The following is a 55583-nucleotide window of genomic DNA, read 5'->3' as shown; positions in this document are numbered from 1 at the left end:
CCACGGCGGCTATCGACGGGGCGACAGATATCGCCGCCCTTGACGCGGTGCGCGTCGAATATCTCGGTAAGAAAGGGCATCTGACATTACAGATGACCACCTTACGCGAGTTGCCTGCTGAAGAGCGCCCTGCAGCCGGTGCGGTAATCAACGAAGCGAAACAGCAGGTCACCGACCGCCTGAACGCGCGTAAAGAGGCGCTGGAATCGGCGGCGCTGAATGCGCGTCTGGCGGAAGAGACCATCGATGTGTCACTGCCGGGTCGCCGTATTGAAAATGGCGGCCTGCATCCGGTCACCCGCACGATGGATCGCATTGAGACCTTCTTCGGTGAGTTAGGCTTTGCTGTCGTCACCGGGCCGGAAATTGAAGATGATTATCATAACTTTGATGCACTCAATATTCCTGCTCACCACCCGGCGCGTGCCGATCACGATACCTTCTGGTTTGACGCCACCCGTCTGCTGCGTACCCAGACTTCCGGCGTGCAGATCCGTACCATGCAGGCTCAGCAGCCGCCGATTCGTATCATCGCGCCAGGCCGCGTCTACCGTAACGATTACGATCAGACCCACACGCCGATGTTCCATCAGATGGAAGGGCTGATCGTGGATAAAAACATCAGCTTTACCAATCTCAAAGGCACGCTGCACGATTTCCTCAACAACTTCTTCGAAGAAGATTTGCAGATTCGTTTCCGTCCGTCCTACTTCCCGTTTACTGAGCCTTCAGCAGAAGTGGACGTCATGGGTAAAAACGGCAAGTGGCTGGAAGTGCTGGGCTGCGGCATGGTGCACCCTAATGTGCTGCGCAATGTCGGCATTGACCCGGAAGTTTACTCCGGTTTCGCCTTTGGTATGGGCATGGAGCGTCTGACCATGTTGCGCTATGGCGTGACCGATCTGCGCGCATTCTTCGAAAACGATTTACGTTTCCTCAAACAATTTAAGTAAGGGCAGGTTATCCAATGAAATTCAGTGAACTCTGGTTACGCGAATGGGTAAATCCAGCCCTGGACAGCGCCGCGCTGTCTGAACAAATCACCATGGCCGGTCTGGAAGTGGATGGCGTTGAGGCCGTCGCCGGTGCGTTCCACGGTGTCGTGGTTGGCGAAGTGGTGGAGTGCGGTCAGCACCCGAATGCTGACAAACTGCGGGTGACCAAAATTAATGTGGGCGGTGACCGTCTGCTGGATATCGTCTGCGGCGCGCCGAACTGCCGTCAGGGACTGAAAGTCGCCGTCGCCACCGTAGGTGCCGTGCTGCCGGGTGATTTCAAAATCAAAGCGGCCAAACTGCGCGGTGAGCCGTCAGAAGGGATGCTCTGCTCTTTCTCCGAGCTGGGAATCAGTGACGACCACAACGGCATTATTGAACTGCCTGCCGATGCGCCCGTGGGCACCGACATCCGCGCCTGGCTTCAGCTGGATGACAACACTATTGAAATCAGCGTCACGCCTAACCGCGCGGACTGTCTGGGCCTGATCGGTATCGCGCGTGATGTGGCGGTGCTGAACGGTCTGCCGCTGAACAAGCCAGAGATTCAGCCGGTCGCTGCCACGCTGAGTGACACCTTCCCGATTCAGGTTGATGCGGTGGAGGCCTGTCCGCGCTACCTGGGTCGCGTGGTGAAAGGCATCAACGTTGGTGCGGCCACGCCATTGTGGATGAAAGAGAAGCTGCGTCGCTGTGGTATCCGCTCAATCGATCCGGTGGTGGATATCACCAACTATGTGCTGCTGGAACTGGGTCAGCCGATGCACGCCTTCGACCTCGATCGCCTTAACGGCGGCATCGTGGTGCGCATGGCGAAAGAGGGCGAAAAGCTGACGCTGCTGGATGGCACTGAAGCCAGCCTGCAGGCAGACACGCTGGTCATCGCCGATCACCAGCAGGCGCTGGCGATGGCGGGTATCTTCGGTGGCGAACATTCGGGCGTGAACAGCGAAACGCAGAACATTCTGTTTGAGTGCGCCTGGTTTGACCCGCTGGCGATCACCGGCCGCGCCCGTCGTCACGGTCTGCACACCGACGCGTCACATCGTTATGAGCGAGGCGTTGATCCGGCGCTGCAACATATCGCGCTGGAGCGTGCAACCGCGCTGCTGCTCTCCATCTGCGGGGGTGAAGCCGGCCCGATCATCGATCAGACGCATCAGGCCGCCTTGCCGGTTCCGGCGACGATCACCCTGCGCCGGGAAAAACTGGATCGCCTGATTGGTCATGTCATCGCCGATGAGCAGGTTACCGATATTCTGACCCGCCTCGGCTGCGACGTCACGACAGGCGAAGGTGAGTGGCAGGCGATCGCCCCGAGCTGGCGCTTCGACATGGCGATTGAGGAAGATCTGGTTGAAGAAGTGGCCCGCGTTTACGGCTACAACAACATCCCGAACGTGCCGGTGCAGGCGGGGCTGGTCATGACTCAGCATCGCGAAGCGAACCTGTCGCTGAAACGCGTGAAAAACCTGCTGGTGGACAAGGGATATCAGGAAGCGATTACCTACAGCTTCGTTGATCCAAAGGTTCAGCAGCTGCTGCATCCGGGTGAAGAGGCGCTGCTGCTGCCAAGCCCGATCTCCAGCGAGATGTCGACCATGCGTCTCTCCCTGTGGACCGGCCTGCTCAGCGCAGTCGTCTACAACCAGAACCGTCAGCAGAGTCGCGTACGTCTGTTTGAGAGCGGCTTACGCTTTGTGCCCGACACGCAGGCAGATTTAGGCATCCGTCAGGATCTTATGCTGGCCGGTGTTATCAGCGGAAACCGTGTTGAAGAGCACTGGGATCTGGCGCGCCAGGCAGTTGACTTCTATGATTTAAAAGGCGATTTAGAGTCCCTGCTCGATTTAACCGGCAAACTGGATGCGATCAGCTTCCGGGCTGAAGCCAATCCGGCGTTGCATCCGGGACAGAGCGCGGCGATTTATTTGCACGATGAACGAATCGGATTTATCGGAGTCGTTCATCCTGAGCTGGAACGTAAGCTGGATCTCAACGGCCGCACCTTAGTCTTTGAACTGCTTTGGAATAAGGTCGCAGACCGCGTCCTGCCTGACGCGCGCGAGATTTCTCGCTTCCCGGCTAACCGTCGTGATATTGCTGTTGTAGTGGCTGAAAACGTCCCTGCAGCAGATATCATCGCGGAGTGTAAGAAAGTTGGCGTAAATCAGGTAGTTGGCGTAAACTTGTTTGACGTGTACCGCGGTAAGGGCGTTTCTGAGGGCTTCAAGAGCCTCGCAATCAGCCTGATTTTGCAGGATACCAGCCGGACACTCGAAGAAGAGGAGATTGCCGCGACCGTTGGCAAATGTGTTGCGGCATTAAAAGAGCGATTCCAGGCAACCTTGAGGGATTGAACCTATGGCGCTTACAAAAGCTGAGATGTCAGAGTACCTGTTTGAGAAACTCGGGCTGAGCAAACGCGATGCCAAAGAGTTAGTAGAGCTGTTTTTCGAAGAGGTACGTCGCGCTTTGGAAAATGGAGAACAGGTAAAACTGTCTGGGTTTGGCAATTTTGACCTGCGTGACAAAAACCAGCGTCCTGGCAGAAACCCGAAAACGGGGGAAGATATTCCGATCACCGCGCGTCGCGTAGTGACATTCCGCCCGGGACAGAAGCTGAAAAGCCGCGTAGAGAACGCTACACCCAAAGAGACTGACTGAATTTCAGCGTTTCAAAAAGGCCGCGCAAGCGGCCTTTTTTCATGGTCTCACCCGCCGGTAACTGCGCTGGCGCGCCCGTTTGCCAGCAGGGCGCACACCGCCTCAACCACCTTTCTTTTTTCTGCAATCCCACTACAATCAAATCTCTGTTTTCTCAGCAAATCCAGCCTATGTCTCTGCTTGACCCGCTCGCGCTTCAGGCCGACCAGCGCGGCCAGAAATGGCTTATTACTTTAGCTCTTATGCTGCTTGCGCTGCTCTGTGGCAGCCTGTGTGCCGGTGACAGCTGGATCGCGCCCTCAGACTGGTTTACGGAGAGCGGCCAGCTCTTTGTCTGGCAGCTGCGGCTGCCGCGCAGTCTGGCGGTGATGCTGGTCGGTGCATCCCTGGCGATGTGCGGCGTCGTGATGCAGGCGCTGTTTACCAATCCGCTGGCCGAGCCTGGCCTGCTGGGCGTCTCAAACGGAGCGGGCATCGGTCTGGTGCTGGGCGTACTGCTGGGCAGCGGCTCGCTGTGGAGCCTCGGCCTGGCCGCGATGGCCGGGGCACTCATGATTACGCTGATCCTGCTCTGTTTCGCGCACCGTCAGCTCTCGGTGACCCGGCTGTTACTCACGGGCGTGGCGCTGGGGATTATCTGCAGTGCCATCATGACCTGGGCCGTTTACTTCAGCACCAGCCTCGACCTGCGTCAGCTGATGTACTGGATGATGGGCGGCTTCAGCGGCATTGACTGGCGCTATGGCGGCATGATGCTGGCGCTGCTGCCGGTGATGCTGGCCCTGAATGCGACGGGACCCATACTGAATCTGCTGGCGCTGGGGGAGATCTCCGCTCGTCAGCTCGGTCTCTCCCTTTTCTACTGGCGCAATCTGCTGGTGCTGGCGATGGGCTGGCTGGTCGGTATCAGCGTTGCCATGGCCGGTGCCATTGGTTTTGTCGGGCTGGTGATCCCGCACCTGCTGCGGCTGAGCGGCATCAGCGATCACCGTTATCTGCTGCCCGCCTCTGCGCTGGCTGGGGCAGGCGTGCTGTTAGCGGCCGATATTGTCGCGCGTCTGGCGCTGACATCGGCCGAATTACCGATAGGCGTGGTCACGGCGACACTCGGCGCGCCGCTGTTTATTCTTTTACTGGTAAAATCTTCGCGCTAGCTTTCGGCTGGCTACTCTGCATTCACAACAGGAATTCAGCATGAACATTTATGACACTGAACTGGTTACGCTTGATGGTGAAAAAACCACGCTCTCTGCGTGGCAGGGCAAGGTACTGCTGGTGGTAAACGTCGCCTCGAAATGTGGCCTCACCCCGCAGTATGAGGAGCTGGAGAATCTGCAGAAGGCCTGGCAGGATCACGGCTTCAGCGTGCTGGGTTTTCCCTGCAACCAGTTTCTGGAGCAGGAGCCTGGCAGCAGCGACGAGATCAAAACTTTCTGCAGCACCACCTATGGCGTGACATTTCCGATGTTTGCCAAAACCGACGTTAACGGGGAAGGGCGTCATCCGCTCTATGCTCAGCTGATCGCGGCCTGTCCTGACGCCGTTCGTCCCGAAGGCAGCGGTTTTTACGAGCGTCAGGTGAGCAAAGGGCGCGGACCGAAAGCGCCGGGCGACATCCTGTGGAACTTTGAAAAATTCGTTATTGGCCGGGACGGTCGCGTTGTCCAGCGGTTCGCGCCTGATATGACGCCGGAAGATCCCATTATTCTGGAAACCATTAAGCAGGCTCTGGCGAAATAGATGCTGCTGCGCCTGCAACAGGTGGCGCTCGCCGGGCGGCTGTGCTCACTGAACGGTGAGCTTGCCGCCGGTCAGTTGCTGCATGTCGCCGGTCCGAACGGCGCGGGAAAAAGCACGTTGCTCAGCGTTGTTGCCGGACTGCAGGCCGCGTCCGGCAGGATCGTGCTGGATAACCGTCCGCTGTCCGGGTGGAGCGGCCCGGCGCTGGCCCGGGCTCGCGGCTGGCTTCCCCAGCAGCAGGCCCCCCTGAGTCAGATGCCGGTCTGGCACTATTTACGGCTGCATCTGAAACAGAGGGGGGTGCAGGATGAAGATCGGCTCAGCACGCTGCTGCAGCAGCTTCAGCTGCAGGATAAACTCGCCCACTCACTGACCCGGCTCTCCGGCGGGGAGTGGCAGCGTGTCCGCCTGGCGGCGGTCTGCCTGCAAATTGATCCGCGCATCAATCCAGACGGACGGCTGCTGATTCTGGATGAGCCCATGACCGCGCTGGATATCGCCCAGCAGAAAGCGGTGGACGATCTGATCGCCGGACTCTGTGCGGCGGGCATCAGCGTGATCGTCAGCAGTCACGATCTTAACCACACGCTGCAACAGGCGAATCAGGTCTGGCTGATGGAGAGGGGACAGGTCATTGCGCAGGGCGAACCGGCCGCGGTTCTGACGCCGCAGCGGCTGACACCGCTTTATGGCATCGCCTTCCGGCAGATTGAGCTTGAAGGACGCAGGCTGCTGACCGTCCTGCCCTGACACTTGCTACCCGGCGGGCTTTACCGCTACATTAAACCGGTTGCAACTTCTGATAAGGACATTTGGCGATGCGCCTGGGTTTGCTGATTTTGGTTCTGCTGCTGACGGGATGCAGTCATCACGCCCCGCCGATTAATGGTCGTCTCTCCGACTCGATTACCGTGATTGCAGAGCTGAACGACCAGCTCGGTCACTGGCACGGCACGCCCTATCGCTATGGCGGCATGAGCCGCAACGGTGTCGACTGCTCTGGCTTTGTCTATCTGACTTTCCGCGACCGCTTTGCGCTGCAACTGCCGCGCACCACCTCAGCACAGAGTGATATCGGCACCCGTATCAGTAAAGATGAACTGCTGCCCGGCGACCTGGTCTTCTTTAAAACCGGTCGCGGGGAGAATGGCCTGCATGTCGGTATCTACGACAGTGATAATGCCTTTATTCATGCTTCCACCAGCCAGGGGGTGATCCGCTCCTCGCTGGACAACGTCTACTGGCGCAAAGTCTTCTGGCAGGCTCGCCGTATTTAACCGGAGAGTCTGAAATAAGACTTAAGTCCAATTTAAAATAGAGAAAAAACAGCCGTTAAAAGTTTTATTTTAAATGACAGTTTTTGAGCGGGGATTTTATTAGGCATAATAAATGCTGGTTTAATTCCGCTAATAAGCGCAGTTTTGTCGTCACTATTTGGCTTAAGCGTCATCGCAGGCTGGCAAACGGTGGTGGAAGGGCAAAGAAGGTCGTCTCTTCAATGATTTGGCGCTATTGCCTGAGCCTGACCATTACTATACGATATCAACATCGCCGCATATTCTGGCATTAAAATGAAAATTCATCTTTCGGCCGACTATCAGTCGGAAATCTGGTTTTATCCTGTCTGTGATGCTGACGGACGGCTGGCTGCTGTTGAGCTGGTTACGCAGTTTGTGCATGAAAGTGCGCCGATCACACTGCCTCAGGATCTGCTGCTGCCGCAGCTCGATGAGTCGCAGCAGTTACGCCTGCTGCAAAGTCAGATTAGCCTGCTGGAGCAGAACCGTGCGTTATTCGAGTCGCATGACGTCTCCGCATTTATCCGTATTGATGAAGGAATGGCCCGGACGCTGCTGGCCAGCGAATTAGTGATGCGCAAAATAAAGCAGCTGCCCTTCATTCTGCTGAATATCACTGAAACGTTTCCGCAGCTGAAGCTCGGAAAAAATAATCCGCTGCTGGCGAGCCTGCATGATGAGTTTAATTTAGCGCTTTCCCATTTTGGGGCTGGCAAAACACCCTCGAATGCGGTCTACGATAATTTATTCAGCTGGATCTGTCTGGATAAAGAGTTTATTCACTCCCTGGCAAAGCGCGCGTCGTTTGTGCCGTTCATGCAGAGCATTATCGATAATTTCCGCACCCATTGTGACCGGCTGATTATTTGCGGCATCGACGATGATCGGCTGCTGGATAAAGTGAGCCAGCTCAGTGGGGTCGATTTTCAGGGCGCACTGTTCCCGGTGGTCAAATCTGACGCGTTGCGTTCCCTGATCCGCGCCGACAGTCGCCGACCCTCTTCTCAGCATCCTGGCTGATGGAACCTGTTTAATCCCCGATATCAGCGTTACACTGAAGGTTTTGGCAAACCGACGTCTCGCTGAGCATCGCATGGGAGAAACAATGTCCTCAGGCAAGCTATCTTTTGACAATACCTGGTTCCGGGAGCTTACCGGAGGCTATACCGCGCTTAACCCTACGCCGCTGGCAGGCGGACGCCTGCTCTATCATAACGCCCCGCTGGCCGCCTCAATGGGGCTGGATAGCGCACTCTTCGCCGGTAACGGGCACGACATCTGGCACGGCGCGGCTCTGCTGCCCGGCATGCAGCCACTGGCCCAGGTGTACAGTGGCCATCAGTTTGGCGTCTGGGCCGGTCAGCTGGGCGACGGGCGGGGCATCCTGCTGGGAGAACAGCGCACAGAGGATGGCCAGAAACTTGACTGGCACCTTAAGGGCGCGGGCCTGACCCCGTATTCCCGCATGGGGGATGGGCGGGCGGTGATCCGTTCCAGCGTTCGCGAGTTCCTGGCCTCTGAAGCATTGCACCATCTGGGGATCCCCACCACGCGCGCCCTGACCCTGTCGATTGGCGATGAGCCGGTTTACCGTGAAACGGCGGAGCGTGGTGCAATGCTGATGCGCATTTCACCCAGCCATCTGCGCTTTGGTCATTTCGAGCATTTCTTTTACAGCCAGCAGCAGGAGAAAGTGCAGCAGCTGGCCGACTACGCCATCCGCCATCACTGGCCGCATCTGGTGGAGGAGGCGGATCGCTATCAGCGATGGTTTACCGACGTTGTGGTGCGCACTGCCCGGCTGATTGCGCTGTGGCAGAGCGTGGGCTTCGCGCATGGCGTGATGAACACGGACAACATGTCGATTCTGGGCCTGACCATCGACTACGGCCCCTATGGTTTTCTGGATGATTATCAGCCTGACTTCATCTGCAACCACAGCGACTATCAGGGGCGCTACAGTTTTGAAAATCAGCCAATGATTGGCATGTGGAACCTTAACCGCCTGGCCCATGCGCTGTCAGGGCTGCTGACGACTGAACAACTGCGCTCGGCACTCAGCGCTTATGAACCTGAACTGATGCGGGTGTGGGGAGAGCGGATGCGGGCTAAACTCGGTTTACTGACCCAGCAGAGCAGCGACAATCAGATCCTGACCGACCTGCTGGCGCTGATGACGCAGGAGCACAGCGATTACACCCTGACGTTCCGGCAACTGAGTGAGACGCAACAGGCGGAAAGCCGCTCACCGCTGCGGGATGAGTTCATAGATCGTGAGGCCTTTGACCGCTGGTATCAGCACTACCGCAGCCGCCTGATGGATGAACAGGTCAGCGATGCGGAGCGTCAGGCGGTGATGAAGGCGGCAAACCCGGCGGTGATCCTCAGAAATTATCTGGCACAGCAGGCGATTGAAGAGGCTGAGCAGGGAGAGCAGGGGGCGCTGGCGCGTCTGCACCAGGCGCTGCAGCAACCCTTTAGTGATGAAACCGCCGCCGACTATCGTCAGCGGCCACCAGACTGGGGTAAAACGCTTGAGGTGAGCTGCTCCAGCTGACAGAGACTCAGAGGCGGTGAGAAACCGCCTCGGCCAGCAGGGCGAGAACAGCTTCGCTATCCTCCCAGCCGAGGCAGGGATCGGTAATCGACTGGCCGTAAACCAGGGGCTCACCACTCACCACCTTCTGATTGCCCTCCTGCAGGAAACTTTCAATCATGACGCCCGCCACGGCACGAGAGCCTGCTTTGATCTGCTCCGCGACATCTGCGGCCACATCCTTCTGGCGACGGTGCTGCTTCAGGCAGTTTCCGTGACTGAAATCGATGACCAGCTGCTCTGGCAGATTAAAGGCTGACAGACTCTCAGCCGCCGCCGCGACGTCACTGGCATGATAGTTGGGCTGTTTACCGCCACGCAGAATTACATGACCATGCGGATTGCCGCTGGTCTGATAAATGGTCATCTGGCCCAGCTTATCCGGCGAGAGGAACATATGGCTGGCGCGCGCGGCACGAATCGCATCCACGGCAATCTGGACGTTGCCATCGGTGCCGTTTTTAAAGCCGACCGGGCAGGAGAGGGCGGAGGCCATTTCGCGGTGAATCTGGCTTTCGGTGGTGCGAGCGCCAATCGCGCCCCAGCTGATCAGGTCGGCAATAAACTGGCCGATCACCATATCCAGAAATTCGGTGGCGGTAGGCAGGCCCAGGGCGTTGATGTCGATCAGCAGCTTGCGGGCAATAGAGATGCCACGGTTCACATCATAACGACCATCCAGATCCGGATCGGAAATTAATCCTTTCCAGCCCACCACGGTGCGCGGCTTTTCAAAGTAAGCGCGCATAACAATCTCCAGTCGGTCGGCATAGCGACTGCGAAGCGCATTCAGGCGCTCAGCATACTCCAGCGCCGCTCGGGGATCGTGCAGCGAGCAGGGGCCGATCACCACCAGCAGGCGGGGATCTTCACCGGTCAGAATACGGGCAATACGTTTGCGGGCTGCGGTGACATTATCGGCAATCGCCGCAGAGACAGGGTGCTCAGCCGCCAGGCTGGCAGGCGTAATCAGATTACCAATGCGCGCGGTACGCAGTTCGTCAGTTTTATTCATGAGTTTCTCGAGAACGGTTCTTCGCAGCGGTGAAATACCGGGAAGTGATGGTGGTCACAATAAACCATCAGGGTGCGAATTCAACCCGGAATTTGATAATGAAATCAGAACCGACGGCAGCAACGCTTTACATCGTCGGCCCGCTCCCGCTTCCTAGTACATGCGGCGTGTCAGACCCATGATGTCGAGAATTTTTGTGGCTATCTCCTCCACCGAGTAGTTGGTGCTGTTCAGATAACGGATCTGGTGGGTGCGGAACAGGGCCTCCACTTCGCCCACTTCCAGCCGGCACTGGCGCATTGAGGCGTAACGGGTATTTTCCGCCCGCTCCTGGCGGATGGCCGCCAGCCGTTCCGGATCGATGGTCAGCCCGAACAGCTTGTTCTGATGCGCGCGCAGGGCGGGCGGCAGCTTAAGGTTGTCCATGTCGTCAGCAATGAACGGATAGTTGGCAGCACGGATACCAAACTGCATTGCCAGATAGAGGCTGGTGGGCGTCTTGCCGCAGCGTGAGACGCCGACGAGGATCACCTGCGCATCCTCCAGCCCGCGCAGCGAGATGCCGTCATCATGGGCCAGGGCGTAATCGATCGCCGCGATGCGGGCATCATATTTCCCCAGATTACTGGCATCCAGACCGTGGGTGCGGTGAGCCACTGGCGCAGGCGCTAAACCCAGCTCCTGCTGCAGCGGGGCGACCAGCGCCTGTACGATGTCCTGACAGAAGCCCTCGCTCTGCACGATGATGTCGCGCACTTCCGGTGTGACTATCGAGAAAAAGACCAGCGGCCGGACGCCGCTCTGCTGATACAGCGCGTTGATCTGAGCTTTAACCGCCAGCGCCCGCTGGACGTTTTCAACAAATGGCAGCGTCAGGCTGGTGATATTGACCGGGAACTGCGACAACACCGCATGGCCCAGCACTTCAGCCGTGATGGCGGTACCATCGGAAATATAGAAAACGCTTCTGTCAGTTGTCATAACCGCTTCTGTCCTGAACAAGAGTGAGTTATCAGCATGCGTCATGCGGCGAAAAAAATCATGCCGGATGTTCATTTCTGGAATCGCTATCCGGGTTATTTATCCGGAGATTCAAGGCACTGGCTACAAAGCGAACGCGGTGATTTTGCTGTTTTAACCGTCTGAGGGGCGGTTTTCTGGCAGCGTCTGCGCGGATTTGTTGCGCAACAAAAAACAGTGCCCTCAGAGGTGAAAATTTAATTTATGATGAAATATCAGTTATTTATATTAAAATGGGGATTTTGCGCAACGGCAAAATGAAACGCTCACAATTCCGAAACTGCTTCTGAAATTCTGCTTTAACGATTCAACAGATCGTGATTGCTTAAGTGATATGCCAGGCTGAGGACAGATGACTCCCTGTCCCCATTCATTGAAAAGGATACGCTTAATGGCCAGTAATGACGCACAGCCACTTGTGCTCTGGTATAACCAGCTTGGCATGCATGATGTTGATCGGGTGGGCGGCAAAAATGCCTCTCTGGGTGAAATGATCACGAATCTCTCGTCGCTGGGTGTCTCCGTGCCCAACGGATTTGCGACGACCTCATACGCCTTTAACCTCTTCCTGGATCAAAGCGGGCTGAACCAGCGTATCTATGCGCTGCTGGATGAAACCGACATTGATGATGTCGAAGCGCTGGCCAAAGCGGGTAAACAGATTCGTCAGTGGGTGGTTGAGACCCCCTTCCTGCCGGAACTGGAGTCCGCCATTCTGGACGCCTACGAGCAGCTTTCTGCCGATGATCATGACGCCTCGTTTGCCGTCCGCTCCTCAGCAACCGCAGAGGATATGCCCGATGCCTCTTTTGCCGGTCAGCAGGAGACCTTTCTGAATGTGCAAGGTATTGACGCCGTCATGGTGGCGGTGAAGCACGTCTTCGCCTCGCTGTTTAACGACCGTGCTATCTCCTACCGCGTCCACCAGGGCTACGATCATCGCGGTGTGGCGCTCTCTGCCGGCATTCAGCGCATGGTACGCTCGGATCTGGCCGCGTCTGGCGTGATGTTTACCATTGATACCGAATCCGGCTTTGATCAGGTGGTGTTTATCACGGCGGCACTGGGGCTGGGTGAAATGGTGGTGCAGGGTGCGGTTAACCCGGATGAGTTCTATGTCCACAAACCGACTCTGGCAGCCGATCGTCCCGCTATCGTGCGCCGCAACATGGGGTCGAAAAAGGTTCGCATGGTCTACGCCGACTCTCAGGCCCACGGTGAGCAGGTGCGGATTGAAGATGTGCCCGAAGCCGAACGCGATCGTTTCTGCCTGAACGATGAAGAGGTGCAGGCGCTGGCGAAGCAGGCCGTGCTGATCGAACAGCACTATCAGCGCCCGATGGATATTGAGTGGGCCAAAGATGGTCACACCGGCAAACTGTTCATCGTTCAGGCTCGTCCTGAAACCGTGCGTTCAAACGGTCAGGTGATGGAGCGCTACACCCTGCAGGCGCAGGGCAGCGTGGTAGTGGAAGGCCGTGCTATCGGTCATCGTATCGGCGCCGGTACGGTGAAGGTCATCCACGATATCAGCGAAATGAACCGGATTGAGAAAGGGGATGTGCTGGTGACGGACATGACCGACCCGGACTGGGAACCGATCATGAAGAAGGCATCCGCTATCGTCACTAACCGGGGCGGACGAACCTGCCATGCGGCGATCATCGCGCGTGAGCTGGGCATTCCGGCCGTGGTGGGCTGTGGTGACGCCACCGATCGGCTGAAAGAGGGGCACAACGTTACCGTCTCCTGCGCCGAAGGCGATACCGGCTATGTCTATGATGACCTGCTGGACTTCGATATCACCAGCTCTCAGGTTGACTCACTGCCTGAACTGCCGCTGAAAATCATGATGAACGTGGGCAATCCCGACCGTGCCTTCGATTTTGCCTGTCTGCCGAATGAAGGTGTCGGCCTGGCGCGGCTGGAGTTCATCATCAACCGCATGATTGGCGTGCATCCGAAAGCGCTGCTGGAGTTCGACCAGCAGACCCCGGAACTGCAGCAGCAGATTCGTAAAATGACCAAAGGATTTGATAATCCGGTGGAGTTCTACATCGCCCGCCTGACCGAGGGAATTGCTACCCTTGGCGCGGCATTCGCACCGAAACGCGTAATTGTCCGACTTTCCGACTTTAAAACTAACGAATATGCCAACCTTGTGGGCGGCGAACGTTATGAGCCGGAAGAGGAAAACCCGATGCTCGGTTTCCGGGGCGCAGGTCGCTATGTGGCCGATAGCTTCCGGGACTGCTTTGCGCTGGAGTGTGAAGCGGTAAAACGTGTCCGCAATGAGATGGGCCTGACCAACGTTGAAATCATGGTTCCGTTCGTGCGCACGGTGGACCAGGCGCAGGCGGTGGTGGAGGAGCTGGCGCGTCAGGGGCTGAAGCGCGGTGAGAACGGGCTGAAGATCATCATGATGTGCGAGATCCCATCGAATGCCCTGCTGGCGGAGCAGTTCCTGGCGCACTTTGATGGCTTCTCTATCGGCTCTAACGACATGACGCAGCTGACGCTGGGACTGGATCGCGATTCAGGCGTGGTTTCTGCGCTGTTTGATGAGCGAAACGAGGCGGTGAAGGCACTGCTGTCGATGGCGATCAGGGCCGCGAAAAAGCAGGGGAAATATGTGGGCATCTGCGGTCAGGGACCGTCCGATCACCAGGATTTCGCCGCCTGGCTGATGGAAGAGGGCATTGACAGTCTGTCGCTCAACCCGGACACCGTCGTGGAAACCTGGGTGAGTCTGGCGCAGTTAAAGAAAACGGCCTGACGGCCTCACCGCTGCTGTTGTCAAACCTTCAGGCCCGCATTGCGGGCCTTTTTCTTTTTATTGCTGGTCAGATTCAGGCAAAAAAAAAGCCCATCACAGGGGATGGGCAAAGACTACACACAGCAATTCTTTACTCTACTCAGGGGAATAAGGTTGTTTAGAAATCAGTAAGTTGATTTCGAACATAGGAAACATGTTATTCATATGGCTGGCTGGCGTCTTTAAGAATCCTCTTATTAGTTTAAAGCCGATAATCTTTTGCCCCCTAAACTCCCCCATTTGGCTTAAGAAACAGTGCAGAAAATAATCTTTTTTAGCCGAAAAAGGTCTGTTTTGGGCCGGGAATGGCTTTTTTCTTAAAAATCGCTAATGGAAAGGGAAATTTATCCGATTGGCAGGGGGGTGTGCGGTTAATCATCATTAACCGCACTAATCAATCGTTAAACAGGCTGTCGGGAGAACCTGTTACCGTTCCGTATCACACAGCGGGCGGGGTGCCATCGTGATCGGCAAGGGCTTCCGCCACCGCCTGCGGATCGTTATCCGGGGCCGGCGCTTCATGCACCCAGACGGAAACGAGACGATAAGAGACCGCCAGCACCACCGGTCCGATAAAAAGACCAATCATGCCAAACGCAAACAGACCACCAATAACACCAGAGAGGATCAGGATCATCGGCAGATCGGCACCCATACGAATTAACATCGGACGCAGGACGTTGTCCATCGTACCCACCACACAACTCCAGACCAGCAGCACGGTTCCCCAGGTGGTGTCGCCGCTCCAGTAGAGATAGATGATGGCCGGAACCAGCACCAGCAGCGGGCCGAGCTGGACCAGACAGCAGAGGATCATCAGCACCGTTAAGAGCGTGGCGTAGGGAATACCGGAGATAGCCAGACCGATACCGCCGAGCACGCCCTGCACCAGCGCCGTGACTACCACGCCCAGCGCCACGGCACGAATGGATTGCGCCGCCAGAAGCACGGCGGCATCCCCGCGGCGTCCGGCCATACGAAAGGCAAAGTGGCGAATGCCCTGAGCGGCCTGCTCACCGCGCCAGTAAAGCAGCACGCTGAAAAGTAACATCACGCCCAGATGGATCATAAAGCGCCCGAAATGACCGGCCTGAGCGACAAAAAAGCCGGTGGTACGCCCGATATAGGGCTGTATCTTGGCCATGATCCCGGCCCCGCCGCTCGCCACCAGGGTGTCATAACTGACATAAAGCTTTTTGCCGACCATCGGGATCTCTTTGAGCCACACCAGCTTCGGCATCGTGTGCCCCTGCGTGACCCACGCAATGACCGGTGCGCTGTTATCAATCAGGCTGCTGACCAGCAGGGCGATAGGGATGATAAACAGCAACAAAAGCAGCAGGGTCATCACGATCACAGCCAGCGAACGGCGTCCCCACAGCAGTCGCTGAAATTTCAGCATCAGCGGCCATGTAGCAATGACCACCATGCTGGCCCAGGCGAAGCCCAGAATAAACGGCTGCACCACCCACAGGCAGGCGACAATCAGCAGCAGAATGAACATCAGGGTAAAGAGAATCTGCGGTAAATCCATATCCCGGTACTGGCTTTTCATCATTGACTCATAACCTCGTCTTAATCCTTCATTTTCCGGCATAGCGATGCCGGTTTTCATCATGATCTATTTACTGAGGATTAAACAGCGTTACAGAGAAAGGTTTTGGCTTTTCTGAAAAAACGGCAGACGCAGAAAAAATATGTTAAAACGGGAAATCGCTAACGCATAAACGCAAACGTTTACAACACCTTCGGTCAGACAATCATGATCCCACAGATTTCGCAGGCACCGGGCCTCGTTCAACTGGTGCTGACGTTCCTTGAGTCGCTGAAAGAGCAGGGTTTTACCGGCGACATGGCCACCAGCTATGCCGATCGTCTCTCACTCTCTACCGATAACAGCATCTATCAGTTGCTGCCTGACGCGGCGCTGTTTCCGCGCTCCACCGCGGATGTGGCGCTGCTCGCCCGCGTGGCGGGAGAGGCCCGCTTTGCCAGCCTGGTGTTTACACCGCGCGGCGGCGGCACCGGTACAAACGGGCAGTCGCTGAATCAGGGGATTGTGGTCGACATGTCGCGCTATATGAACCGCATTCTGGAGATCAATACGGAAGAGCGGTGGGTGCGGGTGGAAGCGGGCGTGATCAAAGATCAGCTCAATGCCTGGCTGAAGCCTTTCGGCTTTTTCTTCTCCCCGGAGTTGTCCACCAGTAACCGGGCGACGCTGGGCGGTATGATCAACACCGATGCCTCGGGGCAGGGATCGCTGGTGTATGGCAAGACCTCGGATCATGTGCTGGGCCTGCGCGCCGTGCTGCTGGGCGGCGATATCCTGGATACGCGGCCGATGGCCACCGCGCTGGCGGAAACGCTGGCGCAGACGGCAACACCCGAAGGGCGGCTCTATCAGCAGGTTCTGACCCGCTGCCGTGAACACCGGGCGCTGATTCTGGAAAAGTTTCCAAAGCTGAATCGGTTCCTGACCGGTTATGACCTGCGCCATGTCTTCAGCGATGACATGCAGACCTTTGACATGACGCGGCTGCTCTGTGGCGCGGAAGGGACGCTGGCGTTTGTCACCGAAGCCCGGCTTGATATCACCCCGCTGCCAAAAGTGCGGCGGCTGGTAAACATCAAATATGACTCCTTTGACTCTGCGCTGCGCAATGCACCCTTTATGGTAGAAGCCCAGGCGCTGTCGGTTGAAACCGTGGACTCCAAGGTGCTCAATCTGGCCCGTGAAGATATCGTCTGGCACTCGGTGCGTGAACTGATCGCCGACGTGCCCGATAAAGAGATGCAGGGGCTGAACATCGTTGAGTTTGCCGGCGACAACGCCGCACTGATCGACCAGCAGATTGAACGGCTCAGTGCCCGCCTCGATGCGCTGATGGCGCAGCAGCAGGGCGGTGTGATTGGCTATCAGTTCTGTAACGACCTGGAGGGCATCGAACGCATCTATAACATGCGTAAAAAGGCCGTCGGACTGCTGGGCAACGCCAGAGGGCGGGCAAAACCGATCCCCTTTGTGGAAGACACGGCTGTGCCGCCCGAGAAGCTGGCGGACTACATTGTCGAGTTTCGCGCGCTGCTCGACAGCCACGGTCTGAGTTACGGCATGTTCGGACATGTTGATGCGGGCGTGCTGCACGTCCGTCCGGCGCTGGATATGTGCGATCCGCAGCAGGAGATGATGATGAAACAGATCTCCGACGAAGTGGTGGCGCTGACCGCGCGCTACGGTGGCCTGCTGTGGGGAGAGCATGGTAAAGGGTTCCGCGCCCAGTACAGTCCGGCCTTCTTCGGCGAAACGCTGTTTAACGAACTGCGCCGCATCAAAGCGGCCTTCGATCCGCTTAACCGTCTTAATCCGGGCAAGATCTGTACCCCCTTCAACCGTCATGACGAGATGATGCAGGTTGATGCGGTCAAGCGTGGCACCTGGGATCGGCAGATTCCGTTAACGGTGCGGGATGAGTGGCGCGGCGCGATGGAGTGTAATGGCAACGGGTTATGTTTTAACTTCGATGCCCGCAGCCCGATGTGTCCGTCCATGAAGATCACCCGCAACCGTATTCACTCGCCCAAAGGACGGGCGAGCCTGACGCGGGAGTGGCTGCGGCTGCTGGCCGGGCAGGGCGTCGATCCGCTGATGCTGGAGAAGCAGCTGCCGGAAAACCGTCTGTCGCTGCGCGCCCTGATCGCCCGTACCCGCAACAGCTGGCACGCCAGCAAAGGGGAGTATGACTTCTCGCATGAGGTCAAAGAGGCGATGTCAGGCTGTCTGGCCTGTAAAGCCTGCTCCACCCAGTGTCCGATCAAAATCGACGTACCTGCGTTCCGCTCACGCTTCCTGCAGCTCTACCACACCCGCTATCTGCGCCCGGCGAGCGATCATCTGGTGGCAGCGGTTGAGAGCTATGCGCCGCTGATGGCGAAGGCACCCAAAGTGTTTAACTTCTTCCTGCGCCAGCCGTGGCTGAAAGAGCTGAGCAAAACGCATATCGGCATGGTCGACCTGCCTCTGCTCTCTGCGCCCAATCTGAAGCAGCAGCTCAGCGGACATCCGGCGATGAACATGACCCTGGAGCAGCTGGAAGCGCTGACCGCCGCGGAGCGTGAGCGTTGTGTGCTGGTGGTTCAGGACCCCTTTACCAGCTTCTATGAGGCGCAGCTGGTCAGTGACTTCATCCGGCTGATTGAGAAGCTGGGCTATCGTCCGGTTCTGCTGCCATTCTCACCCAATGGTAAAGCGCAGCACGTTAAAGGCTTCCTGCAGCGCTTTGCCCGAACCGCAGCCCGGACGGCCGACTTCCTCAACCGGGTGGCAAAACTGGGCCTGCCGATGGTCGGGGTCGACCCGGCCACCGTGCTCTGCTATCGCGATGAGTATCGTCAGACGCTGGGCGACGCACGCGGCGACTTTGCTGTGTTGCTGGTGCATGAATGGCTGCAGCGGGCGCTCGCAGAGCGTGATGTACAGGCCACGGGCGGCGAGTCATGGTATCTGTTTGCGCACTGTACCGAGGTGACCGCGCTGCCCTCAGCCCCCGGTCAGTGGCAGGATATCTTCGCCCGGTTTGGTGCGAAACTGGAGAATATCAACGTCGGCTGCTGCGGCATGGCCGGAACTTACGGCCATGAGAGCAAAAACCTGGAGAACTCGCTGGGGATCTATGCGCTCTCATGGCATCCGCAGCTTCAGCGGCTGCCGCGTCAGCGCTGTCTGGCGACCGGCTACTCCTGCCGCAGTCAGGTCAAACGGGTGGAAGGTAACGGCATGCGTCATCCGCTTCAGGCTTTGTTAGCATTAATGTAAAAAAATTGTGCGCGACGTCACGGCATGGCTGGATTAGAATATCCAGCCTGCGTGACGTACGAAGTCGCTTTGCAGCGCGGAGGCTTTGTTCCACTCGCCGACGAGAGCCAGTTGATGGCAGAGGCGGGTCAGGGAGAGGCGCGCCAGCTGGTAAGCCTGAATACGGAACAGGCGGTCGCGTTCGCTGTTTCCCATCTCCTGAACCAGGCGATGATGCAGTTTTCCAATCGCATGCAGGTAACTCTGGTCGTCACCATTCAACTGGCAGATCTCTGCCATATCCTGACAGGCATCGTTGAACTGACGCAGCTGATGTATCGTGCAGTCGGCCCGATCAAGCTTTGCCTGCGCCATGTAAAAGTCGACGGTGATATCGCGGATGCTGAACTGGTATTCATCGATTTTGTGCTGGAGCCAGGCTGAGACAGAGAGCGTCATGAAACCATCCTGAATGTGAATGATAATAATTATCATATTCAACTGTTCAGGGATTGCAATGCGCGGGCAGAAAAATTTAACGATTTATCCTGCCTGTCGGTATAATCGGAAATAACAATCTGTTTACATCGCAGAAAGGCGTAACCTATCAATAAACCTTTTTATCAAAAAGGGTTATTTTAAAATGAGTGATTTATTAATAGGTTATCACTGGCTTATTAAGGCTGACGTTCTCACCACACAGTGAGCTGAAGAGGCTATGCTTAATTATTAAGCAAATAAAACAGCACAAGATGATTATCCCTGCAAAACAAGAGGTTGAAGTGATCGGTGAGATCACTACCATAGGGGGATAGCCTGAAAAGGTCCGGACTCAAGAGGTATCAATATGGCATCCGTTAATACAGACTCTTTCTCACCTGACGATTTCGTCTGGAAAGGGCTGACGCTGACTGAAACCGCAGCGCAACAAATTCTCAATCTGGCGGCTCAGGACCCTGATGTCAAGGGTCTGCGACTCAGCGTGAAACAATCCGGCTGCGCCGGGTTCGGCTACGTTATGGATTTGGTGAAAGAGCCTGTCGAAGACGATCTGCAGTTTTCATTCTACGGCGCAACGCTGTTTGTGCCGCTTCAGGCGATGCCATTCGTTGATGGCACCGAGCTGGACTATGTTCGCGAAGGCCTGAATCAGATTTTTAAATTCAATAACCCTAAAGCTCAGCACGCCTGCGGGTGCGGTGAGAGCTTTGGCGTCGAGTAAGTGAAATATGTCACGACACAGCGAAACATCTGACGATGTACAAATCTGGGAAGGCAAGCTCAACTATAAAGAGGGCTTCTTTACCCAACTGCAAACCGAAGAATTTGCCAACGGCATCAACGAAGATGTCGTGCGCGCGATTTCGGCCAAGCGTAACGAGCCAGAGTGGATGCTGGAGTTTCGTCTTAAAGCGTTTCATGCCTGGCTTGAAATGGAAGAGCCTCACTGGCTGAAAGCGCACTACGAGAAGCTCGACTATCAGGATTACAGCTACTACTCCGCGCCCTCATGCGGCAGCTGTGACGATAGCTGCGCGTCGGAGCCAGGTGCCACTCAGGCCTCAGGCAGCGCGCCCGCCAGTGAATATCTGACGCAGGAAGTGGAAAACGCCTTTAATCAGCTGGGTGTGCCGGTGCGCGAAGGCCGCGAAGTGGCGGTTGACGCGATTTTCGACTCCGTTTCAGTCGCCACCACCTATCGCGGCAAGCTGGCGGAGCAGGGCATCATCTTCTGCTCTTTTGGCGAAGCGATTCAGGAACACCCTGAGCTGGTGAAGCAGTATCTGGGCACCGTCGTGCCGGCGAATGACAACTTCTTTGCCGCGCTGAACTCCGCGGTCGCCTCAGACGGCACCTTTGTCTATATCCCGAAAGGGGTGCGCTGCCCGATGGAGCTGTCGACCTATTTCCGCATCAACGCCGCGAAAACCGGTCAGTTCGAGCGCACCATCCTGATTGCCGACGAAGACAGCTATGTCAGCTACATCGAAGGCTGTTCAGCCCCGGTGCGTGACAGCTATCAGCTGCATGCGGCCGTGGTGGAAGTGATCATCCACAAAAACGCCGAAGTGAAATACTCCACGGTTCAGAACTGGTTCCCTGGCGGTGAAGGTGAGGGCGGTATCCTCAACTTCGTGACCAAGCGTGCGCTGTGTGAAGGTGACCACAGCAAGATGTCCTGGACACAGTCGGAAACCGGCTCTGCAATCACCTGGAAATACCCGAGCTGCATTCTGCGCGGGGACTACTCGGTGGGTGAGTTCTACTCCGTGGCGCTGACCAGCGGTCGTCAGCAGGCCGATACCGGCACCAAGATGATCCACATTGGTAAAAACACCAAATCGACCATCATCTCTAAAGGGATTTCGGCCGGTAAAAGTCAGAACACCTATCGCGGTCTGGTGAAAATCATGCCAACCGCCACCAACGCGCGTAACTTTACGCAGTGTGACTCGATGCTGATCGGCCCGGATTGCGGCGCCCATACCTTCCCGTATGTGGAGACCCGCAATAACACCGCTCAGCTGGAGCACGAAGCCACGACATCACGCATCGGCGAAGATCAGATGTTCTACTGTCTGCAACGCGGTATCAGTGAAGAAGACGCCATCTCGATGATCGTGAACGGCTTCTGTAAAGACGTATTCTCCGAGCTGCCACTGGAATTTGCCGTGGAAGCCCAGAAATTGTTAGCCATCAGCCTTGAGCACAGTGTGGGCTGATGCCGTCACACGCCTTGCCGGAAGCAACGTGAAGGAATAAGTATGTTAAGCATTAAAGATTTGCAGGTCAGTGTTGAAGATAAAGCCATTCTGCGTGGCCTGAATCTCGAAATTAAACCAGGCGAAGTGCATGCCATCATGGGCCCGAACGGCTCAGGTAAAAGTACGCTGTCAGCCACGCTGGCAGGCCGCGAAGATTATGAAGTGACCGGCGGTTCGGTGAGCTTCAACGGTAAAGATTTGCTGGAGCTGGCACCGGAAGAGCGCGCTGGTGAAGGTATCTTTATGGCGTTCCAGTATCCGGTCGAGATCCCCGGCGTCAGCAATCAGTTTTTCCTGCAGACGTCGGTAAACGCGGTGCGCAAATACCGTCAGCAGGAAGAGCTGGATCGCTTTGATTTCCAGGACTTCATCGAAGAGAAAATTCAGCTGCTGAAGATGCCGGAAGATCTGCTGACCCGTTCCGTTAACGTCGGCTTCTCCGGCGGCGAGAAGAAGCGTAACGACATCCTGCAGATGGCGGCGCTGGAGCCTGAGCTCTGCATCCTGGATGAAACCGACTCCGGTCTGGACATTGATGCGCTGAAAATCGTTGCCAATGGTGTGAACAGCCTGCGTGACGAAAAGCGTGCCTTTATCATCGTGACCCACTACCAGCGTATTCTGGACTACATCAAGCCAGACTTCGTTCATGTTCTGTATCAGGGCAAAATCGTGAAATCTGGCGACTTCTCGCTGGTGAAACAGCTGGAGGAGCAAGGTTATGGCTGGCTTACCGACGAAGAGTGATTCTGCGCTGCAACAGTGGCATCACCTGTTTGAGTCGCGCGGCGACGTGCGTTCTCTGCAGGCTCAGCAGCACTGGCAGCAACTGATGCGCGTTGGCCTGCCAACCCGCAAGCATGAAAACTGGAAATACACCCCGCTGGACACGCTGCTGTCACAGCAGTTTGTGTTGCCTGACGCGCCTCAGACTCTGAGCGCTGAACAGGTTGATGCACTGGCGCTGCCGCTGGATGCCATCCGCCTGGTCTTCGTTGACGGTCAGTTCCATGCGGCGCTGAGCAGCCGCGACACCGAGCTGTTTGAGATTCAGCACAGCGTGGCCGCCGAGCGTCGTCCGCTGCCCGCCGCCGTTCAGCCGGAAGTGTTTCTGCATCTGACCGAGAGCCTGGCGGAAGAGGTGACCACCCTGCGTCTGGCACGCGGTAAATCTGCAGCGCGCCCGGTCTACCTGCTGCATATCACCAGCGGTCAGCAGACGGGCATGAACACCGTTCATTATCGTCATCACCTGCAGCTGGAAGAGAGCGCCGAAGCGGAAGTGATTGAGCACTACATTTCACTCAACGATCAGGCCCATTTCACCGGTTCGCGCTTTACCTGTGCGATCGGAGATAATGCAAAGCTGACCCACACCAAACTGGCGTTTGAAAGCAGCAACAGCTATCACTTTGCGCACAACGATCTGGTGGTGGGTAACGATGCGCAGGTCAGCAGTACCAGCTTCCTGCTGGGTGCCGGTCTGTCGCGCCACAATACCAGCACGCAGCTGAACGGCGAGAACAGTACGCTGGCGATTAACAGCCTGGTGTTGCCGGTGAAACAGGAAGTCGCGGATACCCGTACTTACCTGGAGCACAATAAAGGCCACTGCGTCAGCCGTCAGATGCATAAGACCATCGTGCGTGACAAAGGCCGTGCGGTGTTTAACGGTCACATCAAAGTGGCACAGCATGCACTGAAGACAGACGGACAGATGACCAATAACAACCTGTTGCTGGGCAAGCTGGCAGAGGTCGATACCAAGCCGCAGCTGGAAATCTATGCGGATGACGTTAAGTGCAGCCACGGCGCCACCATCGGCCGTATCGATGACGAGCAGATGTTCTATCTGCGCTCGCGCGGTATTGAGCAGGATGCTGCGCAGACCATGATTATCCACGCCTTTGCGGCAGAACTGACCGAAACACTGGAAAATCCGGTGATGCGTCAGGCCGTACTGCAGCGTATCGCGCAACGTTTTCCCGGAGGCGACGTATGATGAACTTCGATCTCGACCGCATCAGGGCTGATTTTCCTATCCTGAAGCGAGAGGTCAACGGTCATCCGCTGGCCTACCTTGACAGCGCCGCCAGCGCACAACGTCCCCTCTCGGTGATCAATGCCGAGAGTCATTTTTACCAGCACGGCTATGCGGCCGTGCATCGTGGCATCCATACGCTGAGCCAGCAGGCAACCAGTGATATGGAGAACGTGCGCGATCAGGCCGCCCGTTTCCTGAACGCTTCGTCGCAGGAAGAGATTGTTTTCGTCAAAGGAACCACCGAAGGCATCAATCTGGTGGCCAACAGCTGGGGCAGCAGTCAGCTCCGGTCTGGCGATAACCTGATCATTACTGAGATGGAGCATCACGCCAATATCGTTCCATGGCAGATGCTGGCTGAGCGCATCGGAGCCGAAGTGCGTGTGCTGCCCTTGAATGACAACGGCGAGCTGGCGCTTGAGCAGCTGACGGGGCTGATTGACAGCCGCACGCGCCTGCTGGCCGTGACGCATGTTTCAAACGTGCTCGGCACGGTTAACCCGGTCAAAGCGATCGTGGCGCAGGCCAAAGCCGCGGGTGTTGTTACTCTGGTGGATGGTGCGCAGGCGGTAATGCATGACAAAGTTGACGTGCAGGATATCGGCTGTGATTTCTATGTTTTCTCCAGCCATAAACTCTACGGCCCGAACGGCGTGGGTATCCTTTATGGACGCAAAGCGTTGCTGGACCAGATGCCACCCTGGGAGGGCGGCGGGTCGATGATTGACCGCGTCATGCTGCCGACGGGCACCACCTGGAACAGCGCGCCGTGGCGTTTTGAAGCCGGCACCCCCAATACCGGCGGCATTATCGGCTTTGGTGCGGCACTGGCCTACGTGCAGGCGCTGGGACTTGATACCATTCATGAGCGTGAAACGGCGCTCATGAACTATGCCCTCGACAAACTGGGCACCGTCCCGGACATCCGCATCTATGGCCCGCAGTCGCGCGCCGGTGTTATCGCCTTCAATCTCGGTAAGCACCACGCTTACGATGTCGGCAGCTTCCTGGATCAGTATGGTATTGCCATCCGCACCGGCCATCACTGCGCCATGCCGCTGATGCAGCACTACAACGTGCCTGCGATGTGCCGCGCCTCCTTCACCTTCTACAACAGTGAAGAAGAGGTGGATCGTCTGGCAGCGGGTCTGACGCGCATTCATCGTCTGCTGGGCGGCTGAACAGTTTTAACGGAGTGACTGATGGCGAATTTGCCTGAAAAAGAGAAACTGGTGCGTAACTTTAACCGTTGCGCCAACTGGGAAGAGAAGTACCTGTACATCATTGAACTGGGTTCGAAACTTCCGGAATCCTCTGAAACCCTGCACCAGCCGGAAAACGTCATCTCGGGATGCCAGAGCCAGGTGTGGATCAGAATGACGCCGCAGGCCGATGGCACCATCGCCTTCGAAGGTGACAGCGATGCCGCTATCGTTAAGGGCCTGATTGCTATCGTAATTAGTCTCTATCAGAACCTGCCACCTGCCGAAATTCTGGCGCTGGATGTCCGCCACTGGTTTGGCGAACTGGCCCTGATGCAGCACCTGACGCCCACCCGGTCGCAGGGGCTGGAGGCGATGATTCGGTCTATTCGCCATACCGCTCAGAACCTCAGCTAAGCTACACTCGACAGACGCCATCCGGCGTCTGTTTTTTTATCTGACGAGAAAATTGCATGAAACCAGCTTTACGTTTAGCCGGTGCATTGCTGCTGACCTGTTTTGGGCTCTCTGCACCCGCATTCGCCACGGAATATCCGCTGCCGCCACCTGACAGTCGCCTGATTGGCGAAAACGTCCTGACTCAGGTTCCCGATAACAAACAGCCGCTGGAAGCGATTGCGGCCCGCTACCAGGTCGGTCTGCTGGGGATGCTGGAGGCGAATCCCGGCACTGACCCCTGGCTGCCAAAGGCGGGCACGCAACTGACGATACCGCTACAGATGATCCTGCCCGATACGCCACGTGAAGGCATTGTGGTGAATCTTGCCGAGCTGCGTCTCTACTACTATCCCAAAGGCGAAAACAAAGTCATCGTCTATCCCATAGGCATTGGCCAGTTAGGGGCAGCCACTCCCGTGATGGTCACCCGTATCAGCCAGAAGATCCCTAATCCTACCTGGACGCCAACCCCGAACATCCGCAAACGCTACGCGAAAGAGGGTGTCACGCTGCCCGCCGTGGTGCCTGCGGGACCGGATAACCCGATGGGACAGTTTGCCATGCGTCTGGCGCGCGGCACGGGCCAGTATCTGATCCACGGCACCAATGCGAAGTTTGGCATCGGCATGCGCGTCAGCTCCGGCTGTATCCGTCTGCGTTCCGAAGATATCGAAGCGTTGTTTAACGCCGTTCCAGAGGGGACACGGGTGCAGATTATCAATCAGCCGGTGAAGTACGCCATCGAGCCGGATGGTAAACGCTACGTTGAAGTGCACCAGCCGCTGTCACGCAATGACAAAGATGATCCGCAGACGCAGACCATTGCGCTCAGCGACGGACTCAGGCAGTTTATGAAAAGTGAGAAGAGTGACCGGGCGCTGATTAAAGCCAGCATCGCACGACGCTCAGGCATGCCTGTACTGGTCAGCAGTGGTGAACCGGTAGAGAGTGATACCGTGCCGCCCGAAGGGCTGGAAAGTGCCGCGGTGCTGACAGAGAGTGCGGCAGCAGGGAAGGAGGCGAAGAACGTTAAACCCTGACAGAAAGGTGCCGGATAGAGCCTGGCAGGGGCAAAAAAAATGGCGCCATAACGGCGCCATTTTTAAACCAGAACTCTTACTTACGGTAAGAGTGAGCCTGGTTGTCCAGACGCTGGTTAGCGCGTGCTGCGTCATCTTTAGCAGCCTGAACGTCTGAACGCACTGCGTTCACGTCGTTGCTCAGCTGGTCAACTTTCGCGTTCAGAGTCTGAACGTCTGAAGACAGCTGGTCGATTTTAGCGTTGCTTGAGCAACCAGCCAGCAGAGTTGAAGCCAGAACTACCGCGCCCAGTACCAGTTTAGTACGATTCATTATTTATACCCTCTAGATTGAGTTAATCTCCATGTAGCAATACAAGTATTACACAAAGCTTTTTAAGTTGAGAATAAATTTTTGATGAGAAGATGCTTAAATTTGATCGTTCGCTCAAAGAAGCAGCGAATCCCAGAATATGATAAAAAAATTTAGCGAAAACAGAGAGATTTAATCGGATTAACCTTAATATTAAGAGTATTTGAATAGTTATTTTCGATTGGAATTTTCTGGTATTTGGTTTAAGAGGAAATAAAAAAAGCGCCTCTTAAAGGCGCTTCTAAATAACCGCTGACGCAGGTTTTACAGGACGTGTACGGACGCGGTGTTGGTAGTTCCGCTTGGTACTAATGCACCGGAAACCAGCACTACGACATCCCCTTTCTGAGCGTAGCCGCTTTCCAGCGCCGCTTCTTTACCCAGACGATAGAAATCATCGGTCGACGCGATCTCAGAAACCAGACGTGTCTCAATGCCCTTACTCAGGATCAGCTGGCGTGCAGTGGTCTGATTGGTGGTCAGGGCCAGGATGGTGGCGTTCGGGAAGTATTTACGCACCGCTTTAGCCGATTTGCCGCCTTCGGTCGCCACCACAATCAGTGGCGCTTCCAGCTTCTCAGCGGTCTCAACCGCACCGCGGCAGACGGCTTCGGTGATACGCAGCTTACGGGTATCGTTCTGGCTGTCGATGCGCGATTTCATCACGCGGTCGGTACGCTCACAGATGGTCGCCATGATGGTGACCGACTCCAGCGGATAGCGACCTTTGGCGCTCTCACCTGACAGCATGACCGCATCGGTGCCATCCAGGATGGCGTTCGCCACGTCGCCGGCTTCTGCGCGGGTAGGGCGTGGGTTTTTGATCATGGAGTCGAGCATCTGGGTCGCCGTGATGACCACTTTGCGCGCTTTATTACATTTCTTGATCATCATCTTCTGCGCGAAGATCACCTCTTCAACCGGGATCTCAACACCCAGGTCGCCACGCGCAACCATGATGCCGTCTGACGCTTCGAGAATTTCGTCGAAGTTGTTCAGGCCTTCCTGGTTTTCGATTTTGGAGATGATCTGGATGTGCTCACCGCCGTGCTGTTTCAGGTGCTCACGAATCTCCAGCACGTCTGAACGCTTACGGATGAACGAAGCCGCGACAAAGTCCACACCCTGCTCACAGCCAAAAATCAGATCGCGTTTGTCTTTTTCAGCCAGCGCAGGCAGCTGGATTGAGACGCCTGGCAGGTTAACGCCTTTGTTCTCACCCAGGTCGCCGTTGTTCAGTACTTTACAGACTACGGTGTTTTCGGTGACTTCGGTCACTTCCATCCCAATCAGGCCATCATCAACCAGCACGGTGTTGCCGATCTTCAGGTCAGCCGTGAAGCCCGGGTAGGTGACAGCAACGCGCTCGCTGTTGCCGATCACGCTCTGATCGGTGGTGAAGGTAAAGGTCTGACCCGCTTTCAGCGCCGCGTCGTTACCGCCTTCCAGTTTCATGGTGCGGATTTCAGGGCCTTTGGTGTCCAGCAGGATAGCGGCCTGACGACCGGTTTTCTGCATCACGGCGCGCATATTGGTAATGCGCTGGCCGTGCTCAGCGTAGTCGCCGTGAGAAAAGTTCAGACGCATAACATTCATGCCTGCTTCAAGCAGCTGAGTCAGCATCTCTTCGGATTCGGTTTTCGGGCCGATAGTACAAACGATTTTAGTCTTTTTCATGACGGATTATCTGTAAGTTGTGATGGATGAATAAGGGCGGAATCCGATGGCAGCGCATCGAAGTGAAATTTCTGATTTGAGACTGAAACTGAAAAGGGCAGTACTGAATAAGAATAGGTGACGAAGGTCAGGCGTGCAGGGAAGTTGTGCGGCTACGGTTGGTAACCACCACGCTGTTGTTGCGCAAATCATTTGAGTTATCGCAGTAAGCACGTGATCGCTGAAACCTTTCAAGTAAACAACGGGGGACAGTATAGACGCTAAGTATGCGAAAACCAATCAAAAAGCAGAAGGGGGACGCGATGCAGATCAATATAAAGGGAGTTGCGCAAGCTGAAGGAATTCTGAAAGTGGTGCGCTCTAATGGACTCGAACCATCGACCCCCACCATGTCAAGGTGGTGCTCTAACCAACTGAGCTAAGAGCGCATACTGAATATTGGTGCGTCCGAGTGGACTCGAACCACCGACCCCCACCATGTCAAGGTGGTGCTCTAACCAACTGAGCTACGGACGCACTTGGTGCGCTCTAATGGACTCGAACCATCGACCCCCACCATGTCAAGGTGGTGCTCTAACCAACTGAGCTAAGAGCGCAACATGCTGTCAGGGCGACAGCGGGGACGAATATTAACGGCAGCGTGTGAGGCTGGCAAGGGGAAAATCGTTTTTTCACTGTGACTGCGCAGCAACTGTGCTAACCGTCGTTTTTTTCGGCGCTGCGGGCCATAAATGGCCCGCTTTTGTGGATTATCGCGCCGCGCGGGCGAGGATAATGGCCGCCGGTGAACGCTGTAAGCGTCTGATGCGCCAGATCATCATCACCGCTGCCGAGGTGAGGCCGATAATGAAACCGCACCAGAAGCCCGCAGGTCCCATACGCGACACCAGCCAGTCGGTCAGTGCCAGCAGATACCCGGCAGGCAGACCGAGCAGCCAGTAGGCAATAAAGGTGATGAAGAAAATGGATCGCGTATCTTTATAGCCGCGCAGAATGCCGCTGCCGATCACCTGAATCGAATCGGAGAACTGATAAATCGCCGCCAGCAGCATCAGCTGTGCGGCTAGCGTTACCACCTCAGGATTGTCGTTGTAGAGCAGGGCGATCTGGTGACGGAACGTCACGGTAAAAATCGCGGTCAGCGCCGCCATGCTGATGCCGACACCCTGCGCCGTCCACGCGGCGACCCGGGCCTGCTCGGTGGAGCCCTGACCCAGGCGGTAGCCGACGCGGATAGTGGTCGCGACACCCAGCGACAGCGGTAACACAAACATCAGTGAACTGAAATTCAGCGCGATCTGGTGGCCGGCGACATTGACGATGCCCAGCGGCGACACCAGCAGCGCCACCACGGCAAACAGGGTGACCTCAAAAAAGAGCGCCAGCGCCACCGGCAATCCCAGCGCCATCAGGCGGGTGAGAATGACACGCGAAGGCGGCGACCAGCGGCTCTCCATGCGGATATCACGCATCGAACCCATCCGGCGCACCCAGAAGCGCATGCAGATAAACATTACCCAGTAGACCGAAGCGGTTGCCACACCACAACCCACCCCGCCCAGTGCCGGCATCCCGAAGTGACCATAAATAAAGACATAGTTGAGCGGGATGTTAAACATCAGGCCGAGAAAGCCCAGCACCATACCCGGCTTGGTTTTCGACAATCCCTCACACTGGTTGCGCAGCACCTGGAAGAAGAGGTAGCCGGGTGCGCCGAACAGCAGGGCATGGAGATAGCCTTCTGCCTTCAGGGCCAGCCGGGGATCAATATCGTGCATTGCGCGGATGAGGTAACCCGCGTGCCACAGCAGCACCATAATCAGCAGGGAGACAAAAAAGGCGAGCCAGTATGCCTGGCGAATCTGTTCACCGATGCGTTCGCGGCGACCTGAACCGTTGAGTTGCGCAACGGTGGGCGTCAATGCAAGCAGAAGACCATGACCAAAGAGGATGGCCGGAAGCCAGACAGAGGTGCCGACAGCAACGGCGGCCATATCCGTGGCGCTGACGGCGCCGGCCATAATGGTATCCACAAATCCCATTGCGGTCTGGGCCACCTGAGCAAGGATGACCGGAATCGCAAGGGCCAGCAATTGACGCGCTTCTGTTAAATACTTCTGCACGTTAACACCTGACGAGTTATAGGAAAGAAAAGGGGCAAAAAGCCCGGGGAATTTCGTGAGTTAGTGTAACTGGCGTAACCCCATTCGCCAATCTTTGTCACACAATGCGGTTTGCACTGACTCAACGCCGTGGCAGGGGCTGAAATCTAACAGCGGGCCTGAGCTGTGGTAAACTGGCACAAACGTCGGATTTTCAGAGGCAAAGATTATGTTTACCGGAATTGTGCAGGGCATGGCAGAGATCGTGTCCATCGAAGAGAAAGAGCTGTTTCGTACCCATACTGTCCGGCTGCCGGAAGAACTCCTGCCGGGTCTGGCGCTGGGCGCATCCGTCGCGCATAACGGCTGCTGCTTAACCGTGACGGCAATCGACGGCGATCGCGTCAGCTTTGATCTGATCAAAGAGACGCTGCGGGTGACGAACCTCGGCGATTTGCGTGAGGGCGACGTGGTCAATATCGAGCGGGCAGCAAAATTCAGCGATGAAATCGGCGGGCATCTGATGTCGGGCCACATTATGACCACGGCTGAGATCTGCAAAATTATCCAGTCAGAACATAACCGCGAAGTCTGGTTTAAAATCCAGGACCCGGCGCAGATGAAATATATTCTGCATAAAGGGTTCGTCGGTATCGACGGCATCAGCCTGACGGTCGGGGATGTGACCAGAACGAAGTTCTGCGTCTATCTGATCCCGGAAACGCTGGAGCGCACCACGCTGGGAGCGAAGACCTTTGGACAGCGGGTCAATATTGAGATCGATCCACACACTCAGGCCATCGTCGAGACCGTGGAGCGCGTGCTCGCCCAGCGTGATGCTGCGGCAGCCATGAGCGCGCTGACCGGGCAACCTGCCGCAGAGAGTTAATATCAGGCGTGACAGCGCCTGTTGAACCGCTGACCCGATTCGCTGTGAGATTGCACCTGCACAGGAAACAGGGTCAGATCGGAAAGACGCAAAAGCCGTCATCCCTGACACGCTCGACACGCGCCCTCCCTGGCGCGTGACGCTTTCCTCTTCTGACCCTGTTCCCTGCGCCTTTAGCTTCTCCGTTGCGGTTAACGCGGGTCTGACTTCGGCAGGCCTTGCGGCGCAACCGGCTCCTCTACCGCGCCACGCGCAATCCCCCCTCTACGCCACGACTGAAGACGATCTGCCACAGCTGAATATCGCGCGCGCGGAATGCACCGGCACAGGCGTTGAGATAGTAGGCGAACATACGCTTAAAGCGCTCGCCATAACTCTCAGCCAGCTGAGGCCAGGCCTGCAAAAAGCGTTCATGCCATGCCATCAGCGTCCTGTCGTAATCTGCACCAAAGTTGTGCCAGTCCTCCAGAATAAAATGGGGCTCGCTGGCATCGGCCACCTGACGCACCGAAGGCAGGCAGCCGTTCGGGAAAATATACTTATCGATCCACGGGTCAACGCGCATATCGGTTTTAATCGCGCCGATGGTGTGAAGCAGGAAAATCCCGTCAGGCTTAAGATTACGATCGACCACGTCGAAATAGGTCGCGTAGTTTTTAGGCCCGACATGCTCAAACATACCGACCGACACCACGCGGTCAAACTGCTCGTTCAGATCGCGATAGTCCTGCAGCAGAATCGTCACATCCAGCCCTTCACAGCGCTGCTGCGCCAGCTTCTGCTGCTCGGCGGAGATGGTCACGCCATGCACGCTGACGCCATAATGACGTGCGGCAAATTCCGCCAGTCCGCCCCAGCCGCAGCCGATATCCAGCAGCGACATCCCGGGTTCCAGCGCTAATTTACGACAAATCATATCCAGCTTGGCTTCCTGCGCCGACGCCAGCGTCGTGGCCTCTTTCCAGTAGCCACAGGAGTATTGCATGTAGGGGTCAAGCATCAGTGTAAAAAGATCGTTGCCGAGATCGTAGTGCTCTTTGCCCACGATCCAGGCCCGCTTGCGGGACTGCAGGTTGGTTAAGCGGGCGGCGGCGATGCGCAGGGTATCTTTGAAATGGTGCGGGAGTTGCTGATCCAGTTTATGTTTAAGCACCTGGTGGAAGAACATATCCAGACGGTCGCAGTCCCACCATCCCTCCATATAGCTTTCGCCCAGCCCCAGCGATCCCTCCTGCAGAACACGCTTAAAAAAACCGGGATGATGAATGCGGATATCCCATGGACGTGAGCCATTTATTTCGATGTCCGCTTTTTCCAGCAGTTCGTGAACGATGCGATACCAATGATTATCTTCAGGAGTCACTGCTTCTGCGTAAGATGAACTCATAGCTTTTCCACCACCTGTCCAATCTGAACCTGAACAAAGAATAGCCAATTCGTCAGGCATTGAGAAACGTCACGGAGGATTCCGCAAACCGATTATCTGTAAGATACAGAGGACTGGAACAGGCTGAAGCAGGGCCGGTAAGAGGGAATAACGCGTACGAATACCGTCCCGGCAACAGCGTGCCAATCAGATTATTACGTTATTATATTGTTGATTTATTACAGATTTGTTGACCCGGATGAGTATATTCTCACGCGGGTCAATATTCAATGACTTATTGTTAGGGCGCTAACTAAAAGGTTAGCGTCTTAATGATTATCCTGGCAGGCAGGTTGCGCAGTGGCAACAACAGTTTGTGCGCTTGCGGCGCGCTGCATGACGTATCCGATCAGGGCGAGCAGAATCGTCACTGTCATGATCAGCGTGGTGGTCAGCAGTGCCTGGGTTAATCCCGCCGACACTGCCAGGCTGGCGAGGAAGCAGAGGCCTAACTGCAGCGTATTCTGCAACGCGGCGGCTTTGCCGGTGGCGTGCGGGAAGGGCATCAGCGCACTGGAGACCACAATCGGATAGATCGCTCCGTTAGCCAGCGCCATTCCGCAGAACGGCACCATCAGGCTGAGTAGCGTCCCCTGACCCGAAAGCGCGACCGCAAACAGCGCCAGAATGCTCAGGCTGTAGACCCCCAGCAGCCAGGGCAGCAGCTGTGCGCCGTTAAAGCGGTTGAGCAGGGCGCGACAGCCGAAGCCACCGATTAAAAAGGCGAGCGTCTGTGGCAGATAGCTCAGGCCAATATCGGCGGGGGAAAGGCCCAGGCCCGCCAGAATAAAGGGTGAGCCGGTCAGCCAGGCAAAAAAGCTGGCGGAGCAGGCGGAATAGATCAGTACGTTACCGCTGTAGACGCGGGATTTAAGCAGCGTGAAGAAACCCGGCTGTGCCCCTTTCTCCTGCGGAGCGGGTTTCACCGCGGGCAGACGCAGCGTGACAATAATCAGCGCCACCGCAATCAGGGTCAGCACCAGGAAAATCGAACGCCAGTGGAAATGGCCGATCAGCCAGGCCCCGAGCAGCGGTGCCAGCGCCGGTGAGAGGGCCACCAGCGGCATAATCGTGGCGAACACTTTGCTGGCGCGCGCGGCCGGATAGCGGTCGATGACCAGCGCCTGCCAGCTTACGGCGGCAGCACAGACACCAATCGCCTGAATGAAGCGCAGCGCCAGCATCAGAAAGATATCGTTCACCCACAGCATGCCCGCACAGCCAGCGGCGAACAGTGCCAGCCCGGCCAGCAGCACGGGTTTACGGCCGATGCGATCGGAGAGCGGGCCCCAGAAGAGCTGACCGCAGGCGAAGCCAGCCAGAAACAGACTCATGCTGGCGCTGATCAGGCCGGGCGAGGTGCGGAACGTCTCCTGCATTGCGCCAAAGGCGGGCAGGTACATATCGGTGGCTAAAAAGCCCAGCATGCTGAGCAGAGCGAGGTAGGGCATAAATCCTTTATTCGACAACATCAGATTCTCATTTTGCAGGGTAAACGCGGCAGAGTGTAAAAGGTGCGTTTGCGGCTGTGAAACGGTAATATTTGCCGGTTGCTGTTAAAATTTTTGAAGGCAGATTATGTGGTCAGAGTATGCACTGGAAGTGGTTGACGCGGTTGCACGCGGGGGCAGTTTCAGCGCCGCCGCGCAGGAGTTACATCGGGTGCCGTCTGCCATCAGCTATACGGTTCGCCAGCTGGAGAGCTGGCTGGCGGTGCCGCTGTTTGAGCGTCAGCACCGTGAAGTGGTACTAACCCCGGCGGGGGAGCATTTTGTCAGGGAAGGGCGCAGCGTCATCAAAAAAATGCTCGCAACCCGGCAGCAGTGTCAGCAGCTGGCTAACGGCTGGCGCGGACAGCTAAGCATTGCCGTTGATCGCATCGCCAAACCGCAGCGTACCCGGCAGCTGGTTAAAGATTTTTATCGCCACTTTCCGGACATGGAGCTGCACATCAGTTATGAGGTCTTCAACGGGGTCTGGGATGCCCTGGCCGATGGCCGGGTCGATGTCGCGATTGGCGCGACCCAGGCGATACCGGTTGGCGGACGGTTTGCGTTCCGGGATATGGGGAAGCTCAACTGGCGCTGCGTGGTTGCACCCGACCATCCTCTGACGCAGGCGACCCGGATTGATGATGACACGCTGCGTCACTGGCCGTCGCTGGTGCTGGAGGATACGTCACGGGCGCTGCCGCGGCGCATGACGTGGACGCTGGACAATCAGCGCAGGCTGGTGGTGCCGGAATGGCAAACCGGGCTGGAGTGTGTGCAGGCGGGATTGTGCGTGGCGATGGTGCCGGGCCATCTGGCCCGGCCACTGCTCGACAGCGGCGCGCTGGTGGAACTGACGCTGCCGCAGGCGTTTCCGGACAGCCCCTGCTGTGTCAGCTGGGCAGAGGATCGCGCATCACCGGCAACAGGCTGGTTACTCAGCTATTTGGGTGATGCGCAAACGCTTAACCAGGAGTGGTTAAGCGAGGATTAACGGCGATAGTCGCGGAACGGACCATCCGCAACTGAACGGCGTTCAATCAGCGTGGGATGGACTTCAATCGTTTGCGACACTTCGCGCTTGCTGGTAATGCGATCAAGCAGCATATCCAGCGCCTTCTCACCCAGCTGAGCCTTGGGCTGATGGACGGTGGTCAGTGCAGGCGCAAAATAGCGCGCGTTGCGCACATTGTCATAACCGATCACCGAAATGTCCTGCGGAACGCGCAGACCCATCTCGTCAGCGGCGCAAATTGCCCCCATCGCCATGATGTCGCCACCGCAGAACACCGCCGTGGGGCGCTGCTTCTGCGACAGGATCTGCTGCATCGCCTGGTAGCCCGACTCCGGCTCAAAGTCACCCTGCACAATCCACTCGGCGCGCGGCTGAATGCCCGCCTCTTCCAGTGCCTTAAGGAAACCGGCATGGCGTCCGCCCCCGGTGTTACGCTCCATCTGACCGGGGATGGCGCCGATGTCGCGGTGGCCGCGCTCAATCAGATAGCGTCCCGCCAGATAGCCCCCCTGGAAGGCGTTATCCAGCACCGTATCGGTGAAGTCGGCGCGCGACTCGCCCCAGTCCATCACCACCATCGGGATATTGCGGTTCTCTTCCAGCATCTGCAGCAGGTCGTCCGGGTATTCAGAGCACATGACCAGCAGGCCATCGACGCGCTTCTGCGCCATCATGCTGAGGTAGGCGCGCTGTTTTTGCAGGTCGTTATGCGCATTCCCCAGAATCAGCGTATAGCCTTTGTCAAAACAGTGATTCTCGACCGCTTCGATAATCTCAGCGAAATAGGGCGCTTCGCTGGAGGTGGCCAGCAGCCCCAGCGTCCGGGTGTGATTCACCTTCAGGCTGCGCGCCACGGCGCTCGGCGAGTAGTGCAGTTCCTTGATCGCCTGCCAGACCGCATCGCGCGTCTCTTCAGCCACGAAGCGGGTTTTATTGATGACGTGCGAAACCGTGGTCGTGGAGACGCCAGCGCGTTTTGCCACATCTTTAATTGTTGCCATGAAAATCGGACTCCAGGACTTATCTAACTGTATGATAAGCGTAGTGTTAAACGTTTGCGTCTGCTCAGGGTATTTTCCGCAAAAATGCCGTGCTATGGCGCATTAAACCGGCGGCCGACGGAGAATAAATGCCTGAAAAAGTGCGCAAACGGAATCAGGGCTGCGCGCGTTGCGCAACAAGGGCGGGATTCTAACAAGGCTGAACGGATAAAACGAGATTTTTACCCACGGCTGTGGGAAAATAGAGTAACCACAATGATTACATGGTTAAGGAGCAACCCATGAGTACCGATCTTAAACTGGCGTTAATGACCACTGTCGGCTGCCTGCTGATGATTGTGGCCTTTAGTTTTACCGCTGTACTGCACTGATAAAAAAGCCGGGACTTCTCCCGGCTTTTTTCTGACGCTGCATCAGCTCAGCGAATGGTTTTCGGCGTCATTACACGACGCGCACCAATGTAGTGACGCTGCCAGTAATCTTCCCCTAACGCACTGATCTGAATATCTTTGCCGGTACGCGGTGACTGAATAAACTTGCCGTCACCCAGGTAAACCCCGACGTGATCCGCGGTTCCGCGGCCATTAATGCGGAAGAAGACCAGATCGCCTTTTTCCAGTGACTCACGTTTGATAGGGGCAGCGTCACGCAGGTGATACATCTCGTTAGCGGTGCGCGGAATTTTAAACTTCACCAGATCTTTATAGGCGTACCAGACCAGACCGCTGCAGTCGAAGCCGGTGTGGGGGGAGGTGCCGCCCCACTGATAAGGTTTGCCCAGCTGGCCCATGAGCTTGGTCATCGCCGTTTCACGCGCTTTCTGGTAGCGCTGACGGTGAGATTTGCTCATTTTAATGGTGCCGGTCTCGCTGGCATCGGCGTTTTTCAGCAGGCGCTGGTGGCCGTAGCGTTTTTTCTCTTTGGTGCTGAGTCGGGCGGTCTTAAGCGAGGTTTTTTTGGCAGGTATCTGTTTAGCGGTCAGTTCAACTTTTTTCTGTTTTTTCGTTTTGAGTTTCTGAACCGGGCTGAGACGGGTTTTTTTTGTCGTAGTTTTCACCACGCGACGTTTGCGGCGCTCATCCTCGCGCGCACTCTTTTTCTCTGCTTTATGCGTACTGACGTTCACCGGAGCGTGCGGAGACGCGGCGGCGATGTTGAAGAACAGTTGCGCAAAGGCCAGCATAAAAAGCGTAATGATTAAACGCATAGTCCATTAAGTAGTTAAGTTGTCAGGGCCACTACGCACCGCGACAAAGTTGAGATTAATCTGATCCAGGATCAGCGCCGAAGCCATTCTAGTCCAGTTCTTTTAAAAACTGTAATGCCTTTTATTGTTAATCTTTGCAACCCACGCGATTGTGCTGAAAATGAACATTTTCAGCGTCTTATATCAACGAAATTATTACGAATTATTAATCTGTTACCGGCTGTTAATAATCAGAAATTCACGCTGTGCCTGTCATGACTTAACCAGGATGGCGATTTCAGCAGGCAGCGATCAAAATCTCGTTTTCAGTCACGCTGCGAAGTCGCTACAATAAACAAACACGAAGTGACGAATTAAGGAAGGCAATTATGAGTACTGTAGAAAAAATTCAGCGCCAGATCGCAGAAAACCCGATCCTGCTGTACATGAAAGGTTCTCCGAAGCTGCCAAGCTGCGGCTTCTCTGCACAGGCGGTGCAGGCACTGTCAGCCTGTGGTGAGCGTTTTGCTTACGTGGATATTCTGCAGAACCCGGACATTCGTGCAGAGCTGCCAAAGTACGCCAACTGGCCAACCTTCCCGCAGCTGTGGGTAGACGGTGAACTGGTCGGTGGATGCGACATCATCGTTGAGATGTTACAGCGTGGTGAACTGCAGTCGCTGATTAAAGAGACCGCAGAAAAATTTAAAGAAGCAGAATAAAAAAAGGCCGACGCAATGTCGGCCTTTTTCATTGTGGCATTCCTCAGACGGAGGCGCTGGCGTCTGCATCGCCTTCGGCAAAGGGCAGGGGCCAGCCACCTAACCGTTTCCAGCGGTTTACCAGCTCACAGAACAGGGTTGCGGTCTGCTGCGTATCATACAGCGCCGAGTGTGCCTGACTGCTGTCGAACTCCATTCCCGCAGCGATACACGCCTTCGCCAGCACGGTCTGACCCAGCACCAGCCCACTCAGGGCTGCCGTGTCAAAGGTGGCAAAGGGGTGGAACGGGTTGCGTTTCAGGCTGGCACGTTCAGCCGCCGCAGACATAAAGTTCAGGTCAAACGTGGCGTTATGCGCCACCATGATGGCGCGATTGCAGCCGCTGTCCTTGATCCCCTTACGCACCATTTTAAAAATGGCGTGCAGCGCTTCATATTCACTGACGGCACCGCGCAGCGGATTGCCGGGATCGATACCGGTAAAGGCCAGCGCTTCAGGGTGCAGCAGCGATCCGACAAAAGGTTCGACGTTAAAATGCAGCGTCTGGTCTGTCTGAATCCATCCCTCTTCATCCATTTTCAGCGTGATAGCGGCAATTTCCAGTAACGCATCGGTTTGTGCGTTGAAACCGGCGGTTTCCACGTCGATGACCACCGGATAGAAGCCACGGAAACGTTGATTGAGTGCATTAGGGGAATTCGATTCAGACATCAGGATCTCGTTGCAGGAAAAGGGCAGCGCGCATTATGGCAAAAAACGGGGCCGGGTGCAGCAGATGAAGCGCAGAGAAGGGGATTCAGCCCGCCCGGGAGGGCAGGCTGGCGGCAGGATCAGTTGCCGAGGCCTTTACCGGCATCTTTGTTTTCGATCAGCTCGATTTTGTAGCCGTCCGGATCTTCAACAAAAGCGATAATGGTGGAGCCACCCTTCACCGGGCCCGCTTCACGCGTCACGTTACCGCCATTCTGACGGATACGTTCGCAGGCGGCAGCCGCGTCATCCACGCCCAGCGCGATATGACCATAGGCGTTGCCGAGATCATACTTGTCCACGCCCCAGTTATAGGTCAGTTCGATAACCGCCCCTTCGCTTTCGTCGGTGTAGCCCACAAAAGCCAGGGTATATTTATATTCGGTGTTTTCGCTCTGACGCAGCACACGCATGCCCAGCACACGGGTGTAGAAATCAATTGAACGTTGCAGATCGCCAACGCGCAGCATGGTATGTAGTAAACGCATAACATCCTCTTTGAAGTAAAACGCCATCGCCGGATGACCCAGGCGCTAAGTATAGCGATGAAAATCGCCATTGAATAATGGCCGCCGTCATCGTCCCGGACGGCAGCCAGACAGGTTTACAGTGTCGGGTAGTCGATGTAGCCTTCCGCGCCGCCGCCATAGAAGCTTTCCGGACGCTGAGGATTCAGAGGAGCATCCTGCTGCAGACGCTCAACCAGATCCGGGTTCGCGATGTAGTCGCGACCAAACGCGACGGCATCGATCAGACCGCGACCAATCAAATCGTCCGCTTTCTCGACCGTGTAGGCACCGGCACCGATAATCGCACCCGGGAACAGGTCACGTACTTTCTGACGGAAGGCATCCGTGTAAGGCTTGCCGCCGGCCCAGTCTGGTTCTGAAAGGTGCAGGTAGGCGATGTTGCGTTTCGCCAGCTCGCCGATGTACCACAGCGCCGCTTCTTCTTCATCCGGGCCGTTATCCAGATTCTGGAAGCTGCCGATCGGCGAAACGCGGATACCGATACGATCGGCTGACCAGTTTGCAATGACCGCATCCACCACTTCCAGCGCGAAACGACCGCGTTTTTCGATGCTGCCGCCATATTCGTCGGTACGCTGGTTGGAATCCGGGGCCAGGAACTGATGAATCAGGTAACCGTGTGCCGAGTGCAGCTCAAGCAGGTCAAAATCCGCTTCACGCGCATTCGCAGCCGCCTGACCGAAATCGGCCACGATCTGCTGGATCTCAGGAATCGTCAGTTCGCGTGGCTCTGAGGTCTCTTCGCGGTAGACGCTGCCATCTTCAGCACGCAGTGAGGTTCGGGTACCCGCCGCAATCGCCGACGGGGCGACCGGGGCTTTACCTTCCGGCTGAACGCTGTTGTGGGAAATACGACCGGTGTGCCACAGCTGCACGGCGGTGTGGCCGCCCGCCTGATGGACGCCTTCGTTAATGCGTTTCCACGCCGCAATCTGCGGCTGCGTATGTAAACCCGGCGCACCGGCATAGCCTTTAGCCTGGAAAGAGACCTGCGTGGCTTCGGTGATGATCAGACCGGCGCTGGCGCGCTGACGGTAATATTCCGCCATCATCGGCGTCGGAATATCGCCTGGCTCAATGCTGCGCAGACGGGTCAGCGGTGCCATAAAGACGCGGTTTGGGACGGTAATTGCGCCAACTTTCAGCGGACGAAACAGCTGGGTACTCGCCATAATAGCTCCTGATTAGTAGACCAGTCGTCTACAAACACGTTTTTTAAAAATCAGTGGCGTTCTAGCCACTGTTCGATGGTACTCAGTGCGAGGCGCAGGGGCTGCGCCTCGCGGGAAATTTTGCTCTGCAGGCTGGCACCCAGCCAGAGCAGCGACAGCAACTCCGCCATCTGTGCAGGCGGCTGCGGCAGGTTCAGCGACTCCTGCTGCACCGCCTCAGTCAGCGTCCGCGCATAGAGCGCGGTGATTTTCGCCGCACCCTGCTGCAGGGCATCGCGCATCGGCTCAGAGAGATCGCAGACTTCCGCAGAGACTTTCACGCCCAGGCAACCCACAATGTGGCCCTGCTGAACGAACAGATCGACCGCTAAACGGAAGTGGCTGAGCAGGCGTTCGCGCGGGGTGCCATCCGTCCGGCTGAGCTGTAATTCCACATCCTGCAGGAAGCGTGCAAAGTAGCGTTCCAGTAACGCCACGCCAAACGCCTCCTTGGAACGGAAGTAATAGTAGAAGGAGCCTTTCGGTACGGCCGCCTGTGACAGCAGTTCGCTTAAGCCCATTCCGGTGAACCCGCGTTGCAGACAGAGTTGCTCACCTGTCTGAAGCAGGTGCTCGCGGGTTTCGTTGCGTTGTGGCGTCTTATTCATGGCACTGAGAGTAGTAGACCAGTCGGTCGGTTGCAACGATCGGCCCACACGATGGCACAGAGTGTTCACCCGTTCGTGCGACAACCCGATTATTGTGACCGGCTGAGGCTCATTTCCTGTGCAACCAGGCTACGCTGTTACTCTGACTGGTTATTCTGTAACTCCGGAGACGTAGTGGCCGAGCAGCTTGAGTTTTTCCCGGTTCCCAGCCCCTGTCGCGGCATCTGCGAGAGCGATGCGCGCGGCTACTGCCTGGGATGTTTACGCAGCCGTGATGAGCGGTTTAACTGGCTGCGCTTCAGTGATGCCCAGAAGCGCGAGGTGATTCGCCTGTGCCAGATGCGGCGTCAGCGTCTGTTGCGCCAGCAAAAGGGCGAGGAGCCACCCGCACCGCAGCAGCCGGAGTTATTCTGACGGCCTGGCGCTTTCCGTTATACTCTGACACGCTAATGTCAGCCAACGTGCAACAGGGAGATCGTCATGTCACAACCGCAAGCCATTGCTCTGCAGGGGCCCGATTTTTCACCGCTGGTTATGGGGTACTGGCGTCTGATGGAGTGGGGCATGTCGCCTCAGGAGCGGCTCGCATTTATTGAGCATCACCTCAGCCTCGGTATTACCACCGTTGATCACGCCGATATCTATGGTGACTATCAGTGTGAAGCGGCGTTTGGTGAGGCGCTGAAGCTGGCCCCCGGCCTGCGCGATCGGCTGCAGATTGTGACCAAATGCGGCATCGCTACCCGTGCCCGCCCGGAAAACCAGATTGGTCACTACATCACCGATAAACAGCATATCGTCCAGAGCGCAGAAAACTCGCTGCGTCACCTCCACACCGATCGTCTCGACCTGCTGCTGATCCATCGTCCCGATCCGCTGATGGACGCGGATCAGGTCGCCGATGCCTTTATGGCTCTGCACCAGAGCGGCAAGGTACTGCACTTTGGCGTCTCCAACTTTACCCCGGCCCAGTTCTCCCTGCTGCAGTCCCGCCTGCCGTTCTCGCTGGTCACTAACCAGCTCGAGATCTCCCCTGTGCAGCAGAGCGGACTGCTGGATGGATCGCTGGATCAGTGTCAGCAACTGCGTATCCGGCCGATGGCCTGGTCCTGTCTGGGGGGCGGTCGCCTGTTTAACGATCCCCATTTCCAGCCACTGCGCGATGAACTGGAGCGGGTGCGTCAGGAGACCGGGGCGAGCAGCCTGGATCAGGTGGTCTATGCCTGGATTCTGATGCTGCCGTCGCGTCCGCTGCCGATCATCGGGTCGGGCAAAACGGCGCGGGTCAGCGACGCGGTCGGTGCGCTGAGCGTGACGCTGTCACGTCAGCAGTGGTTCCGCATTCGTAAGGCCGCGCTGGGCTACGATGTGCCCTGAGCGTAAAACTGCGTCAATTTTCAGCAGAGTAGCGCAACAGCGACCAGACTTATTGCACACCCTGGTATGCAAACGGAGTCATCATGAAAATGAAAGCAGTCGCGCTATTCGCGCTGATCGCCTGTGGGTCAGCCCACGCCGCCAGTGAACAGGTGACGGTTCATCAGGTCACCGCTGAGGGCATAGGGAAATCGCTGGGCACCGTAAAGATTGATGAGACAGAGTATGGTCTGAAGTTCACACCGGATCTGAAAGGGCTGACGCCGGGCATTCATGGATTCCATGTCCATGCCAAAGGCAGCTGTGAGCCGGGCGAGTCTGAGGGCAAAGTGGTGGCTGCCGGGGCGGCCGGCGGGCATCTCGATCCGGCTAACACCGGCAAACATCTGGGGCCGTATGCGGAAGGGCATCTGGGCGACCTGCCTGCGGTCTATGTTGATGACCAGGGTAACGCCACCTATCCGGTACTGGCACCACGACTGAAGTCGCTGAGTGAGATTAAAGGCAAAGCCCTGATGGTCCATGTCGGCGGTGACAACCATGCCGACCATCCCAAACCGCTGGGCGGTGGCGGGGCACGTTACGCCTGCGGCGTTATCTGAATTTCCGGGCGGCCCATGCAAGCCGCCCGCTTTTCTCCTGCGTGTTTATTAATTGTTGTACCATCCCCTGCATTTCCCCCCTATGATATTGATTCAGGTACGAAAGCGTGATGGGGAAAGGAGCAGGAACATGAAATTCAAGGGCGCATTACTGCTGAGTCTGCTGCTGGTGGGATGCGATAAACCCAATGATACGCAACTGGTTACTGAAACCGGGCGGGAGCTTCAGCGCACCATTGATACCAGCCCGATGCGTGTCACCTGCGAAAAGATTGCCAAAGGTCGCGAATGGCTGAGCCGCAGCACGGTGCGCAGGCTGGAAGCGAAGGGGTGCGATCAGGTCTTCCGCAGCGCCACGGAAACCAATTTCACTGAAACCACGATTTATCGCCGCACCATGACCATGGTGTGCGGCGGCATTCACGGTCAGAGCTTCACCGGCAGCGAACTGACGCGCCGCTTTATCTTCTCACCGGATGAGAAAGCGCTGGTGATCGAACCGATGACCGAGATGGATAAGACCCGTTTTGAGGGGCACAAAACGCTGCAACAGCTGCAGGACGATTTTAACCGCCAGCAGCAGCAGTATTGTCAGTAGTCAGGCCGGTACCGCCTGTTTCAGCTGTGCCAGCGAACAGCGCAGGCGCCAGATAATCCCCGCCAGTTCACTGGCCTCGTTGCTGCCCTGCGCCAGCAGCGAGGCGATCGTCTCCTCCAGTTCCAGCAGCATCCGATCAAGCGAGCTGTGCTGCACGCCACGGCTGCTGATAATCTGCTGTAAATTCTGCAGGCTCTCATCGCGAAACCGCAGCAGCGACGCCGGACCGGCATCCCAGTCACGCAGCTGCCAGACAATATGCGAGCAGTTGAGCAGCACCACCCCCCAGCGCAGCAGCCAGACCCGCGCCTGTTCATCCCGGCTGTGACTGAGCTGGCTGATGCGATGGTAGATCTGCGATTCAAAGCGACTTTCGCTGAGCCGGGGCTGTCGCCGCAGCTGATCGAGGAACGCCAGCCGCAGTGCCCGGATATGCCGTCGGCTGCGCCGGGCATCGGAGCTGGGGCGCAGGATCTGGAAAGCCAGCCAGGCAAGCAATACCCCGCACACTTTGGCAATATTATCGTTGAAGAACGCCTGATAGTCCCAGACGGGCGGGTTAGTGACCGCGATAAACGAGCCCATAAAGACGATGAACTGTCCCCACATCCCGGCACGCTGTTTCTGCTGTAACTTAAAGAGTTGCAGCGTCACCAGCAGCGGAAACAGAACCAGTAAAAAGGGCCACAGCAGGCTGATCTGCACCATCAGGCCGAACTTCATCACAAAACTGAAGGCAAACAGCCACAGCAGCGTTTTCAGCAGCAGCGTCACGCTGCCGCCGGGTGAGGGCGCAGAGGCGTAGAGCACACAGGCGATCGCGGTCAGAGTCAGGGCGGAAGCGCCTGAAGACCACTGCGTGTTGATCCAGAAGGCGCAGCCCAGCACGATAACGCAGAAGGTGCGCAGGGCGCTCCAGCCCGCTTCGGCACTGTCACTGTCGCGCGCCAGCGCCGGAACCGGCGGAGGCTGAAAGCGGGTATCCGCATCGGCACGATCCAGCAGCCTGATCCAGCGCAGCACATTGAGGTACATCCAGCAGAAGTAGCGCAGCCGGTGAGAGAATGCGCGCTGCCGATAGTCCCCCGACGCCGCCGGTGTCACGCTGCGCAGGATCTGTGCCAGCCGGTATTTGTCGCAGTCCGGTTTCGCCAGCTCCGCCAGCAGCTGTTGCAGCGCCTCAAACAGCGCGGCAGGGGCGTCGGGCCAGTTCAGCAGCATGCGGCGCAGACTGGAGAGCACGCTGGTGAGGCGCAGCTGCTGGTGCAGCACGTAGTTCAGGACGTTGTTCTGGCGGCGAAAGCGATAGTGACTCCAGAACGCCTGAATGCGCAGCAGATTCATGGTCAGGATCTGGCTGATGACCGTCTCATGCGCGGTGCGGATCCCCTCACTGGCGGAAGGCTGTAGCAGCAGGACCGCATGTTCCAGCAGCCGGGCGTGCATCTGCTTCAGCGAGGTAATCAGCGTCTCACCATCGGAAGTGCTCGGCAGCACCATCATCATCAATCCGGCGCAGAGGATGCCGGAGATCACTTCGCAGACGCGCGCCTGGGCGATGGTCCACAATGCGGTAATGTCCGTAATATTGACGCTGCTGAAGGCGATGATGGCGGCGGTATAACCGGCCAGGGAGAAGGCGTAGGCGACATTATTCTGATAGTGGCTGGCAATGCCGGTGCAGAGCGCCAGCCAGCCAGCGATGGCAAAGGTGAACAGCCATGGTTCATTCAGCGTGTGACCGGCAATCAGCAGGGCGGCGCTCGCCCCGACCAGGCTGCCGGCGATGCGGCCGAGGCTTTTACTGATTGCCCCGCCGACCGTGGGAAAGCTGATGACGGCGGCAGAGGTCATCGCCCAGTAAGGTTCATCGAGATCCAGACCGTAGGCGATACTCAGCGCCAGACACATTGATATCGCGTTGCGCAACGCGTAGCGCCACTGTCCACCCGTCGCCTTAATCCAGGGCAGCTGATCCCAGGCCAGCCACTGCATATTCATGGCTGGATGGAGATGGTGCAGCTGGTACCGGCAATCAGCTCAGTGTGTGCCGGAAGCGGGTCGAGACGAATGCGCACCGGCACCCGCTGCGCCAGCCGTACCCAGGGCACATTGGGTTTGATATCGGGCACCAGACCGCTGTCCGTCTCAATGCTCTGGTCGTAAATGGCGCGACCTATGCTCTCCACCTGGCCCTGCAGCTGCGCGCCATTGCTGTAGAGCACCACCTGTGCCGCGGCGCCCGGATGAATATGGCGCAGCTTGGTCTCTTCAAAATAGCCCATCACGTAGTAAGAGTGACTGTCCACCAGCGCAAACAGGGGCGTTCCCGCCGCGGCATAGTTGCCCGGCCGCAGCGTCAGATTGGTGATCCAGCCATCTGTCGGGGCGGTCAGCGTCGTCTGCTGCAGGTTCCAGCGTGCCCGCTCCCATTCCGCCTGCGCCGCTTTGGCACTGGCAGCCGCGGCCCCGGCGCTGAGGCGCGCCGCATCGAGATCTTCTGCAGAGATAATGTTACGCGGCAGATGAGCGCGCCGGTTAAATTCATGCTGCGCTTTCGCCAGATCCGCCTGCGCTTTGCTCAGCTGGGCGGCGGCGTTGTCGAGCGCAATCTGCCACGGCACCGGGTCGAGCGTCAGCAGCTGCTGGCCCTGATGGACAAACTGATTATCGGTGACGCTGAGCTGAGCAATCCGGCCCGACACCTGAGGCGTAATATCCACCAGCTCTGCCCGCACCTTACCGTCGCGGGTCCAGGGGGACTGCATGTAATAGTTCCAGAGCCAGCCCCCCGCCAGCAGCGCCAGGGCGAAGACGATGAGGGTGGAAAAATATTTTACCGCGTTAAATTTCATATCGATTATCCGTGACCGATGAGCCAGAGTGCGGCGGTAACGCACAGCACAAACAGGGAGAGATCAAACAGGGTGGGATGCCAGACGTCGCCGGAGTAGATCCAGCCGCGCACCAGGGGGTGGATCAGCAGCCAGAAAAAGAAGCCAAGGAGCACCGCCTTGAATATCGGCGGAAAAAACAGTGAGGCGCCCACGACCAGATCGGTCAGCGGTTTCGCGCCTGAAAAAGCGGAGGTGAGCACGTGATAACATCCCTCGTTAACCCAAACGGCAGGGGGAGAGCGCTGCCGCGATTTCCTGGCCTGGCCCGGGATTTGTAATTTGTCCTGTAAACTCGCAGAATAGTGTAGAATCTGGCTTGATAGCTAGCAAGCTAATTATAAGGAGATGAAATGGATACGCCCCTCGGAACGGATTTATCTCGCCTGGTGCGCATCTGGCGCGCGTTGATTGATCAGCGGCTGAAGCCGCTTGAGCTGACTCAGACTCACTGGGTGACGCTGCACAATATTCATCAACTGCCGCCCGAACAGTCGCAGATCCAGTTAGCCAAGGCGATTGGCATTGAACAGCCCTCCCTGGTCCGCACGCTGGATCAGCTGGAAGAAAAAGGGTTAATTACCCGCTCGACCTGTGCCAGCGATCGTCGCGCCAAGCGCATCAAACTCACGCAGCAGGCGGAGCCTATCATTGAGCAGGTGGAGAGCGTGATTGATGAGACGCGGGACGACATTTTGTCCGGCATCAGTCGGGAAGAGATCAGCCAGATGGTGACGCTTATCGCCCGGCTTGAGAAAAACATTCTCGAACTGCAGAACAAAGAGAAATAAAAAACCGACGCCCAGGCGTCGGTTTTTTTTGCTATCTCAGCGAGGTGAAACGGTGACCTGGCTGCCGTTAGAGGCCATCACGACACGCTGGCCAACGGAATAGCGTGAGGCGGCCTGTTTCTGAACCACCATGATGGTGTTGCCATCATCCTTGCGGATTTCCAGCTCAACGCCATCGGTTTTATTGATTGCGCCCTGAACGCCCTGGCCCGCAACGCCGCCCAGTACCGCACCACCGGCTGTCGCCAGGCTACGACCTGCGCCGCCGCCAATCGTGTTACCCAGGAAGCCACCCAGCACGGCACCGCCGATGGCACCGATAACGTTACTCTCATCGCCACCCTGGATTTTCACCGGGCGAACGGAAACTAACGTACCGTAAGAGACGCTCTGCACCTGCTTGGCTTCACTGGCACTGTAGGTATCACCCGACAGCGTACTGGTATTGCTACAACCTGCCAGCATGACACCGGTCAGAGCGACCACAATTACACGCTTAATCATCTGAAACTCCTTTAGTCGAGAAGGCGCCACGTTTACCGCTGTATCCTGCTCACAGTATAAGACACAAACCTGGCAAATTAATCCCTGTCCGAATAAAACACGGTTGAACGAAGCATAGACTATGTAAGATCAACAATAATTCAATCGTGGATCAAAAATAGTCCCGCGGCGTTACCGGTCAGCACATTTGGATAAAAACAAATTAATCATAGAATTAGCGGGTGTAATTTGTCAGGCTAGCCGCAGATAAATTGCACCTCCCGCCGGATGTAAGGAATGGCTATGAAATCAGGACGCTATATCGGAGTAATGTCAGGCACCAGCCTGGATGGAGTGGATGTGGTGCTGGCGGCCATTGACGAAAATATGGTGGCTCAGCAGGCGAGCTATTCGCATCCTATCCCCGCCGGGCTTCGCCAGGCGATCCTCGCGATTTGTCAGGGACAATCCCTGACGCTGTCGCAGCTGGGGCAACTGGACACCCGTCTCGGCCAGCTATTTGCCGAGGCGGTCGTCACGCTGATGAAGCGCGAATCCCTTGAGGCCAGCGATATCACGGCGATTGGCTGTCATGGTCAGACCGTCTGGCATGAGCCGCAGAGCGACGCGCCCAACACCCTGCAGATTGGCGACAACAACCAGATTGTGGCGGCGACCGGCGTCACGGTGGTGGGCGATTTCCGTCGCCGTGACATGGCGCTGGGCGGGCAGGGCGCGCCGCTGGTGCCGGCTTTTCATCAGGCCCTGCTGATGGATGCCACGGAACGCCGCATGGTGCTGAATATTGGCGGCATCGCCAACCTTTCGCTGCTGATACCGGGGCAGCCGGTGCGGGGTTTTGATACCGGTCCCGGGAATATGCTGCTGGATGCCTGGATCTGGCGGAATCAGGGCCTGCCGTATGACAAAGATGCGCAGTGGGCGCGAAGCGGCACGCGGGTTCCGGCGCTGCTGGAGGCGCTCTTAAGGGAGCCCTGGTTTGCGCTTCCGCCACCCAAAAGCACCGGGCGCGAGCACTTTAATCTGGGCTGGCTGGAGCAGCATCTGCGCTATTTCCCGGGGCTGGCTCCGCAGGATGTGCAGGCGACGCTGGTGGAGCTGACCGCCATCACCATCACCCAGCAGATATTGCTCAACGATGGCTGTGACCGTCTGCTGGTGTGCGGCGGCGGCAGCCGCAATCCGCTGCTGATGGCGCGCCTGGCTGCTCATCTTCCCGGCACCGAAGTGACCACCACCGATGCGGCGGGTATCAGCGGTGACGATATGGAGGCGCTGGCGTTTGCCTGGCTGGCGTTTCGCACGCTCTCCGGGCTGCCGGGCAATCTGCCGGCGGTAACGGGTGCGCGGGAGAAGAGCGTGATTGGCGCCATCTATCCGGCCAATGCGCTCTACCGGCGTTAACCTGCGAACCGGGGGCGGTCAGCCCCCGATGGGTAAGGGGTGACCGTCAGGCGGCACCGGGGAGATGAGTGAGGTTACGGACGCCGGTAATCACGGTTGCCACCATGGTTTCGCGTCGGGTAATGACTTCGACCTGATAAAAACGGCTGCGGTAGGCGATGGAGTAGATGATGGGATGGTACTTGTTGCCTTCTCCGTAGCGGGCGTAGTGCGCTTCGAGCGCACGGGTTGCTGCCAGGATATGGGAGGGTTCTTTATCACCGCGGATGATTTGCTTCATTCAGTTCCTCAAATGCTGTCCCTGGAGTCACGTCGCACGCATGGCGCGTTGCGCTGGCCTAAACACTGAACATCTGACTGCTAAATCGGTAATCACAGACTGGGCAATAACTGACTCTGCCGGGCGAAGATGACAGAAAAATGATCGCCCGGCGCTGTTTATTATTTAGCAGTCGCCAGGGGATCCGGCAAGGCAGGGAAGCGCAAAATCATCCAAATCGCAGGGGGTTAAAGCAGCTCTGGCCAGGCGACGGCCGCAATGCGGTTCAGCTCAGGTTTTGAGAAGAGGAAGCCCTGAAACTGGGTCACGCCTGCCGCTTCGAGCCACATCCACTCTTCGGGCTGTTCGATGCCCTCCGCGATCACGCCGATCTCCAGTGACGAGCAGCATTTCAGAATCGCATGAATGATCGCCTGCTTCGGTCCGCTTTTATGCACGCCTGAGATAATCGCCCGGTCAATCTTGATCTTGTCGGGCTGAATGCGGGTCAGCAGCGACAGCCCGGCGAAGCCGGCGCCAAAATCGTCCAGCGCGAGGCTGATGCCCGCCGCCTTCAGCTGGCGAAGGGCCGCTTCAAAGGCATCCGGCTGCGAGATAATTTCATTCTCGGTGAACTCCACCATGATCTGCTCCGGCACCAGCCCCTGGGCCGCGATCGCCTCCAGCAAAAACGGAACCGCATCGGGCACTTCCACCAGGGTCATCGGCAGCAGGTTGATCGACAGGGTCATCCCCTCAATCCCCAGCTGTTTTGCCTGAGCAAACGCGATTTTTTTCGACTGCAGATCGGTCTGATAGAGCTGTTCACGTGACAGTCCGGCAAAATAATCCAGTGGCGGTTCACCCTGCGGGCCGCGCAGCAGTGCCTCCAGTGAAACGATTTCACAGGCAAAAGGATCGACGATCGGCTGAAACGCGAAGCTGACCTCATCCGTCGCCATCAGTGCGGCATCGCCTTCACGCTGCTCTGACTCGTCGCGGATAAAGGTCCAGCCGCTGGCAGAAGGGATCTCAAAATAGTTCTCTTTTTCCCGCGCTTCGACAAAGGTGCGCAGGAACTGCAGGGCGCGGTCGGAATAGGTCATCTGGTAGCGGGTGGTGCATTTCTCCAGCACCGCTTCCAGTACCGTCTCTTTATCGTGCAGACGGAGATCGAACAGTTCCATACCGACGTGACCAAACCGTCGCGCTGGCGCGTAGTCGCGCAACAGTTCAACCAGATTATGATGGCGCGGATCCTGGCAAATCCGGTTATAGACCGCTTTTACGGCCGCTTCCGGACCTTCCAGCAGCTGAAAAAAGTGTGTTCCATTGAACAACAGAATCCCGGTGACGCTGGATGATTTGTTGATTTTGTTCGCTTTTAATGCCAAATCATGCAGAAGCCCCAGTGACACATTTTCAGTGATGTGGCTTCTGTAGATGATTGTCGACAACATAAAGATTTCCGGGATTTTTTATTTTTTGTTAACACACCTTACCAGAAGGTTCTCCTGGGGAGAACGAGGGGGAGTGCGCCTTTCTTACTCTGGAACTATTTTAGTCGACAGGAAGCGCTGAATCACCTTTTCCCAGCGCACGCTGCATAAAAACCGTATCCAGCCAGCGGCCCTGTTTGAACCCGACCGAACGCAGGATGCCGGTCATCTCAAAGCCCGCTGCGCGATGCAGCGCAATGGAGCCCTGGTTCCCGCTGTCGCCCACGTTAGCGATCAGCTGACGAAACCCCGCCTGCTCTGCCCAGGCAATCGCATGATGTAACAGGCGTGACCCGACGCCACGCTGCTGAAATCCCGGATCGATATAGATCGAATCTTCCAGCGTGTGCCGGTACGCATGGCGCGGACGATAGGGGGCCAGATAGCAGAAACCGCGCACCTCACCGTCGCTGACGGCGATAAACCACGGCAGGCCCGCCTGCTGAATCTTGTGCATCCGCCCGGCGATTTCGGCGACGTCAGGCGGAACCGTCTCAAAGGAGCCGGTGCCATTAAGGACATGCCAGGCGTAAATCTGCTGAATCGCCGGGATATGAACATCCTCTGCTGCAAAAATTTCCATTGTCACGCTCCGGTATTATCTTTAACGGCTGTACCCGGTGAAAAAACAACGGTATAGCGGGTCGTCAGGGGACGCAATGAAAATCTTGCGGGTGCGCATTCTCTCCTGTCGGCTCGCTTACCAGGATTAATCCTGGCAAATCGGAGGGCAGAATGCCAGGCAGCATGAAAGAGGCGATATCCGGGGGTATTAAGCCTTTTCTGAAAACCGCACCAGCCGGATGATTCATTCCAGGGTTAGGGCTATTATCTCTGCGGTTTCGGTTGAGCTGAATTAATATCCGGGGGTGCGGCGTGATGCGATTTGTTGATTTTCTGAAAAGTAAGCAGGGGCTGCGCGCCGCGAGAAATCACTGCTTTGAATTAAATGGTGTGGTGCTCGGTCATTTCACTGCGCTATTTCTGCACGATAACCAGATTATTTTTACCAAAGATGGCAGGCATTGCGTCGTGCCTTATTATCTTGGTGCCGATGACGATTTAACTGAGCAGACGATTAATCCGCGCATTAATAATATCCGGGCGCTGAACTGATTAATTTTGCTCTCGCCCGCCACGCTTAATAACCTCCGCGTGCGGAGGTCATATTAATTCACCAGAAAATGTGCGTTATCCCTCTTTTCGCTCTGTTCACGGCTGCCGCCGATCGCGCTGTGGCGCTTTCACACGGCGCGGGGCAACAAACAGCAGCAGCAGGGCACTGGCAGCAAACAGCGTCAAAGCCGTAACGGCGCCCAGCGCGGCATAGAGCTGGCCAAACAGCAGCGATCCCACCACCTGACCTGCCGCCAGCATAAAGAACAGCATCCCGACGCCGGTTGCCGGATCGTCAGCGGTGGCCTGCGCGCCCCAGACCAGTAACACTCCTGACAGCGTGACATAGCCCGCGCCACAACAGGCCACCGCCACCATTAAGCCCGCAGAGTCGCCCCGGCTCAGGGCCAGCACCAGCAGCGGCACGGCCATTCCGCATAGCGCGAGCCGGTAGACCCCATTCAGTCCGATACGGGCAGCCAGCGGGCCGGTAAGCACACCGGCAATGCCCGCTCCTCCGGCAATCAGCCAGAGCAAACGGGCGCTCTCCGCATCCATGCCGACGTGCTGACGCAGCAGCACCGATCCAAAACTCCACCAGGCCGCACTGATCAGACCTGAAACAAGCGCAATGCCCATCAGCCGCCGCAGCGCGCGGCAGTACAGGCGCGGCTGCCCGTGACGCTTCTGCGGCCTGTGAGCAGCGGTGTGAGAGGATAAGTGACGCATCACCGGCAGCGCACAGGCCAGAGCGAGCAGGGCGAAGAGCCCGCAGGCGGCGCGCCAGCCGCCCGGCAGCGTGCCGAGAATGATAACGGAGAGGATAATTCCTGCGCTGGTACCGGCATTGATCAGGGTGTTGATGCGCGGCTGGCGCGCCGCGGGCACACAGGCACTGACTGCCGCCGCCAGGGCGGGAGATGCCAGGCCGGAACTGAATCCGGCGATAAAGAGCCCGGCCGCGAGCAGCAGCGGCGAGGTGGCGAGGGCAAGCAGCAGCAGACCTGCCGTCGCACAGAGTGAGGCGAGTAGCGCCGTCAGCCGCGCACCGTAGCGCCGGGCCAGCGCCGCGGCGCTGAGAATGGTCAGACAGTAAGAGACAAAGCTGCAGGCGGAGAGCAGACCCGTCTGCTGCGGGCTTAACGGGATCGCTGCCGATATGGCGGGCAGCATCAGCCCCCATGAGAAGCGGGCCATGCCATAGGTTACTGCGATCAGGCTGAAGCCCGTCAGAGCCAGCGCAGCAGGCGACCTCATCAGGAAGCCCCTTTCTGGAGCAGCAGCTGGCTGGCGATCTGCGCCGCATGCTGCGCGGCGGCGGGGCCGGTAATCAGCGCGGTGGTAATCGCCCCTTCAAAGAGCATCCAGATGGCATCGCTCAATGATTGATCTTCGGCACCGTGCAGGCAGGTTACACAGTCGGTGATGTAGCGGCGCATGGCGGCGCGGAATGCCAGCGCCTGCTCTGCCAGCGCCTGATCCCGTCCGGCATATTCTCCCCAGGCTTTAAGGAAGAAGCAGCCGTGCGCACCGTTTGCCTCTGTCCAGCTGGCCAGCACGCTAAACAGCTGCGCGATCGCCTCCGGCTGGTGGGCCGGCAGCAGCTCAGCCATAAATCGCTGCTCACGCGCCGCCATCACCGCAGAGGTCATCGCCTCGCGTGAGGGAAAGTGATGATAGAAGGTTCGGGTGGAGACGCCCGCTTCCCGACAGAGCTGGTCGGTACTTGTGGCGTGGAACCCGTGGGTGTAAAACAGCCGCTCGGCAGCCTGAATGATGTCATCGCGTTTTTTCATCCTTTAAAAGTAAACCGTTCGTTTTACTTTTGCAAACCGGGCACGGCTGGATGCGTCCACCGGTATTGATAAATCCGCGAAGCCGGGGGATTTAGCGTTCCGCTTAGAGGCGCGCCTTCTGTCGCTTTCACACTTTTTCAGCTTCAGTTCATTAATACTCATAATTACCCCTGCGGGGGTAAGTGATTTCAGCGCTGCGTCTGATATGACCCGGACGGCAGAAGCTTTTATTCCTGAAGGATTTCATTTTAAGCGATTGTTTTATATGTATAATTTAGATTATATGCTGTTCTGGCATGCATTAGCACGGTAAATGCTTATGACGCGCTGAAGCGGCAGGCGGGGATCGGCGGCGATAAATAGCTGAAGCGAGTGAAGCGGGTAAAAAGGGCATATTCTCAAAGTCAGTCTGCCCTCTGTAATAAAGTGGTTTTAGGGATAATTCTCAGTTAGTTTAATAAAGCTTCAGATTACAAATAAAATCTCTTACGAATTTTGGTTCGTTTTTTTAAGACACATACAGCAACTATCAGGATGACTACCATGCTCAAAGCCAGCTATTATTATCTGTGCCCGCGTCCCATGGGTGGATGGATTTTACACAAAGAAGGTTGCGTTAATCTGTCAAAGAACGATAAGCGCGTGTTTATTGGTTCGCTTTATACCCGTCAGCAGGCGCTGGCCGTGGCGAAAATACATCATGCCAATGCCATTCTCTGTAATGCCTGCCTGAGTACTTTTATTTGCCCGGGCAGCAGTACGGTAATTAAACCGGCACGCGCTGCCACGCCAACCCGTCATACGCCAAAACATTAAGCGCCGGGCTCTTTTTCCGGCAAAGCAGATAAGGGCGGGAATAAAAGCAGGGTAGTCTGAATTAAAAAAGGGCAGCGTTAATACGCTGCCCTGAGGATTACGCCTGTTTAGGCTGTCCGTTTGATGCGGTCAGCCCGCCATCGACCGGCAGATTGACGCCGGTAATATAGCTCGCCTCATCGCTCGCAATAAAGACAATAGCCCTGGCGATATCATCCGCCTCACCCGCGCGACGCAGTGGAATACGATCGTAAAACCGCTCAAGCAGCGCCGGATCCTGTTTGGTATCTTCCGTCAGATCGGTAAAGGTAAAGCCCGGGCAGATCGCATTGATGCGGACGCCGTCCGCGCCGTAGTCCATCGCCAGGGCGCGCGTAAAGTTGGTGATCGCCCCTTTGGCGGCATTGTAGATGCTCATGCCCCAGTCACCGCCTAAGCCGGAAACGGACGAAATGTTAACCACGTTACCTTTGCTCTTCAGCAGGGCAGGCATGAAGTAGTGAACGCCGTGGAAAA

Annotated in this window: 55 protein-coding genes, 3 tRNA genes and 1 other RNA gene (2 of these 59 cut by a window edge); 30 read left to right on the top strand and 29 right to left on the bottom strand. The window is 56.9% G+C overall.

Features of this window, described 5'->3' with window-relative positions:
* The 9 genes from pheS to CKF42_RS02720 form a co-directional block, all read left to right on the top strand.
* Positions 1 to 953, top strand: the 3' portion of a protein-coding gene (gene pheS, locus CKF42_RS02760; RefSeq protein ID WP_009090534.1) for a phenylalanine--tRNA ligase subunit alpha. The gene continues 31 nt to the left of window position 1, outside the view; only the last 953 of its 984 coding nucleotides appear in the window; the start codon falls outside the window, past its left edge; it ends in the stop codon at positions 951 to 953.
* Between the two features lie 14 nt (positions 954 to 967).
* On the top strand, positions 968 to 3355 hold the full coding sequence (pheT, locus tag CKF42_RS02755) for a phenylalanine--tRNA ligase subunit beta (RefSeq protein WP_111207439.1): 2388 nt from the start codon (positions 968 to 970) through the stop codon (positions 3353 to 3355).
* A gap of 4 nt (positions 3356 to 3359) precedes the next feature.
* Positions 3360 to 3662 carry an integration host factor subunit alpha gene (gene ihfA, locus CKF42_RS02750; protein WP_003853259.1) on the top strand — a complete coding sequence of 101 codons (303 nt, stop codon included), beginning with the start codon at positions 3360 to 3362 and terminating at the stop codon, positions 3660 to 3662.
* Positions 3663 to 3832: 170 nt separating this feature from the next.
* Positions 3833 to 4816, top strand: coding sequence for a vitamin B12 ABC transporter permease BtuC (gene btuC, locus CKF42_RS02745; RefSeq protein ID WP_111207437.1), 984 nt, complete (start codon positions 3833 to 3835; stop codon positions 4814 to 4816).
* Positions 4817 to 4856: 40 nt separating this feature from the next.
* The gene (locus tag CKF42_RS02740; protein WP_111207435.1) at positions 4857 to 5402 is read left to right on the top strand and encodes a glutathione peroxidase; all 546 of its coding nucleotides are present in this window, start codon (positions 4857 to 4859) and stop codon (positions 5400 to 5402) included.
* Positions 5403 to 6152, top strand: coding sequence for a vitamin B12 ABC transporter ATP-binding protein BtuD (gene btuD, locus CKF42_RS02735; protein WP_111207433.1), 750 nt, complete (start codon positions 5403 to 5405; stop codon positions 6150 to 6152). It begins immediately after the preceding gene.
* Between the two features lie 68 nt (positions 6153 to 6220).
* On the top strand, positions 6221 to 6679 hold the full coding sequence (locus CKF42_RS02730) for a C40 family peptidase (protein WP_009090526.1): 459 nt from the start codon (positions 6221 to 6223) through the stop codon (positions 6677 to 6679).
* 294 nt (positions 6680 to 6973) lie between these two features.
* Positions 6974 to 7720 (top strand): EAL domain-containing protein, encoded by a 747-nt coding sequence (locus CKF42_RS02725; RefSeq protein WP_058956570.1) that lies wholly within the window; start codon positions 6974 to 6976, stop codon positions 7718 to 7720.
* Between the two features lie 85 nt (positions 7721 to 7805).
* Positions 7806 to 9257 (top strand): YdiU family protein, encoded by a 1452-nt coding sequence (locus tag CKF42_RS02720; protein WP_111207431.1) that lies wholly within the window; start codon positions 7806 to 7808, stop codon positions 9255 to 9257.
* A 7-nt stretch (positions 9258 to 9264) separates the two neighbouring features.
* Here the strand turns inward: CKF42_RS02720 and CKF42_RS02715 are convergent, their stop codons facing one another.
* Both CKF42_RS02715 and CKF42_RS02710 read right to left on the bottom strand, forming a co-directional pair.
* Positions 9265 to 10311 carry a 3-deoxy-7-phosphoheptulonate synthase gene (locus CKF42_RS02715; protein ID WP_046101726.1) on the bottom strand — a complete coding sequence of 349 codons (1047 nt, stop codon included), beginning with the start codon at positions 10309 to 10311 and terminating at the stop codon, positions 9265 to 9267.
* A gap of 153 nt (positions 10312 to 10464) precedes the next feature.
* A complete protein-coding gene (locus tag CKF42_RS02710; RefSeq protein WP_009090518.1) occupies positions 10465 to 11292 on the bottom strand; it encodes a pyruvate, water dikinase regulatory protein in 828 nt (275 codons plus the stop codon).
* A 430-nt stretch (positions 11293 to 11722) separates the two neighbouring features.
* On the opposite strand from CKF42_RS02710, the gene ppsA reads away from it, so the two are divergent.
* Entirely contained in the window at positions 11723 to 14107 is a 2385-nt protein-coding gene (gene ppsA, locus CKF42_RS02705) for a phosphoenolpyruvate synthase (protein ID WP_009090516.1), read from the top strand.
* A 78-nt stretch (positions 14108 to 14185) separates the two neighbouring features.
* On the opposite strand, the gene rprA is transcribed toward ppsA, so the two are convergent.
* Both rprA and ydiK read right to left on the bottom strand, forming a co-directional pair.
* Positions 14186 to 14293: antisense sRNA RprA (gene rprA, locus CKF42_RS02700), an RNA gene on the bottom strand.
* A 292-nt stretch (positions 14294 to 14585) separates the two neighbouring features.
* Positions 14586 to 15704, bottom strand: a complete 1119-nt coding sequence (ydiK, locus tag CKF42_RS02695) for an AI-2E family transporter YdiK (protein WP_369974595.1) — start codon at positions 15702 to 15704, stop codon at positions 14586 to 14588.
* Between the two features lie 204 nt (positions 15705 to 15908).
* On the opposite strand from ydiK, the gene CKF42_RS02690 reads away from it, so the two are divergent.
* A complete protein-coding gene (locus CKF42_RS02690) occupies positions 15909 to 18962 on the top strand; it encodes an FAD-binding and (Fe-S)-binding domain-containing protein (RefSeq protein WP_009090507.1) in 3054 nt (1017 codons plus the stop codon).
* A gap of 33 nt (positions 18963 to 18995) precedes the next feature.
* Here CKF42_RS02690 and CKF42_RS02685 read toward each other — a convergent pair whose 3' ends face one another.
* Complete coding sequence (locus CKF42_RS02685) at positions 18996 to 19400, bottom strand: hypothetical protein (RefSeq protein ID WP_111207429.1); 405 nt, start codon at positions 19398 to 19400, stop codon at positions 18996 to 18998.
* 388 nt (positions 19401 to 19788) lie between these two features.
* Here CKF42_RS02685 and sufA point away from each other — a divergent pair, with 388 nt between their 5' ends.
* From sufA to CKF42_RS02650, 7 genes are read left to right on the top strand one after another with little or no spacing between them, the layout of a single operon-like run.
* Positions 19789 to 20163, top strand: coding sequence for a Fe-S cluster assembly scaffold SufA (gene sufA, locus CKF42_RS02680; protein WP_009090504.1), 375 nt, complete (start codon positions 19789 to 19791; stop codon positions 20161 to 20163).
* Positions 20164 to 20170: 7 nt separating this feature from the next.
* A complete protein-coding gene (gene sufB, locus CKF42_RS02675) occupies positions 20171 to 21664 on the top strand; it encodes a Fe-S cluster assembly protein SufB (protein WP_046101730.1) in 1494 nt (497 codons plus the stop codon).
* A gap of 42 nt (positions 21665 to 21706) precedes the next feature.
* Positions 21707 to 22453, top strand: coding sequence for a Fe-S cluster assembly ATPase SufC (sufC, locus tag CKF42_RS02670; RefSeq protein WP_009090499.1), 747 nt, complete (start codon positions 21707 to 21709; stop codon positions 22451 to 22453).
* Positions 22428 to 23708 carry a Fe-S cluster assembly protein SufD gene (sufD, locus tag CKF42_RS02665; protein WP_111207427.1) on the top strand — a complete coding sequence of 427 codons (1281 nt, stop codon included), beginning with the start codon at positions 22428 to 22430 and terminating at the stop codon, positions 23706 to 23708. Before sufC ends, sufD begins: the two co-directional genes overlap by 26 nt.
* A complete protein-coding gene (gene sufS, locus CKF42_RS02660) occupies positions 23708 to 24931 on the top strand; it encodes a cysteine desulfurase SufS (RefSeq protein WP_111207480.1) in 1224 nt (407 codons plus the stop codon). Before sufD ends, sufS begins: the two co-directional genes overlap by 1 nt.
* 21 nt (positions 24932 to 24952) lie before the next feature.
* A complete protein-coding gene (sufE, locus tag CKF42_RS02655) occupies positions 24953 to 25369 on the top strand; it encodes a cysteine desulfuration protein SufE (protein WP_009090494.1) in 417 nt (138 codons plus the stop codon).
* Between the two features lie 56 nt (positions 25370 to 25425).
* The gene (locus CKF42_RS02650) at positions 25426 to 26451 is read left to right on the top strand and encodes a L,D-transpeptidase family protein (protein ID WP_111207425.1); all 1026 of its coding nucleotides are present in this window, start codon (positions 25426 to 25428) and stop codon (positions 26449 to 26451) included.
* Between the two features lie 76 nt (positions 26452 to 26527).
* Here the strand turns inward: CKF42_RS02650 and CKF42_RS02645 are convergent, their stop codons facing one another.
* The 6 genes from CKF42_RS02645 to CKF42_RS02620 form a co-directional block, all read right to left on the bottom strand.
* A complete protein-coding gene (locus CKF42_RS02645; protein ID WP_009090492.1) occupies positions 26528 to 26764 on the bottom strand; it encodes a major outer membrane lipoprotein in 237 nt (78 codons plus the stop codon).
* 303 nt (positions 26765 to 27067) lie between these two features.
* Positions 27068 to 28480 carry a pyruvate kinase PykF gene (gene pykF / locus CKF42_RS02640; protein ID WP_009090491.1) on the bottom strand — a complete coding sequence of 471 codons (1413 nt, stop codon included), beginning with the start codon at positions 28478 to 28480 and terminating at the stop codon, positions 27068 to 27070.
* A 351-nt stretch (positions 28481 to 28831) separates the two neighbouring features.
* A tRNA-Val gene (locus CKF42_RS02635) sits at positions 28832 to 28908 on the bottom strand.
* Positions 28909 to 28919: 11 nt separating this feature from the next.
* A tRNA-Val gene (locus CKF42_RS02630) sits at positions 28920 to 28996 on the bottom strand.
* 3 nt (positions 28997 to 28999) lie between these two features.
* A tRNA-Val gene (locus CKF42_RS02625) sits at positions 29000 to 29076 on the bottom strand.
* Positions 29077 to 29229: 153 nt separating this feature from the next.
* Positions 29230 to 30603, bottom strand: a complete 1374-nt coding sequence (locus CKF42_RS02620; protein ID WP_111207423.1) for an MATE family efflux transporter — start codon at positions 30601 to 30603, stop codon at positions 29230 to 29232.
* Between the two features lie 208 nt (positions 30604 to 30811).
* On the opposite strand from CKF42_RS02620, the gene CKF42_RS02615 reads away from it, so the two are divergent.
* Complete coding sequence (locus CKF42_RS02615; RefSeq protein WP_009090489.1) at positions 30812 to 31471, top strand: riboflavin synthase; 660 nt, start codon at positions 30812 to 30814, stop codon at positions 31469 to 31471.
* Between the two features lie 238 nt (positions 31472 to 31709).
* Here CKF42_RS02615 and cfa read toward each other — a convergent pair whose 3' ends face one another.
* Together cfa and punC are read right to left on the bottom strand one after the other, a co-directional pair.
* Positions 31710 to 32858: a cyclopropane fatty acyl phospholipid synthase gene (cfa, locus tag CKF42_RS02610; RefSeq protein WP_111207421.1), complete on the bottom strand. Its 1149-nt coding sequence runs from the start codon at positions 32856 to 32858 to the stop codon at positions 31710 to 31712.
* A gap of 308 nt (positions 32859 to 33166) precedes the next feature.
* Positions 33167 to 34369 (bottom strand): purine nucleoside transporter PunC, encoded by a 1203-nt coding sequence (gene punC, locus CKF42_RS02605; protein WP_111207419.1) that lies wholly within the window; start codon positions 34367 to 34369, stop codon positions 33167 to 33169.
* Between the two features lie 106 nt (positions 34370 to 34475).
* On the opposite strand from punC, the gene punR reads away from it, so the two are divergent.
* Positions 34476 to 35381, top strand: coding sequence for a DNA-binding transcriptional activator PunR (punR, locus tag CKF42_RS02600; RefSeq protein ID WP_046101735.1), 906 nt, complete (start codon positions 34476 to 34478; stop codon positions 35379 to 35381).
* On the opposite strand, the gene purR is transcribed toward punR, so the two are convergent.
* Positions 35378 to 36403: an HTH-type transcriptional repressor PurR gene (gene purR, locus CKF42_RS02595; protein ID WP_009090485.1), complete on the bottom strand. Its 1026-nt coding sequence runs from the start codon at positions 36401 to 36403 to the stop codon at positions 35378 to 35380. The two genes, punR and purR, sit on opposite strands and share 4 nt — an antisense overlap.
* A gap of 281 nt (positions 36404 to 36684) precedes the next feature.
* Between purR and CKF42_RS02590 the strand changes: the two genes are divergently transcribed.
* On the top strand, positions 36685 to 36774 hold the full coding sequence (locus tag CKF42_RS02590) for a YnhF family membrane protein (RefSeq protein ID WP_122983609.1): 90 nt from the start codon (positions 36685 to 36687) through the stop codon (positions 36772 to 36774).
* Positions 36775 to 36821: 47 nt separating this feature from the next.
* Here CKF42_RS02590 and CKF42_RS02585 read toward each other — a convergent pair whose 3' ends face one another.
* Positions 36822 to 37610 carry a C40 family peptidase gene (locus CKF42_RS02585; RefSeq protein ID WP_111207415.1) on the bottom strand — a complete coding sequence of 263 codons (789 nt, stop codon included), beginning with the start codon at positions 37608 to 37610 and terminating at the stop codon, positions 36822 to 36824.
* 365 nt (positions 37611 to 37975) lie between these two features.
* Here CKF42_RS02585 and CKF42_RS02580 point away from each other — a divergent pair, with 365 nt between their 5' ends.
* On the top strand, positions 37976 to 38311 hold the full coding sequence (locus tag CKF42_RS02580; RefSeq protein ID WP_179291196.1) for a Grx4 family monothiol glutaredoxin: 336 nt from the start codon (positions 37976 to 37978) through the stop codon (positions 38309 to 38311).
* 43 nt (positions 38312 to 38354) lie between these two features.
* Here the strand turns inward: CKF42_RS02580 and rnt are convergent, their stop codons facing one another.
* The 4 genes from rnt to CKF42_RS02560 all read right to left on the bottom strand — a co-directional run bounded on the left by rnt (position 38355) and on the right by CKF42_RS02560 (position 41411).
* On the bottom strand, positions 38355 to 39023 hold the full coding sequence (gene rnt / locus CKF42_RS02575; RefSeq protein WP_046101737.1) for a ribonuclease T: 669 nt from the start codon (positions 39021 to 39023) through the stop codon (positions 38355 to 38357).
* Between the two features lie 119 nt (positions 39024 to 39142).
* On the bottom strand, positions 39143 to 39550 hold the full coding sequence (gloA, locus tag CKF42_RS02570) for a lactoylglutathione lyase (RefSeq protein ID WP_009090478.1): 408 nt from the start codon (positions 39548 to 39550) through the stop codon (positions 39143 to 39145).
* 116 nt (positions 39551 to 39666) lie between these two features.
* Positions 39667 to 40764 (bottom strand): alkene reductase, encoded by a 1098-nt coding sequence (locus CKF42_RS02565; protein WP_009090476.1) that lies wholly within the window; start codon positions 40762 to 40764, stop codon positions 39667 to 39669.
* A 50-nt stretch (positions 40765 to 40814) separates the two neighbouring features.
* Positions 40815 to 41411 carry a TetR/AcrR family transcriptional regulator gene (locus CKF42_RS02560; protein ID WP_111207413.1) on the bottom strand — a complete coding sequence of 199 codons (597 nt, stop codon included), beginning with the start codon at positions 41409 to 41411 and terminating at the stop codon, positions 40815 to 40817.
* Between the two features lie 174 nt (positions 41412 to 41585).
* Here CKF42_RS02560 and CKF42_RS02555 point away from each other — a divergent pair, with 174 nt between their 5' ends.
* The 4 genes from CKF42_RS02555 (at position 41586) to CKF42_RS02540 (ending at position 43988) form a co-directional block, all read left to right on the top strand.
* Positions 41586 to 41825, top strand: a complete 240-nt coding sequence (locus CKF42_RS02555; RefSeq protein WP_009090473.1) for a DUF1289 domain-containing protein — start codon at positions 41586 to 41588, stop codon at positions 41823 to 41825.
* A gap of 66 nt (positions 41826 to 41891) precedes the next feature.
* Positions 41892 to 42788: an aldo/keto reductase family oxidoreductase gene (locus CKF42_RS02550; RefSeq protein ID WP_111207411.1), complete on the top strand. Its 897-nt coding sequence runs from the start codon at positions 41892 to 41894 to the stop codon at positions 42786 to 42788.
* Between the two features lie 83 nt (positions 42789 to 42871).
* A complete protein-coding gene (gene sodC, locus CKF42_RS02545; protein ID WP_111207409.1) occupies positions 42872 to 43390 on the top strand; it encodes a superoxide dismutase family protein in 519 nt (172 codons plus the stop codon).
* Between the two features lie 130 nt (positions 43391 to 43520).
* A complete protein-coding gene (locus CKF42_RS02540) occupies positions 43521 to 43988 on the top strand; it encodes a hypothetical protein (RefSeq protein WP_009090461.1) in 468 nt (155 codons plus the stop codon).
* Here the strand turns inward: CKF42_RS02540 and CKF42_RS02535 are convergent, their stop codons facing one another.
* The 3 genes from CKF42_RS02535 to CKF42_RS02525 are packed head-to-tail and all read right to left on the bottom strand — an operon-like array spanning position 43989 to position 47085.
* Positions 43989 to 45989 carry an FUSC family protein gene (locus tag CKF42_RS02535; RefSeq protein ID WP_111207407.1) on the bottom strand — a complete coding sequence of 667 codons (2001 nt, stop codon included), beginning with the start codon at positions 45987 to 45989 and terminating at the stop codon, positions 43989 to 43991.
* The gene (locus tag CKF42_RS02530) at positions 45986 to 46843 is read right to left on the bottom strand and encodes an HlyD family secretion protein (RefSeq protein WP_009090458.1); all 858 of its coding nucleotides are present in this window, start codon (positions 46841 to 46843) and stop codon (positions 45986 to 45988) included. Before CKF42_RS02530 ends, CKF42_RS02535 begins: the two co-directional genes overlap by 4 nt.
* Positions 46844 to 46848: 5 nt before the next feature.
* On the bottom strand, positions 46849 to 47085 hold the full coding sequence (locus tag CKF42_RS02525) for a DUF1656 domain-containing protein (protein ID WP_009090455.1): 237 nt from the start codon (positions 47083 to 47085) through the stop codon (positions 46849 to 46851).
* 150 nt (positions 47086 to 47235) lie between these two features.
* Here CKF42_RS02525 and slyA point away from each other — a divergent pair, with 150 nt between their 5' ends.
* Positions 47236 to 47673: a transcriptional regulator SlyA gene (gene slyA, locus CKF42_RS02520; RefSeq protein WP_009090453.1), complete on the top strand. Its 438-nt coding sequence runs from the start codon at positions 47236 to 47238 to the stop codon at positions 47671 to 47673.
* Between the two features lie 36 nt (positions 47674 to 47709).
* Here the strand turns inward: slyA and slyB are convergent, their stop codons facing one another.
* Entirely contained in the window at positions 47710 to 48177 is a 468-nt protein-coding gene (gene slyB, locus CKF42_RS02515) for an outer membrane lipoprotein SlyB (protein ID WP_009090452.1), read from the bottom strand.
* 282 nt (positions 48178 to 48459) lie between these two features.
* On the opposite strand from slyB, the gene anmK reads away from it, so the two are divergent.
* Positions 48460 to 49581 (top strand): anhydro-N-acetylmuramic acid kinase, encoded by a 1122-nt coding sequence (gene anmK / locus CKF42_RS02510; protein WP_046101745.1) that lies wholly within the window; start codon positions 48460 to 48462, stop codon positions 49579 to 49581.
* 46 nt (positions 49582 to 49627) lie between these two features.
* Here anmK and CKF42_RS02505 read toward each other — a convergent pair whose 3' ends face one another.
* The 3 genes from CKF42_RS02505 to CKF42_RS02495 all read right to left on the bottom strand — a co-directional run bounded on the left by CKF42_RS02505 (position 49628) and on the right by CKF42_RS02495 (position 51922).
* Positions 49628 to 49861, bottom strand: coding sequence for a DUF4060 family protein (locus CKF42_RS02505; protein ID WP_009090450.1), 234 nt, complete (start codon positions 49859 to 49861; stop codon positions 49628 to 49630).
* 227 nt (positions 49862 to 50088) lie between these two features.
* Positions 50089 to 51300 carry a diguanylate phosphodiesterase gene (locus tag CKF42_RS02500; protein ID WP_009090445.1) on the bottom strand — a complete coding sequence of 404 codons (1212 nt, stop codon included), beginning with the start codon at positions 51298 to 51300 and terminating at the stop codon, positions 50089 to 50091.
* Between the two features lie 100 nt (positions 51301 to 51400).
* Positions 51401 to 51922, bottom strand: coding sequence for a GNAT family N-acetyltransferase (locus CKF42_RS02495; protein ID WP_009090443.1), 522 nt, complete (start codon positions 51920 to 51922; stop codon positions 51401 to 51403).
* A gap of 296 nt (positions 51923 to 52218) precedes the next feature.
* On the opposite strand from CKF42_RS02495, the gene CKF42_RS02490 reads away from it, so the two are divergent.
* Complete coding sequence (locus CKF42_RS02490; RefSeq protein WP_009090441.1) at positions 52219 to 52455, top strand: hypothetical protein; 237 nt, start codon at positions 52219 to 52221, stop codon at positions 52453 to 52455.
* A gap of 96 nt (positions 52456 to 52551) precedes the next feature.
* Here CKF42_RS02490 and CKF42_RS02485 read toward each other — a convergent pair whose 3' ends face one another.
* The gene (locus CKF42_RS02485; protein ID WP_111207406.1) at positions 52552 to 53712 is read right to left on the bottom strand and encodes an MFS transporter; all 1161 of its coding nucleotides are present in this window, start codon (positions 53710 to 53712) and stop codon (positions 52552 to 52554) included.
* Complete coding sequence (locus CKF42_RS02480) at positions 53712 to 54251, bottom strand: TetR/AcrR family transcriptional regulator (protein WP_111207404.1); 540 nt, start codon at positions 54249 to 54251, stop codon at positions 53712 to 53714. Before CKF42_RS02480 ends, CKF42_RS02485 begins: the two co-directional genes overlap by 1 nt.
* A gap of 543 nt (positions 54252 to 54794) precedes the next feature.
* On the opposite strand from CKF42_RS02480, the gene CKF42_RS02475 reads away from it, so the two are divergent.
* Positions 54795 to 55067: a hypothetical protein gene (locus CKF42_RS02475; protein WP_009090436.1), complete on the top strand. Its 273-nt coding sequence runs from the start codon at positions 54795 to 54797 to the stop codon at positions 55065 to 55067.
* 97 nt (positions 55068 to 55164) lie between these two features.
* On the opposite strand, the gene CKF42_RS02470 is transcribed toward CKF42_RS02475, so the two are convergent.
* A protein-coding gene (locus CKF42_RS02470) for an SDR family NAD(P)-dependent oxidoreductase (protein ID WP_009090434.1) crosses the window boundary here: on the bottom strand, positions 55165 to 55583 show its 3' portion. Its footprint extends 346 nt past the window's final position; the window shows 419 of its 765 coding nt (coding positions 347–765); its start codon lies beyond the right edge, outside the window; its stop codon occupies positions 55165 to 55167.

It is taken from the genome of Pantoea sp. ARC270 (assembly GCF_003236725.1).
Lineage (GTDB): Bacteria > Pseudomonadota > Gammaproteobacteria > Enterobacterales > Enterobacteriaceae > Pantoea > Pantoea anthophila.
Note: the sequence above shows the minus strand (reverse complement) of the source record. Positions and strands in the feature narration are given on the sequence as shown.

What these genes read in the sequence shown, in the direction of transcription:
- CKF42_RS02645 (WP_009090492.1), bottom strand. Translation starts at nt 26,764, where the DNA reads ATGAATCGTACTAAACTGGTACTGGGCGCGGTAGTTCTGGCTTCAACT.
- CKF42_RS02730 (WP_009090526.1), top strand. Translation starts at nt 6,221, where the DNA reads ATGCGCCTGGGTTTGCTGATTTTGGTTCTGCTGCTGACGGGATGCAGT.
- CKF42_RS02585 (WP_111207415.1), bottom strand. Translation starts at nt 37,610, where the DNA reads ATGCGTTTAATCATTACGCTTTTTATGCTGGCCTTTGCGCAACTGTTC.
- CKF42_RS02500 (WP_009090445.1), bottom strand. Translation starts at nt 51,300, where the DNA reads ATGTTGTCGACAATCATCTACAGAAGCCACATCACTGAAAATGTGTCA.
- CKF42_RS02490 (WP_009090441.1), top strand. Translation starts at nt 52,219, where the DNA reads ATGCGATTTGTTGATTTTCTGAAAAGTAAGCAGGGGCTGCGCGCCGCG.
- ihfA (WP_003853259.1), top strand. Translation starts at nt 3,360, where the DNA reads ATGGCGCTTACAAAAGCTGAGATGTCAGAGTACCTGTTTGAGAAACTC.
- gloA (WP_009090478.1), bottom strand. Translation starts at nt 39,550, where the DNA reads ATGCGTTTACTACATACCATGCTGCGCGTTGGCGATCTGCAACGTTCA.
- CKF42_RS02740 (WP_111207435.1), top strand. Translation starts at nt 4,857, where the DNA reads ATGAACATTTATGACACTGAACTGGTTACGCTTGATGGTGAAAAAACC.
- ppsA (WP_009090516.1), top strand. Translation starts at nt 11,723, where the DNA reads ATGGCCAGTAATGACGCACAGCCACTTGTGCTCTGGTATAACCAGCTT.
- CKF42_RS02530 (WP_009090458.1), bottom strand. Translation starts at nt 46,843, where the DNA reads ATGAAATTTAACGCGGTAAAATATTTTTCCACCCTCATCGTCTTCGCC.
- sufE (WP_009090494.1), top strand. Translation starts at nt 24,953, where the DNA reads ATGGCGAATTTGCCTGAAAAAGAGAAACTGGTGCGTAACTTTAACCGT.
- CKF42_RS02650 (WP_111207425.1), top strand. Translation starts at nt 25,426, where the DNA reads ATGAAACCAGCTTTACGTTTAGCCGGTGCATTGCTGCTGACCTGTTTT.
- CKF42_RS02690 (WP_009090507.1), top strand. Translation starts at nt 15,909, where the DNA reads ATGATCCCACAGATTTCGCAGGCACCGGGCCTCGTTCAACTGGTGCTG.
- btuC (WP_111207437.1), top strand. Translation starts at nt 3,833, where the DNA reads ATGTCTCTGCTTGACCCGCTCGCGCTTCAGGCCGACCAGCGCGGCCAG.
- CKF42_RS02485 (WP_111207406.1), bottom strand. Translation starts at nt 53,712, where the DNA reads ATGAGGTCGCCTGCTGCGCTGGCTCTGACGGGCTTCAGCCTGATCGCA.
- sodC (WP_111207409.1), top strand. Translation starts at nt 42,872, where the DNA reads ATGAAAATGAAAGCAGTCGCGCTATTCGCGCTGATCGCCTGTGGGTCA.
- CKF42_RS02550 (WP_111207411.1), top strand. Translation starts at nt 41,892, where the DNA reads ATGTCACAACCGCAAGCCATTGCTCTGCAGGGGCCCGATTTTTCACCG.
- CKF42_RS02495 (WP_009090443.1), bottom strand. Translation starts at nt 51,922, where the DNA reads ATGGAAATTTTTGCAGCAGAGGATGTTCATATCCCGGCGATTCAGCAG.
- rnt (WP_046101737.1), bottom strand. Translation starts at nt 39,023, where the DNA reads ATGTCTGAATCGAATTCCCCTAATGCACTCAATCAACGTTTCCGTGGC.
- CKF42_RS02615 (WP_009090489.1), top strand. Translation starts at nt 30,812, where the DNA reads ATGTTTACCGGAATTGTGCAGGGCATGGCAGAGATCGTGTCCATCGAA.
- CKF42_RS02540 (WP_009090461.1), top strand. Translation starts at nt 43,521, where the DNA reads ATGAAATTCAAGGGCGCATTACTGCTGAGTCTGCTGCTGGTGGGATGC.
- sufC (WP_009090499.1), top strand. Translation starts at nt 21,707, where the DNA reads ATGTTAAGCATTAAAGATTTGCAGGTCAGTGTTGAAGATAAAGCCATT.
- punR (WP_046101735.1), top strand. Translation starts at nt 34,476, where the DNA reads ATGTGGTCAGAGTATGCACTGGAAGTGGTTGACGCGGTTGCACGCGGG.
- sufD (WP_111207427.1), top strand. Translation starts at nt 22,428, where the DNA reads ATGGCTGGCTTACCGACGAAGAGTGATTCTGCGCTGCAACAGTGGCAT.
- CKF42_RS02715 (WP_046101726.1), bottom strand. Translation starts at nt 10,311, where the DNA reads ATGAATAAAACTGACGAACTGCGTACCGCGCGCATTGGTAATCTGATT.
- CKF42_RS02475 (WP_009090436.1), top strand. Translation starts at nt 54,795, where the DNA reads ATGCTCAAAGCCAGCTATTATTATCTGTGCCCGCGTCCCATGGGTGGA.
- CKF42_RS02560 (WP_111207413.1), bottom strand. Translation starts at nt 41,411, where the DNA reads ATGAATAAGACGCCACAACGCAACGAAACCCGCGAGCACCTGCTTCAG.
- CKF42_RS02720 (WP_111207431.1), top strand. Translation starts at nt 7,806, where the DNA reads ATGTCCTCAGGCAAGCTATCTTTTGACAATACCTGGTTCCGGGAGCTT.
- pykF (WP_009090491.1), bottom strand. Translation starts at nt 28,480, where the DNA reads ATGAAAAAGACTAAAATCGTTTGTACTATCGGCCCGAAAACCGAATCC.
- pheT (WP_111207439.1), top strand. Translation starts at nt 968, where the DNA reads ATGAAATTCAGTGAACTCTGGTTACGCGAATGGGTAAATCCAGCCCTG.
- CKF42_RS02505 (WP_009090450.1), bottom strand. Translation starts at nt 49,861, where the DNA reads ATGAAGCAAATCATCCGCGGTGATAAAGAACCCTCCCATATCCTGGCA.
- sufA (WP_009090504.1), top strand. Translation starts at nt 19,789, where the DNA reads ATGGCATCCGTTAATACAGACTCTTTCTCACCTGACGATTTCGTCTGG.
- purR (WP_009090485.1), bottom strand. Translation starts at nt 36,403, where the DNA reads ATGGCAACAATTAAAGATGTGGCAAAACGCGCTGGCGTCTCCACGACC.
- CKF42_RS02535 (WP_111207407.1), bottom strand. Translation starts at nt 45,989, where the DNA reads ATGAATATGCAGTGGCTGGCCTGGGATCAGCTGCCCTGGATTAAGGCG.
- cfa (WP_111207421.1), bottom strand. Translation starts at nt 32,858, where the DNA reads ATGAGTTCATCTTACGCAGAAGCAGTGACTCCTGAAGATAATCATTGG.
- sufS (WP_111207480.1), top strand. Translation starts at nt 23,708, where the DNA reads ATGAACTTCGATCTCGACCGCATCAGGGCTGATTTTCCTATCCTGAAG.
- CKF42_RS02725 (WP_058956570.1), top strand. Translation starts at nt 6,974, where the DNA reads ATGAAAATTCATCTTTCGGCCGACTATCAGTCGGAAATCTGGTTTTAT.
- punC (WP_111207419.1), bottom strand. Translation starts at nt 34,369, where the DNA reads ATGTTGTCGAATAAAGGATTTATGCCCTACCTCGCTCTGCTCAGCATG.
- btuD (WP_111207433.1), top strand. Translation starts at nt 5,403, where the DNA reads ATGCTGCTGCGCCTGCAACAGGTGGCGCTCGCCGGGCGGCTGTGCTCA.
- CKF42_RS02710 (WP_009090518.1), bottom strand. Translation starts at nt 11,292, where the DNA reads ATGACAACTGACAGAAGCGTTTTCTATATTTCCGATGGTACCGCCATC.
- sufB (WP_046101730.1), top strand. Translation starts at nt 20,171, where the DNA reads ATGTCACGACACAGCGAAACATCTGACGATGTACAAATCTGGGAAGGC.
- CKF42_RS02565 (WP_009090476.1), bottom strand. Translation starts at nt 40,764, where the DNA reads ATGGCGAGTACCCAGCTGTTTCGTCCGCTGAAAGTTGGCGCAATTACC.
- CKF42_RS02480 (WP_111207404.1), bottom strand. Translation starts at nt 54,251, where the DNA reads ATGAAAAAACGCGATGACATCATTCAGGCTGCCGAGCGGCTGTTTTAC.
- CKF42_RS02590 (WP_122983609.1), top strand. Translation starts at nt 36,685, where the DNA reads ATGAGTACCGATCTTAAACTGGCGTTAATGACCACTGTCGGCTGCCTG.
- slyB (WP_009090452.1), bottom strand. Translation starts at nt 48,177, where the DNA reads ATGATTAAGCGTGTAATTGTGGTCGCTCTGACCGGTGTCATGCTGGCA.
- slyA (WP_009090453.1), top strand. Translation starts at nt 47,236, where the DNA reads ATGGATACGCCCCTCGGAACGGATTTATCTCGCCTGGTGCGCATCTGG.
- anmK (WP_046101745.1), top strand. Translation starts at nt 48,460, where the DNA reads ATGAAATCAGGACGCTATATCGGAGTAATGTCAGGCACCAGCCTGGAT.
- CKF42_RS02685 (WP_111207429.1), bottom strand. Translation starts at nt 19,400, where the DNA reads ATGACGCTCTCTGTCTCAGCCTGGCTCCAGCACAAAATCGATGAATAC.
- ydiK (WP_369974595.1), bottom strand. Translation starts at nt 15,704, where the DNA reads ATGATGAAAAGCCAGTACCGGGATATGGATTTACCGCAGATTCTCTTT.